A 48,370-nucleotide genomic window follows, 5' to 3' on the forward strand; every position below is an offset into this window, starting at 1 on the left:
ACGTATCTCACCTGGTTTCCCTTAATCAAAATGGACTGCAGGTTATGTTATATATGACATTGATAACCAGTATGCTGGTGTTGATCTACAAAAAAGGGAATAAACAGGGCTATAAAACTTCCAAAAGACGATTTGCTATGGAAGTCAGAGACTTGGCAATCGCTCTGATCGTTATACAATGCGGCGGTGATCCAGGCCTCTTTTTTAAAACATAAAAAATGGCCGGAATTTCTTCCGACCATTCGTGGTGACAAGCCGGCTTTTTTGTTTTTATGATTTTAAAATATCTTTAATATAAATATTTTTCTCGAGATACAATAAAGTATAATAATTGACGTTTAAGCATCAAATCCAAAAAAGCTTTGGTAGTCGCGCTTCCGTGACGATGTTCCCTCCAAATTTTCCAACAAAAAATACCAGCTTAGTATAATATTTTATACTATTGCAAGTTAATATACTACAATTTTGTTACACACGTTAGGTATTTAATGAGGCTCTCGGCAATAATTTCCCTTCTCGTGATCACGTCGCTCGAATCATCGGCACAAAATGCCTATGTAAAATTGGGCCAGCAAGCCTTTATGGATGGCAATTTCAAGACTGCCGTTGCGCAGTTAGAGAAAGCCTGCCTGGTAGATTCTACCAACGCCAATGCTTACTGGATGCTGGGCTACTCTTATTACCACAGCGAAAACTACCGCAAATCTATCGCCGCTTACACCAAAGCCATTTTTATTAACCCGGTTGATGCCACGGCCTATTACTACCGTGCGCGCGCCAAGAGCTTTTTGGGTAAGGATACCTACCTCTCACCCGATGAAAGGGAGAAGTACCTGCTGGGTGCCATATTCGATTTGACTAAGGCCATTGCTATGGACCCAACCGAGCAAACCAAAAGCTACCAAACCCGCGGCATTGCGTACCGGGAGTATGGCATATTTAAGCTGCAGGCCAATCAAAAAAACTACGATAAGGTGAGGGGCATCAACTCTTTGCGCGCCTCTGTTGCCGATTTGGAGAAAGTGCTGGGTGATAACCCCGGCCGCACAGACATATCATCGCTACTGGATATCTCTAAAGAAAAGCTGGCTTCTGCCACCGGCAAGCACTAATTAAAAACGCCCTTTATAACATAGCCGTTGTGACCCATTACTTTTATTTCCTGATTTTTTACTATTAAATAATATTCACCAGGAATATAAGTTAAAGTTTCGTCCGTATGATAGAGAATATTGTGGACGTAATTGGTAATTCGAATTTTGCTTATTTTGCCATTTCTATCTTCTATAATCTCAATTTCCCGCGTTTTTAACTCAGGGAATTTAGCCCGGAAAAAAGTATGGAAGCCATGAAAATTGGCTTTAGAATCTACATTGTAACTATCCTTCCAGGCGGGCTTGTTGATATCTGATGAAGTAAACAAATTAAATTCCTGCCCCCAGTTGGCAATCTTCAGCTTTTTGGTTTGGCTATCGCCGTTGTGGCTTACCGTTTTAGTGATGGTGGGGTTCAGCTTGGCCAACCGGGCAGAATCTGTCTTGAAAAACTCCTTCAGGTCGAAGTATTCCAGTTTGGCGCCGGTTTCCTTAATTTCCGGTTTACAGGCGAACCAGGTGCATAAAAGCAGCAGGCCGCCTGTAAAAAGGATATATTTTTGCAATGGTTTATACCAATACATTACCACTCATTTCCTCGGGGATAGGCACACCCATCATACTTAAAATGGTTGGTGCAATATCGCCCAGTTTACCATCTTTCACGGCTTTAACGTCGCTATCTATCACAATGCAGGGCACCAGGTTGGTGGTATGTGCAGTGTTTGGCGAGCCATCGTCGTTTATCATGTAATCGGCATTGCCATGGTCGGCAATAATGATGAACGAGTAACCATGTGCCAGGCCGGTTTCCACTACGGCTTTGGTACAGGCATCAGCCGTTTCGGCAGCTTTAACTACCGCGCTGAAGACACCGGTATGGCCCACCATATCGGTATTGGCAAAGTTGAGGCAAACAAAATCGGGCCATTCGGCAATCAACTCCGGGATAATTGCATCGCGGATACCTGCTGCGCTCATTTCGGGCTGCAGATCGTAGGTGGCTACCTTTGGCGATGGTACTAATAAGCGTTTCTCGTTGATGAATTCCTTTTCGCGGCCGCCGCTGAAGAAGAACGTTACGTGCGGATATTTCTCTGTTTCAGCAATGCGTATCTGGTTTTTGTTAGCGCCTTCTAAAACTTCGCCCAGTGTTTTGCTCAGGTCATCCTTACGGAAAACAACGCTTACGTTTTTAAAGGTTTCATCGTATGAAGTCATGGTTACGTACTTCACATCTAAGGGGTGCATATTGTATTCCGGGAAGGGTTTTTGCGTGAGTGCAAGCGAAATTTCGCGGCCCCTATCGGTACGGAAATTGAAGCAGATAACCACATCGCCTTCTTTTATTACGGCAACAGGTTTGCCATAGCTGTCCACATGTACAATCGGCAGTATAAACTCGTCGGTAACACCTTCGTCGTATGATTTTTGGATAGAGGCAATGATGTCCTGCGAACCTTCGCCTTCGCCGTTTACCAGCAGGTCATAAGCTTTCTTTACTCGCTCCCAGCGGTTATCGCGGTCCATAGCGTAGTACCTGCCAATGGCCGATGCCAGTTTGGCCGGGGTAGGAGCAATGTGTTGGTTCAGTTCGTCAATAAAGCCCAGGCCGGAGTTCGGGTCGGTATCGCGTCCATCTAAAAAGGCGTGGATGAATACTTTCTCTAAGCCCAATTGGGTGGTAGCATCAACCAAACCTATTACGTGCTTAATGTGGGCATGCACACCGCCATCGCTTACCAGGCCTATCAGGTGTACATCTTTATCGTTTGCTTTGGCGTAGTTAAACGCTTCCAGCAGAGTTTCATTCTGCACAAATTCGTTATCAATAACGGCTTTGTTTATGCGGCCCAGTTCCTGGTACACTACACGGCCGGCGCCCAAATTCATGTGGCCAACTTCCGAATTGCCCATTTGCCCTTCTGGAAGCCCTACGGCAAGGCCGGAGGCTTCGAGCTTTGAATTTGGGTAATTGGCTATCAGCGAATCGAAAAAAGGCGTGTTGGCAGCCAGTATAGCGTTAGATTCGTCTTCACGGCCGTAACCCCAGCCATCGAGTATAATTAAAGCAACTTTTTTATTATTTTCCACAATGCAAATATAAAAGCAACGTTTAAACATTATAATTTAAAAACAGGTTTATTTTTTTGTGCAACCTTTTTTTAGTTTATTGGTCATATCTTATGATGAAACTAAAATACCTGCCCATTTTGGTACTCCTTTACCTGGTACCAACTGTTTGTTTAGCCGGCCCCATCGATAAAATTGCCGAGCTGATAAAGCAGGGGAATGCGCACGAACTCGCCAAATATTTTGCCGCTACGGTTGATATTACCGTGGTAGATAATACCAACGTTTACAGCAAAGTACAGGCGGAAGTTATCCTGGAGAAATTCTTTAAAGAAAACAAACCCCTTGCTATAGCCGTGCTCCATCGCGTAAACTCCAGCGCCACCTATAATTACAGCGTACTGCAACTGAGTACAGATAAAGGAAAGTACCGTGTTAGCTATACCATGAAAGAGGTTGAAAAAGAAATGGTGGTGATAGAACTACGCATCGAAACCGAAAAAACCTAATTACTCGGCAATTGTTCTTACTTTTGAACTCAAAATTCGAAAGATTTGGACAAACAACTTATACACCAATTTATAGTAAACGCTTTAAGCGAGGACGTTGGCGACGGCGACCACACATCTCTTGCCACCATTGAGGCCGGCACACAAGGCAAAGCAAAACTTTTAGTAAAAGATACCGGTATTTTAGCAGGCGTAGAACTGGCCAAAGAAATATTCGAGGTGGTTGACCCCAACCTTAAAATGGAAGTTTTTCTGAACGACGGGGCCGAGGTTAAACCCAAAGATATTGCCTTTACCGTAGAAGGTGATGCCCGCAGTATCCTGACTGCCGAGCGTTTGGTGCTTAACTGCATGCAGCGCATGAGCGGCATTGCCACCAAAACCAACGAAATTGTAGACCTGCTACAGGGGACCAATACCAAAGTTTTAGATACCCGCAAAACCACCCCCGGCATGCGGTACCTGGAAAAGTGGGCCGTACGCATAGGCGGCGGCGTTAACCATCGCGTGGGCCTTTACGATATGATATTGATAAAGGATAACCATGTGGATTACTCTGGCGGGATTAGGCCGGCAATAGAGAACGCCAACCGTTACCTGCAGGAAACACGCAGGAAACTGGCTATTGAGATTGAGGTACGCAACCTCGATGAGCTGGAGCAGGTATTGCAAACCGGCGGCGTAAATCGTATTTTGCTGGATAATTTAGATTTCGACACTTTAAGGCAGGCCGTTGGCATGATAGAGGGCCGGTATATTACCGAGGCATCGGGCGGGATAACTATCGATAACATACGCGATTATGCCGATTGCGGTGTAGACTACGTATCGGTAGGTGCGCTTACCCATTCGGTAAAAAGTTTAGACCTCAGCCTGAAGGCCGTTAAATTATAAATGAATATATTGCAGTATATAACATCAATTTAATATTATTGCAGGCAGATGCTATCAATCTATTCCATTTTAGCGCTTATTCTTGCTTATTGTTTCGGTTCAATCCCTACCGCCGTATGGATTGGTCAGGCTTTCTACGATATTGATGTACGCGAATATGGCAGCGGCAACGCCGGCGCCACTAATACTTTTAGGGTTCTCGGCAAAAAGGCCGGTATCCCGGTAATGTTGCTGGATATCCTCAAGGGGTGGACGGCTACCAACCTGGCCTATATCATCGGCGTATCCACCACGGGTGCTTACCATTCTGTTGCTTTTACCAATTATTCGCTGGCCTTAGGGGTGGCGGCCGTTATGGGCCACCTGTTCCCCATATTTGCAGGCTTTAGGGGCGGTAAAGGTGTTGCTACGCTTTTTGGAATGATATTGGCTATTAACCTACAGGCATCTTTACTTTGCGTGCTTGTTTTTTTAGTGGTTTTGTTATTGACGCAGTATGTGTCGTTAGCGTCCATCTCGGCAGGTTTTATATATCCCATCGGTGTAACGTTTATTTTCCCGGTGTCTATTAAATCGGTCGTTATTTATGGGATGTGCATATTTTTGCTGATTCTGGTAACCCACCAAAAAAATATAGAGCGCTTATTGAAAGGTAAAGAGTCGAAAGTTAATTTATTCAAGAAAAAAACCGCCTAAGTACCATGAAGACATTTAAACCCCTATTAGTTGCCGCAATCGTGGCAATTACTATTTATGCATGTTCCACCGTGCCGTTAACCGGCAGGTCGCAATTATCGCTCGTGAGCGACGACCAGATAAACCCAGCCGCTGCGGCCAGCTACAAAGAACTTCTTTCAGACCCTAAGACAACCGTTGTTACCAGCGGTACCGATGCCCAGCGCGTAAAGCGTATTGGCGGTCAATTGGCAGTTGCCATAGAGCAATACTTAAATGCCAATGGCTATGCTAACCAATATAGCTTTCAATGGGAGTTTAACCTGATAAAAAGCCCGGAGATAAATGCCTGGTGTATGCCCGGCGGCAAAGTTGCCGTTTATAGCGGTTTATTGCCGGTTGCCCAGTCAGATGCCGGCCTTGCCGTTGTTATGGGCCACGAGATTGGCCACGCCATCGCACGCCACTCGGCCGAACGCATGTCGCAGCAATTGGCTTTACAGGCCGGCGGCACGGCAGTTGGTGCAGCTACAGGTAACAAATCTGCCGCTACGCAGGCTGTTATTGGCCAGTTATATGGCGTTGGCGGGCAGTTAGCCATGTTGAAATACTCGAGGGCGCAGGAGTCTGAGGCCGATCGTTTAGGTTTAACATTTATGGCGATGGCCGGATACGATCCGCGCCAGGCTGTTGCTTTTTGGCAACGTATGGCGGCCCAAAACAAGGGCGGCACTCCGCCTGAGTTTTTGAGCACGCACCCCTCAGACGCTACGCGTATTGCTAACCTGCAAAAGCTGATACCAGAGGCGCTGAAGTATTATAAAGGAAAATAAACCTTACTGGTCAATTCAACCACGGGGCACAAAGATTTACACAACGGGCACAAAGAAAAAACTTTGTGCCCTTTGCGTTTTTTACCTTTGTGTTCTTTGTGGTAAAATAACAAACTATGTCTAAACGCCGCTTCCTTACTGCCCAATGGAAAAACCTGGTAATGCTCAATTACGAGGTAGACCCCGAGATACTGAAACCCTATTTACCCGCCGCCACAGAGATCGACTTGTGGGACGGCAAGGCATTGGCGAGCATGGTAGGTTTCCTGTTTAAAGAAACCCGGGTACTAGGTATCAAATGGCCCTTCCACGCAAATTTTGAAGAAGTAAACCTGCGTTTTTACGTGCGCCACTTTGATGGGCAGGAGTGGAAGCGCGGCGCGGTTTTCGTGAGCGAGATCGTACCAAAACCGGCAATCGTTCTTATCGCCAATAATCTTTATAAAGAGCATTACCGCGCCTTGCCGATGCGTCACAGCATCACCAAGGAAGGTGCTAACCATACCCAATTTTTATATGAATGGAAACTGAACGGCCGCTGGAACAGCTTAGGGGCAACAGTGCGCAACTCGCTGGTGAAAATCGAACCCGGCAGCGCCGAGGACTTTATTTTTGAGCACTACTGGGGCTATAACCGGCTAACTGACTATAAAACAATGCAATACCAGGTAGAGCACATTGCCTGGCAGGTAGCAGAAGTAAAGGATTATGTATTTGAAGCCGACATTGCAGAACTGTACGGCGAGGCATTTGTGCCTTATCTATCGGTAAAACCGTTATCGGCCTTTTGGGCTAATGGTTCGGATATAGCGGTTAGGATAGGGGATAAGTTGGTGCTTGACCCAGTACTTCCAGGATAGCTTTTGCTTTTAGCAGGCACTCTTCATATTCCTTTTCGGCATCGGCGTGATAGGTGATAGCCCCGCCAACATGGAACGACAGGTACTTCTCTGCGGAATTATATAACAGCGTACGTATCACCACATTGAAATCGAAATCATCATCGGGAGCAAAGTAGCCTATAGAGCCCGAATATACGCCGCGCTTGCTGCGTTCGTATCGCTCCATCAGTTGCATCGCGCTTATTTTAGGTGCGCCTGTCATGCTGCCCATTGGGAAGGTGTTCATAACGGCTTGTACGGCGCTTACATCGTTGCGTAGCTCGCACACCACCGTTGATACCATTTGATGCACCTGCTTAAAGCTATGGATGCCGAACAACTCTTCAGCCATTACCGTGCCCGGTTTGGCCGAATGGGTAAGGTCGTTACGTACCAGGTCTACTATCATTACGTTCTCCTGCAATTCTTTGGGGGTGTTACGGAGTTCTTGTTTGATGCTTTGGTCTATGGATTTGTCCTCATCGCGCCTGGCAGTGCCTTTTATGGGCTGGGAAATCAACTTACTGCCACGTTTAGCTAAAAAACGCTCGGGCGATGCGCAGATGATACAGTTCCCCTTCCATTTAAAAAAGGTAGAGAAGGGGGTTGGCGACAAACTATTTAATTGATTGAAGATAGCAAACGGCTCTATTACAGCATCTTCCGAATAAAACTCCTGGCAGAAGTTGGTTACATAGATATCGCCGCGAACAATGTGTGCTTTTATTTTTTCGACGACATCAACGTATTCTGCCTTGCTGAAACGGGCCCGGACGTTTACAGAAGGAGCGCTGTCACGATGGGAGAGTTCGAATCTCTCCACCTTTTCAAGAATTCCAGCTTCATCCTCCCCAACTATCTCAACTGCATTCTTGTTGATGGTGATCACAACTTCCGGAGCAAAGAAGTACAGGTCGGGAAATTGTAGCCCGTCGGGGTTGTTCGAGGCTAGATCTTCTATTTCGTTCTTTAAATCATAACCAAAAAAACCAGTTATAAAACCGGAGTTTTTCCTGCGAAAATCTTCAATTTTCTTAAAAGATTCGCCGCTGTTCGATGTTATTTCATCTTTTGCGCCAATGGCTATCAGCGTATCAAATTTACCGTAAGGGTCGGCGTAGTTATTGCTGTCGAGGTAGCATACCGTATCAAAGGTGGCCGCCCAGGCGAGCGCTTTTTGTTTGAATAACTGTACATCGGTCGACTCGAATATCACAGGGCAAAGTTAAATAACAGGAAAATAAAAAAGGCCCTTGTTGGAGCCTTTAAAAGTTGGTAAAGGTTTCCGGTGAGGACACCGGAAACGAGAGAAAGATTTTAGTGCAACACCAGCGTCTGCTTCCTATCCGGCCCTACAGATAACCATTTTACAGGCACGCCCAGTTCCGCTTCCAGGTAGTCGATATAGTTTTGCAGTTTCTCAGGTATCTCGTTCAGTTCGGTAATGCCGGTTAGGTCTTCGTTCCAGCCGTCGATTTCTTTTAGAACCGGGTGTGCATCAACCGAGCAGATGTCGTAAGGCATGTAATCAATCTGTTCGCCCAGGTAATTGTAGTGCGTGCAGGCATATATCTTATCGAAACCGCTCAACACATCGGCTTTAGTCATTACCAGCTGGGTAACGCCGTTCAGCATAATGGCATATTTCAGGGCAGGCAGGTCTATCCAGCCGGTGCGGCGGGGGCGGCCAGTGGTTGCGCCAAATTCGTGGCCTATGCGGCGCAGTTCTTCGCCTGTTTCGTCGTTCAGTTCGGTAGGGAAGGGGCCGCCGCCTACGCGGGTACAATACGCTTTAAAAATGCCTATTACGTCGCCTATCTGGCTTGGGGCAATGCCTAAACCGGTACAAGCGCCGGCAGCAGTCGTGTTTGAAGAGGTTACGAAAGGGTACGAGCCGAAGTCGATATCCAGCATAGCGCCTTGTGCGCCTTCTGCCAGTACTTTTTTGCCATCTTTAATGTAGCCGTTCACCAAATGCTCGCTATCAACCAGCGGGAATTGTTTGATGAAATCAATCGCCTCGAAAAACAAAGCTTCGCGCTCGCTGAAATCAGCCACTTCGCCATACATGGCCTGCAGCATCGAAGTATGTTTATCAACCAGTTTTTGGTAACGCTCTTTAAAATCGGGCAGGGTGATATCGCCAATGCGTAAACCATTGCGGCCTGTTTTATCCATGTAAGTTGGGCCGATACCTTTCAGGGTTGAACCAATTTTGCCATCGCCCATCTTTTTTTCAGAAGCAGCATCAAGCAATTGGTGGGTAGGTAATATCAGGTGCGCCTTTTTGGCTATCATCAGGTTCTTTTTGGCCAGCAAATCATGACCTGCATCCCTTAATTTATCCAGCTCTTTTTTAAGCGTGATAGGGTCGATAACAACGCCATTACCAATCAGGTTCATGGTGTTATCGAAAAATATACCCGAAGGGATGGTGTTCAGCACAAATTTTTTGCCTTCAAACTCTAAGGTGTGGCCGGCATTTGGCCCGCCCTGGAAACGGGCTATCAGGTCGTAACCTGCGCTCAGTACATCAACAATTTTGCCTTTACCTTCGTCGCCCCACTGGAGGCCTAATAATACGTCAACAGCCATTAATTAATATCTTTTCGTAATAAGTCTTAAAATGATTTCTTGGGATAGGGGTTACTGTACTCTCCTGTCGCAGGAACCCGCGCGGAGTTTGGCGCAGTTACCATAGAGGTTTAGTGAGTGGTGCTTTATCTCGAACTTGAGGATGTCGCCCATCATGCTTTGTATCTGCTGGATGCGTGGGTCGCAAAACTCTACCACTTTGCCGCAGTCGATACAGATGATGTGGTCGTGCTGCTTATAGCCGTACGATTTCTCGAACTGGGCCATGTTTTTGCCGAACTGGTGTTTGGTAACCAGGTCGCAGGATACTAAAAGTTCCAGTGTGTTATATACCGTGGCGCGGCTTACGCGGTATTTTTTATTCTTCATGTGGATGTATAAACTCTCCACGTCGAAATGGTCGCTGCGGGAGTATATCTCCTCCAGTATGGCAAAGCGCTCGGGGGTTTTCCGGAGGCTTTTGTTTTCGAGGTAAGCCTCAAAAATCTTCTTTACCAACGCTATGGTTTCCTGTACAGGCATAATGTTAAATTAACCCTCCAAAGGTATTAATATTTTATAAAAGAGAAGCAAGAGTTAAGAATCAAGAGGCAAGATAAAATATTAACAAGTTTATCTCTTGTCTCTTAACTAATAGTTCTTGATTCTTACCTCTTGGTTCTTGATTCTCATTTCTTGCCTCTATCCTTTACGATGCCTTCTCTGCCGTCACCGAATCGAACCTTTCTACCGAGGTAATACCCTTTATCTGCAGTATTTTTTTAGTAAGGTTATTCAGATGTTCGGTATCATTTACATAAATCATTATCGAACCTTCGAATATACCATCGTCGCTATCTACGGTGATGGAGCGGATGTTTACCTTAAAATCGTTGGATATTACGGTAGTGAGCTTGTTTATCAGCCCCACCTCGTCGATACCTCGGATGCGCAAACCGGTAAGGAAAGCCAGCTCCAGTTGTTTGGTCCATTTGGCTTTTACAATACGGTAGCCGTAATTGGCCATTAGTTTCGCTGCGTTGGGGCAGTTGGTGCGGTGTATCTTGATGCCATCGCTTACGGTAACAAAGCCGAACACGTCGTCGCCGGGGATGGGGTTGCAGCAGTTGCTCAGTTTGTAATCAATCTTTTGCAGGTCTTCGCCAAAAAGCAGCACATCGCTATCTTTGGTTTTGATGTTGCGCACCAGGGAGGCCAGCTGTTCGTGCTCTATTTTGTCCTGCGGCTTGTTCTCAATCACCTTTTCCGATGCCTGGTACTCCTTCAGGTCCTTCATATCCAGCAGGCCCTTGGCTACATTGTAAAACAGGTCCTGCACGGAGGGGAGCTTAAAGTAGTAGCTCAGCTTTTGGATGTTTTCGGAGTTATAGGTAATCTTAAGCGATTTCAGCTTACGCTCCAATATCTCCTTGCCATCTTCGGCCACTTTGCGTTTCTCTTCTTTTAAGGCCGATTTTATTTTGGCTTTGGCCTTTGCCGTTACCACAAAACTTAGCCAATCCTCCTTAGGCGTTTGCTTGCTGGAGGTGATGATTTCTACCTGATCGCCGTTTTGCAGTTTATAGCTAAGCGGTACCAGTTTGTGGTTCACTTTTGCGCCTATACAGGTAGCGCCTACATCGGTATGTATCTCGAAGGCAAAATCCAGGGCAGTGGCACTTAAGGGCAGCTGTATCAGCGCGCCTTTTGGGGTAAAGATGAATATCTCATCGCTGAAGAGGTTCATCTTAAAGTCGTCCAGGAAATCCAAAGCATTCGAATCGGGATTCTTCAGCATATCGCGTACCTTTTGCACCCATTGGTCAAGCCCGCTATCTGAGGATGATTCCTTATACTTCCAATGCGCCGCGAAGCCTTTTTCAGCAATTTCGTTCATCCGTTTGGTGCGTATCTGCACTTCTACCCATTGCCCGCGGGGGCCCATTACGGTGGTGTGCAAGCTCTCGTAGCCGTTGGCTTTGGGCGATGATATCCAGTCGCGCAGCCTGTCGGGGTTGGGGCGGTAAAGGTCGGTGATGATGGAGTACGCTTTCCAGCAATCGGCTTTTTCGTTCTCGGGCGTGCTATCCAGAATAATACGGATGGCGAAAAGATCGTACACCTCTTCAAAGGGTATCGATTTCTTCTTCATCTTATTCCATATAGAATGGATCGATTTCGGCCTGCCGAAAACATCGGCGTTCAGGTCCTGATCGCTCACCACTTTTTTCACCGGCTCTATAAAATCGCGGATGAATTTTTCACGTTCGGCCTTTTTCTCGTTCAGTTTAGCTTTGATGAACGAGTACATATCGCGCTCCATATATTTCATGGAGAGGTCTTCCAACTCTGACTTTATGGCATATAAGCCCAAGCGGTGTGCCAGCGGGGCATACAGGTAAACGGTTTCTGAGGAGAGTTTAAGCTGCTTATCGCGCGGCATAAACTCCATGGTGCGCATATTATGCAGCCTATCGGCCAGTTTTATCAATATCACCCGCACATCATCGGCGAGGGTGAGCAGCATCTTGCGGAAATTCTCGGCCTGCAACGAGCTGTTGGTATCAAATACGCCCGATATTTTGGTGAGTCCATCTATTATTTTGGCAACTTTTTTGCCAAATTCCATCTCAATATCTTCCAGCGTCACATCGGTATCTTCCACTACATCGTGCAGCAAAGCGCAAACGATGGATGTGGTACCCAAACCTATCTCTTCGGCCGCAATTTGGGCAACGGCAATAGGGTGGTATATATAGGGTTCGCCGCTTTTACGGCGCATATCTTTATGGCTCTCCAACGCCATATCGAACGCCTTGCGTATCATGCGTTTATCGCCCTTTTGCAGGGTAGATTTGCTTGCACGCAGCAGGGCACGGTAGCGTTTTAGTATTTCCGTTTTCTCGGCTTCCAGGTCAATCACTAAATCTTTCATGTATAGGCTAATATGCTACATATTATCATCAACTTGCAACAATAATTATTATTGCAGGTAGTTATAAAATAACCGGATTAAATGCGTTAATTTTGTGTTCAAGTAAATATATGAAAATTATTGCTTTTCTGCTTGTATTATGTTGCGTTTGCGGCGGCTTGAAGGCACAGGATAAACCTGCGCCTCCTGTTATCCTTGGCAAAAATGATACCATCAAAACTTTGGCAACGAAGGTTGATGGGGAAATCATTCCATGGATAGTTACGCCAGAAGTGCGGATTGTAGATACCCGCATTTTTGCCAGCGCGCAGGATAGAGCGAATTTTTTCCGTTTGCGTTACAACGTGCTGAAGGTATTGCCTTACGCGCAGTTTGCCGGCAAGCGCTACCGTCAGTTGCAGCGCGACCTTGCTATGACTGCCGATAGGAACAAGCAAAAGAAACTAATGAAAGATTGCGCGGACGAGATTAAGGGCATCTTCAACAAAGAAATAAAAGATCTTACCATAAACCAGGGCGAAGTACTCATCAAACTCATTAACCGCGAAACGGGCAACACCAGTTTTGCCATGGTTAAAGAGCTAAAGGGCGGCTTCAACGCCTTCGTAATCCAATCGGTAGCCAAAATCTTCGGGCACGACCTGAAAGAGACCTACGACAGGGATGAGCAGCGCGATATCGAAGCGATATTGACAGCTGCCCACTACAACCCTAACTATAATTAATGGACAGCAAAAATATTTACGGGTTTAACGTTAACGCGTTAGATGGCGAACCTATCAGCCTTGCCGACTATAAAGGCAAAGTGCTGCTCATTGTAAACACGGCATCCGAGTGCGGTTTTACCCCGCAGTTGAAAGACCTTGTGGCTCTTAAAGCAGAATATGCCGCGCAGGGGTTTGAGATACTGGCATTTCCCTCTAACGATTTTGGCGGGCAGGAACCGTTAGAAGGGCAGGCGATAGCCACCTTCTGCAGCAATTACGGCAATAATTTCCCCGTGTTTGATAAGATACGCGTGCGTGGCCCCTATGCCGACCCGCTTTATAAGTTTTTAAGCGAGAAGAAAGAGAACGGCGTGCTCAGTTCCGCCCCACGCTGGAATTTCCACAAATATTTAATCAACCGCGATGGCGTGCTGGTTGATTATTTTTACCCGTTTACCAAGCCAACATCTTCCAAAATCAGGAAAAAGGTACAGCGTTTGCTTACGCCTGATAAATAATTACCATACATCATATGTTGAAGTTAGATATATTAGTTTTGCCGGTACACCCCGATGATGCGGAGCTTGGCTGCGCAGGTGTAATTTTAAAGCACATTGCTTTGGGGCATAAAGTTGGCATTGCCGATTTGACCCGTGGTGAACTAGGTACCCGGGGTACCGCTGAGATACGCGATAAAGAAGCCGCAAAAGCAGCCGAAATATTGGGCTTAACCGTGCGCGAAAACCTGGAACTGCCTGATGGCTTTTTTGAGAACACCAAAGAGTACCAGCTGAAAGTGATAGCCGCTATACGCAAGTATCAGCCCGATATCGTTATCACGAATGCCTATCATGATCGCCATCCGGACCATGGCCGGGCTAATGAATTAGTAGAGGCAGCGAGCTTTTTATCGGGCCTGCGCCGGATAGAAACGCTCGACGCCGACGGCAACCAACAGGAAGCCTGGCGGCCAAAGCAAGTGCTGCATTTTATACAAGATAGATATATTAAACCGGATATACTGGTTGACGTTACCGAATATTGGGATAAGAAGATAGAGAGTGTTTACGCCTATGCATCTCAGTTTCACAACCCGGATTATAACGAGGACGAGCCGCAGACGTACATATCTTCGCCCGATTTTATAGAACAGATAAATGGCCGCGGCCGCGAATATGGCAAAAGCATCAACGTAAAATATGCCGAAGGTTTTACATCGAGGAAGATATTGGGTGTGGATGATTTGTTGGAGTTGAGGTAGGATTAGAGTCAAGAATCAAGAGCAAAGAATCAAGATAAAGCCGCTTTTTCCCACCACGTCATTGCGAGGAACGAAGCAATCTCTACGCAGGACAATCCACCACGCAAGTCGCTTTGCGTATCGGGAGATTGCTTCGTGCCTTATAATGACGGCGTTGTAAAAAATGAACTTTAAACAACAAAGCCGCTCATTTGAGCGGCTTTGTTGTTTAAACCCCTACGTATTCGAAGCGGTTGTTTTTTTCGCTGCGCTCCCTGCGCAGCTTGTTTTCTTTGGCAAGCTTCAGCAGGATGCCTGATAATTCCGAAGTCTTGAAATCCGAATCGAATTTGTCTTTGCAATACTCTGCTATTGACGATATGGAGTGCGGCGTACGGAAAAAATCGCTCGATAGCAATTGGTTCAATACTTTGGTAGCCCCCGGCTTTTTACGCCTTTGTAAGTTCAGGATTTGCTCGTCATCATTTTCTACGTTGGCTTTACGCGCCCGTCTATTGAAAATTTCAGATCCTTCCGTTTCCCCCCGCTCCGTTTCCATAATCTCGTCTAACAGCCTGTCTACAACTCTAACTTGCACGGCCTCAGACTGGAAAGAATTAACAACCTCAGCAATCTCCACTAGTTGTTTTTTTAATTTTTCAATTTGCCTGTTCATCCTAAATAGTAACCCTTTTTTTATATTATATAAGTTGATGTATTACAATACGTTAACTAAATGCGATATGTTACAACAATGCATTATATAATAGTTAATAATATATACAATAACGTTAAACCGCGATTATAGTACATTCTTAACGAAAAAAGCACCGATTTTGTTAAAAAACCGGTGCACGTAGCTATATTATTACAATTATATTATAGTGTGGGCAATATTTTTTGGATGTTGAATAAGCCCTCGTCTATATGCTCTTTTTCGATGATGAGTGCCGGGCGGAAACGGATAGTGCGCTCGCCACAACCCAGGTACATAATGTTGTCTTCCAGTCCTTTATCAATAAAACTATTACGTGTAGCGGTATCGGGGAAGTCGAAAGCGGTCAATAATCCCTTGCCGCGCACGTTGGTAATCAGTCCGCTTTTTGCTGAAATATCATGTAAGCCGTTTTGCAGATAGGCACCTGTTTCGGCAGCTTTTTCGCAAAGTTTATCCTGTTCTATAATTTCCATAATTTTAGCCGAGCGCACCATATCTACCAAACTGCCGCCCCAGGTGGAGTTGATGCGCGATGATACTTTAAATACGTTGCCCTCCACTTCATCTACCCGATTACTTACCAAAATACCACAAACCTGCATTTTTTTACCAAAGGCAACGATATCCGGCCTGGCGTTTTCGCCGAAATGCTGGTGCAGCCAAAATTTGCCGCTGAGGCCTACGCCGGTTTGCACTTCATCGTATATCAGCATGGCTTCGTACTCATCGGCCAGTTGCCTCAATTGCTCCAAAAATTCCCGGCGCACGTGTTTATCACCCCCTTCCGACAGGATGGGTTCGATGATGATGGCACAGATATCATCCGGGTTGTTGGCGAATGCAGTGCGTATTTCCGCTATAGATTTGGCTTCGCGAAGCGCAAGATCGACAATATTGTTCTCGTTCAGGGGGAAGTGTATCTCCGGCAACGAAACCCGTGGCCAATCGAACTTGGCGAACCATTTGGTTTTTACCGGTTGCGTGTTAGTTAAACTTAAGGTATAGCCCGAACGGCCGTGGAACGCGTTCTCGAAATGTAGCACTTTGTGGCCTTTTTCCTGTGTGTGGCCCTTGGCGAAGTTCTTCTGCACTTTCCAGTCCATAGCCACTTTTAAAGCGTTCTCTATGGCTAAGCTACCGCCGGCAATAAAGAAGGCGTGGGGCAAATAATCGGGTATGCCCACCCGGCCGAAGGTATCTACGAAATGCGCGTATTGTTCGGTATAAATATCGGAGTTGGAGGGGTTGGTTAATGCCGCCAGCATCAGATCTTTTTTAAAGGACTCGTCGGCCAGCATTTTGGGGTGGTTATAACCTAAAGGCACAGATGCGAAGCAGGTAAAAAAATCCAGCAGGGTGCGGTTGTTTTTGGCATCGTAAATATGGACACCCTGGCTTTTCTCCATATCAAAAGTAAGGTCGAAACCATCGGCCAGGATATGTTTGCTAAGGGTGGCCTGTACGTTCTGCGGCGTGATCTGTGTAGTTGGCATAAGCATAATTGATTTTAACAAATCTAACAAAAAGGCCTCAAAAACAATAATTTAAAGGTTTTTGAACCGTTTGGCCAAAAAGTAACTTTAAATTAACTAAACCTAGTTTTTGAACCGAAGTGGGTTTTGGTATGATGGGTCACGAGGCTTCGGGATGCAGATTTCAGATGTGCAGATGCGGGAAAACGCGTGAAAAGACTTCGTCTTTGCGAGCGAAGCGCGGCAATCATCGGTAAGAAGAGGGGACATGCAGAGCGGCTTTGCACACCGGACCTGCCACCCGAGGATTGCTTCGTGCCTCGCAAGGACGAGGTGGTGAGTGCTTTCATCTGCACATCTGAAATCTGCACACCTGTATATCTAAAACTTCTCTTTCATCCCCAACAATCCCCAAATGCCGCCCGTATGGATGGCGAGTATCTTATCGCCTGGCTTAAAATAATCCTTAGCCGCCAGATCGTATAAGGCGTAAAGCATTTTGCCGGTGTAAACGGGTTCAATCAATATGCCGGTTTTAGCAACGAATTGTTTGATGAAATCGATCAGTTCGGGCGTGGTTTTGGCGTAACCGCCGAAGTGGTAATCGAGATGCAAATCGTAACCCGTGGGGCTTAAGAGGTATTTATCTATCTCATCTTTAATGAAGCCTCCGTTTTTGAAAACTGGTACAGCGTTAAAACGGCTGTTTAATTGGTGCTTACCGATGCCGTTGATGATACCCGCAGCGGTTGTCCCGGTACCGCATGCGCAGAAGATATGGTCGTAATTTTCGGTCAATTCACCCACCAATTCGCTGCAGCCTTTTGCGCCTTCGGGAGATGCGCCGCCTTCGTCAATAAAAAAAGCGTCGGCATCGGCTCTAAAATATTTGTCGAACAGGGCAGGTTTATCGCGGTAGCTGTCCCTATCGGTAAAAATCAGCTGCATGCCATGCAGGCGGCACATAAACAGGGTATCATTTTGCACCTCTTCGCCACGAACGATGCCCGTTGCCTTAAAGCCGAATTTTGCTGCTGCCGCCGCTGTCGCCAGCAAATGGTTTGAATATGCCCCGCCGAAAGTTACTAAAAGGCTTTTGCCCTCTGCCTGCGCTTTTTGCAGCAGGTACTTCAGCTTACGCCATTTATTGCCCGATATAAACGGGTGGATCATATCATCGCGCTTGATGAATACCTCTATGCCTTTCGCCTCAAACAACGGGTCGGTTATTTGGTGGATGGGGCTGTTTATATCAAGTGCGATTTGCATAGGGGCGAAATTAGGGAAAAAGCTGCATCATTCTTTTGGCAGGGGAGAACATATGAACTGGGTTATTTATATATTGCAGCAAATGGGAGATATATTCGAAGTTTGGTGGCGCGGCGTTCTGATCGGAACATTTGAAGTTATTGCTGTTGATATGTGGTATCAGGATGGTATATTTCGTTCTAATACCACTCCCGAGGCCGGGCATTTTGAGGCACTAACGAATTCATACGATGCCGCAGACGTAATAAAGGATCCAGCAAAGGGCACACGCATCATTTTACGGCCCAATGATGCTAAACCTGAAATAAATGCACTGGTTATAGCTCTTAAAAACGATACACTGATGATTCGGCTGGTATTTGATGAAAAGGCTATTCAATGGTTGATCAAAAATGTGCATTAAACTTAGCTATAGGTGCTTTAAAGACTTCAGGGAAACGTTTCCATTGTAGCGATGGGTTTCAAACCCATCGCTACAGGTTTTTTCTTACTTTTGCGGCATGGCAGCAGATGATATCCAATTATTAGAAAGCGACGAGCAAGATCTTTTCGAACACCTGCGCGTAGTGGTTGATAAGGGGCAATCGCTGCTGCGGATTGATAAGTTTTTGATGCACCGGATCGAAAACGCATCTCGTAACCGCATCCAGAACGCTATAGAAGCGGGCAACGTGCTGTTGAACGATAAGCCGATAAAGGCCAGCTATCGTGTAAAGCCGATGGATGTGATATCGGTCGTTCTTCCGCATCCGCCCCGCGATACCGAAGTTTACCCCGAAAACCTGCCTATCAATATCGTTTACGAGGATAACGATGTGCTCATCGTAAATAAAGAGGCCGGCATGGTGGTGCATCCGGGCTATAACAACTATACGGGTACATTGGTAAATGCGCTGGTGTATCACTTTCAGCAACTGCCTACGCTACCCGGCAATGATGGCCGGCCGGGGCTGGTGCACCGTATAGATAAGGATACCTCGGGACTGTTGCTCATCAGCAAGAACGAGCGTAGCATGAACTACCTGGCCAAGCAATTTTACGATCACACCATCAACCGCCGCTACATTGCCCTGGCCTGGGGCGATATTGCAGAAGATGGTACCGTTAGTGGTTACATCGGCCGCAGCGTGGCCGACAGACGCGTAATGTCGATATACGACGACCCCGAGAAAGGCAAATGGGCCGTTACCCATTATAAGGTATTGGAGCGCTTCGGCTACGTTACCCTTTTGGAGTGCAAGCTGGAAACCGGCCGTACGCACCAGATACGCGCGCATATGCGGCACATTGGCCATCCGCTGTTCAGCGATGCCACCTACGGGGGCGATAAGATATTGAAGGGCACGGTGTTTAGCAAATACAGGCAATTTGTGGAGAACTGTTTCGAGATTATGCCCCGGCAGGCCCTGCATGCGCAGTCGCTTGGCTTTGTGCATCCATCCTTAAAAAAGGACATTTATTTTGAGGCTCCACTTCCGCTTGATTTTGCGACCGTATTGGAGAAATGGCGCAAGTATAGCCAGGTAGATATGAAGGGCGAGATTTGACAGCGGAGAACAATACCGATTGTTTTAGGTTATTAGCCGAAAAAGAAACTTGATGATTTGATAATTTTTTAAGTTTGCAGTTGTTAATACAGGGAGTTCATCTCACATCTAAAATCTCATATCTCAAATCTAAAAATGTCTCCCAGGTACATCAATTATAACGGCGAAATACTTCCTGAAGACAGCATATTGCTAACCGTAGCCAACCGCGGCTTTAAGTACGGCGATGGCTTGTTCGAAAGCATGCGGCTGATGAAAGGCAAATTACAATTTGCCGAACTGCACGCCGAACGCCTGCAACGCGGCATGAAAGCGCTTAAGATTGATGGATACTCGCAAACAGACACATGGTTCCTGCGCGAGCAATGCGAACTGCTGGCCCGCCGCAACAAAATACGCCATGGCCGCTTGCGCCTTACCGTTTACCGCGATGCGGAGGGTTTGTACACGCCCACCCAAAATAAAATGGGTTTTTGCATAGAGATTACTCCGCTAGACGAGCCCCGCTATTTCATGAACGAGCGTGGCCTCATTATGGATATCTACAGCGAGCTGCCCAAGCCTTTAAATTACCTTTCTACCATAAAAACCTGCAATTCGTTGCTGTATGTAATGGCCGCGCTTTACCGGCAGCAAAACAAGCTGGACGAGGTTTTTTTGCTGAATGCCAACGGCTTTTTGTGCGAGGCCGGTGCTGCCAATATATTCGTTTTATACCAGGACCATTTATATACCCCGGCACTAAGCGAAGGCTGCGTGGAGGGCGTGATGCGCCAGGTGGTGATAAAGCTTGCACAGGACAATGATATCCCCATTACCGAGGCCCAGATAAACCCCGAGATACTGAACGAAGCCGACGAAGTTTTCCTCACCAACGCCAGCCGCGGCATACAATGGGTGATGGGCTATGGCGTAAAGCGCTACTTTAACCGGGTAAGCAAAGTGCTGATGGATGAGTTGAATAAGTTGTAAAGCCCCATCACCCCCACGTCATTGCGAGGCACGAAGCAATCTCTGAACACGCAAATCCGCTTTGCAAATCCGCTTTTCCTAAGTAGAGATTGCTTCGTTCCTCGCAATGACGTACCTGTTTTTTATACCCCTACACCTGCGACCTAATATTCGTATTCAACTTATACTGCTCCGGCGACATGCCCATATATTTTTTGAACACGCGCGAGAAGTAATAAGGGTCTTCATATCCGAGGTCTAAGGCGATGGTTTTTATTTTGGCTTCGTTGGCGTATAAGAACTGGCAGGCTTTCTGCATTTTCAGGTGGATGAAATAGTCCATCGGCGGCATGCCCGTTGCCTTGCGGAAAAGGCTGCTGAAATGCGAGCTGGATAGTTTATGCTGGCTGGCCATATCCTCCACGGTCATCTTCTTTTCGATGTTTTGTTTCATGTTGAGGATAGTGAGCGTGATGATATCCGTAGTTTCCACCTGTTCGCTCACGATATGTTTATCGGGGAACAAAAAGGTGGCAATGAAATTATACAGGCAAAACGTAGCATTGCACAAATTTTCTATACTGTAGCCCATCTCCAGGTTCTGGTAAATGTTGTTCCATATCTCCAGTGCCTTGTTGTTGAAGGGGATAGGTACAGGGCCTTTGAATATATTGAGGTTTAACGATGAGTTGAAATTCTCGATGGTATCGCCGGTAAAATGTACCCAGTAGATGGTCCAGGGGTCTTCCTCATCTGCCCAGTAGCGCATATACTGCTCGGTTGCGGGCAGCAGTAGGAAATGGTTAGGCGTAACCTCGAATTTCTTCTTATCGATTACAAAATAGCCTTTCCCTTTAAGGCAGTATATCAATATGTTATCTACGCAACCTTTACGGCGTTCCTTATAATGGTACGATGCCTTTGGGAAGTAGCCGATATGGGTAATATAGATATTGAACAGCGCAGGGTATTTCTTCACGTAACCCGATAGCACCTTTTGGGGGATGCTGATGAGTTTTTCCCCGTCGAACCCGTCTTTCCGTTTAAAAGAGTTACCCATTATTTTGTCTGTGTTAATATTTGGCGCATCCAGGGAGGGCACCGGTTTATAATCGTCCGCTAAATTTATATTTTATTTACGTAAAGCCTATTATCCTTGGCAATTATTGTGCAATTATCATTCAGGCGAATTATCCATTAAAATAGCCGTTTTACCTATTAAATGGTTTTATACTGGCAGTTAAATTTGGCCATTGTATTTAACAAAACCAATTGTAAGCATTACGGCAAAAGCGCATGGCTTTTTGTAATGAAACCGCTTAAATACGCTAAATATTTACATCATCAGGCTGCACCATTTAAATCGCGCATGCGGAATTGCGTTTGCCTGCAAATTAAAAACCAGTATAAGCACTTATGCAATTACTAAAAGATAAGGTCGTTTTTTTAACCGGGGGTACCGAGGGCATTGGCTACGAATGCGCCAAGGCTTACCACAAAGCCGGCGCGAAGCTCAGTATCATCAGCCATAAGGAGGATAGCCTGCAGCAATGCCAAACGCAGTTTTTTGGCGATGATATCCATTATGTCCTGGCCGATGTATCCACGGCTGCCGATATTGCCCGCGCCATAACGGAGACCCTGGCGGTGTTTGGCCGCATAGATGTAATCCACAACAATGCAGGGGTATCCAACCCATCCAAAACAGTGTCAGATACCACCGATGAGGAATGGGAGAAGGTTTTCAACGTGAACGTGAAGGGTATTTACCATACCACCAAATACGGCATAGAAGAACTGAAGAAAACGAAGGGGACTATCCTGAACACCGGCAGCCTGGTGGGCGATATAGGGCAGGAGCTGCATGCCGCCTACACAGCCACCAAAGGCGCGGTTAATGCCCTCACCAAATCAATGGCGCTGGATTATGCGCTATACGGCATCAGGGTTAATGCCGTAGCACCCGCCGGGGTATGGACCCCCATGCTGCGCCGCTGGAGCAACCAGCAACCGCAGGCCGCACATATAGAAGAGTACCTGGATGGCATACATCCTTTAGGCTACTGCCCCGAAGGCGACGTGGTAGCCGATGCCTGTTTGTTCATGATATCCGATCAGGCGAGGTTTATCACAGGGTGTATCCTTCCTGTAACAGGTGGGGCCGAACTGGGCTACCGTAAATACCTGGATCAGCATGCCAAAGATGGCAAGACTACCATATCCGTGGATACAAAAGCAAAGCAAGTATGATCAGGAAAGTAACCGTAGCCGATGCGCGTTTCCCGCTGGAAGGCGATGCGGGCAGTGATGCCATCCACCGCGACCCTATATATTCGTATGCCGTAACCCAGCTGCACGATGATAGCGGCATTGTGGGCACCGGCTTTGCCTTTACCCTTGGCGAAGGCAACGATCTGGTGTGCAAGGCTGCCGAGTATTACGGCCGGGCGTTACAGGGCAAGGATATTGAAGAAGTGATGGCCAATTTTGGAGCATTGTTCCTGCAGTTAAGCAACGATCAGCAGTTCCGCTGGCTGGGGCCGCATAAAGGGGTGGTGCACCTGGCGTTGGCATCGGTCACCAACGCCTGTTACGATCTTTGGGCCAAAAAACGCGGCGTGCCGCTTTGGAAACTGCTCATCGATCTTTCGCCCGAGCAAATCGTCAGCACACTGGATTTATCTTATTTAGAGGATGAATTGACCGCCCCCCAGGCAATTGAATTACTGAAAGGCCAGCAAGCCACGAAGGAAGCCCGCATGCCAATTTTAGAAGAAGGCTATCCCGGCTATGATACCTCCATCGGCTGGTTTAACTACTCCGATGAATTAGTGCGCGAGAATTGCAAGAAAGCCCTCGCCGAAGGCTTTACCGCCATGAAGTTGAAGGTAGGTTCGGCCGACCCGCAGCGCGACATCCGCCGGGCGCACATCGTGCGCGAGGTAGCCGGTCCCAATGTAAAAGTAATGCTTGATGCCAACCAACAATGGAACCTGCCGCAAGCCATAGATATATGCAATAAACTAAAAGGTATCGACCCGTACTGGGTAGAAGAACCTACCCACCCGGATGATGTGAATGCTCACGCCACGCTGGCAAAAGCAATTGCGCCTTTAAAATTGGCACTGGGCGAGCATGTGCCCAATAAAATTATCTTCAAAAATTACCTGCAATCGGGTTCCGCTTCGTTTATACAGGTAGATGCAGTGCGGGTAGGAGGGGTAGGCGAATTTATTGCCGTAAGCCTGCTTTGCAAAAAATATGGCGTGCCGGTAGTGCCGCATGTGGGCGATATGGGCCAGCTGCATCAGCATTTGGTATTGTTCAACCATATTGCCATGGGGCACGAGGCTTTGTTTTTAGAGCATATCCCGCATCTGCAAAAGCATTTTGTAAACCCGGCGCAAATAATAGCCGGCGTTTACAAAACGCCGCAGGTACCCGGCAGCAGCTGCGACCTGCTCATCTTAAATAACTAATTTTACCAAACAGCGCATACCACGATATGATAGGTTCTTTTGATGCCACGGTAAGTATTTTATACGTGCTGGCCATATTGGCCATTGGGCTGTACACCGGACTGCGGCATAGGCGCGCAAACCAAAAGGATAAAGCAAGTAGCTACTTTTTGGCGGGCAAAAGCTTAAAATGGCCCATGATAGGGTTGGCCCTGTTTGCTACCAACATATCCTGTGTGCATTTGGTGAGCCTGGCCCAAAGCGGTTTCGATACCGGCCTGCTCAATGGTACCTTCGAGTGGATGGCCTCGTTCACGCTGATTTTACTGGCCTTGTTTTTTGTACCGTTCTATATCAAGTCGGGCGTATCAACACTGCCCGATTTTTTGGAGAAACGTTACGACCGCGCCAGTAGAGATTGGCTTGCCTTTATCTCTATCCTCTCGGCCATTATTATCCATATCTCTTTTTCCTTGCTGGCGGGCGGCATTGTATTGCAGACGCTGTTTGGGGTTGATATGTACACCAGCGTGATTATTATCGCTGTTATTACCACCATTTATACGGTAGTTGGCGGACTGAAAGCGGTGGTGGTGACCGAATCGATACAAACAGTGGTATTGTTGGCCGGCGCGGTAATCATGAGCGTAGTCGCCTATAACAAAATGGGCGGCTGGGATGATATGGTACATGTGCTGCAGCAGAAAAACGAACTGAACAAACTTTCGATGATGCGCCCTCATGGCGATGCCAGCGGCTTACCCTGGTATGCGGTATTACTGGGTTACCCGGTGCTGGGCATCTGGTACTGGTGTGCCGATCAAACCATCGTGCAGCGTGTTTTGGGGGCGAAGGACGAGAATCACGCCCGTGTGGGCCCGCTGTTTTGCGGCTTCATCAAAATATTACCGGTGTTCATCTTCGTGATGCCGGGGCTGTTTGCTTATGCCTTATACCAAAGCGGCCACCTCGATTTAAGTAGCCTTAAAACGGTAGGGGAGGGCGGTAAGGAAGTGGTTAACAGCAAAGGCATCTACACTCTGATGATACTGCAGCTCATCCCCAAGGGATTGGCAGGGGTATTGGTTGCCGCCTTATTATCCGGCCTGATGAGCCAGATATCGGGCGCGTTGAATTCGATCTCCACACTTGCCAGCTACGATATTTACAAACGCTACAAGCCCGAAGCCAGCGACGATAAACTGGTAAGGGCGGGCAAAATCGCAGCGGGCATATCCTTTGTGGTATCGCTGGCATTGCTGCCTTTGTTGAATAATTACGAAAGCATCTTCAATGGTCTCAATGATATCATTGCCCACATAGCACCGCCAATAACCTGCGTGTTTTTGTTAGGTGTGTTCTGGCGGGGAGCATCGGCTATTTCGGCACGGCTTACTTTATATATAGGCTCGGCAGCAGGGGTGGCGGTTTTCGTGTATGGGAAGCTTTGCCCGCTATCCAAAATAGGGCAGGTACCCTTTATGATGATGGCTTTTTATCTGTTTGTTTTTTGCCTGCTGCTTCAAATTGGCCTCTCGTTGGCGTACAAAGTGCAGCACACTGCCGAAAGCGATACGCTTTATTGGCGCTCGCCGCTAGAATCGCTTAAGAACCCCGGCTGGGCAGGTTTGGGGAATTATAAATTCTTGTCGATGCTTTTGTTGGGTATCATGATTGCCCTGTTCTGGCTGTTCAGATAAGCGAATATCGCTAATGCGCATTTTATTAAACGATATTCGCCAGGATGATATCAAGCTTGTACCGACGAGAAATCAGCCGCATCAGTATTTCCGGCAGTTTGCCTCCGCAACTTTTCTGCAACTTTTTCTGCCTGCATAACTGTTAAATAGACGGATTCAAAATTACATTCGATTGCGAATCCAAAATCGCTGAATAGTTGGCGCATAACATAAAAATATCGTGGGCATTGATTGGCTTACTTAGGAACACCATTTAAAAAGCTGCTACAGAAATAATACGATTGTCCATCACCTTTAAAGGTTTATCCATTTTAAGGCGTTTTTTTAGCATCTACATTTATAGAAACCAATTACCAATTCTTATAGTTATGAAACATCCTTACGAACTTAAAGTACTTAAACCCCCGTCTTCAATTTTGGCCATGGAAATAAACCTCCCATAGCCACAGTTCCCATTTTTATTGCCGGGCAAACACTAAAGGCTTAAACCAGGCCAGCCTACCCATTTTTTGCAATTGATTTTGTGAGGGTGGATCGCTATGTCCCTTAAGTTTTGATGCCCGCCAACCAACCACCATTTTTCAAATAAACCAATTTATGACGAAACCTTTATGAGACCATTTTACGAATGCATAAAAAGCCATTGGTTACTCAGGATAGTGCATTGCGCATTCGCCGCCTTATGCTGCATCATATTACTATGCAGCACCGCCGGCACCGCATCTGCACAAACTAAATTAACCATTACCGGTACTGTTGCCGATACTGCGGGGCTTAAAATCATCGGCGCAAGCATTGTTGCCGAAAACCGCAAGAACCTGGCCACGGTTACCGATGTCAACGGTAACTTCGTGGTAAACGCCGACCCCGGTACGGTGTTCCGTGTTACTTACGTGGGCTACAAGGAAACCACTTTCACCGTTTTAGCCGGTAAAACCATTTACCCTATCATCATCAGGGAAGCAAAAAATGAATTTGCCGACGTAGTAGTTACCGCCTATGGCCGCAAACAACGCAAAGAAGCTGTTGTTGGCTCGGTAACCACCGTAAGCCCCGGCGATTTAAAGATACCTGCCAGTAACTTAACCAACGCCTTAGCGGGCCAGGTGGCGGGCGTAATTGCTTACCAGCCAAGTGGCCAGCCGGGGCAGGATAACGCATCCTTCTTTATTCGTGGCGTAACTACTTTCGGGTATAAGAAAGATCCGCTTATTTTGATCGATAACGTGGAACTTTCCGCATCAGACCTTGCACGTTTGCAGGTTGATGATATCGCCAGCTTCTCTATCCTTAAAGATGCCAGCGCAACGGCACTTTACGGCGCACGTGGCGCAAACGGCGTTATTTTGGTTACCACCAAAGAGGGTAAGGTGGGCAAGCCTGTGATAAACGCCCGGGTAGAGAATTCTACCTCGCAATCTATCAAGAATCTCGAACTGGCCGACCCTATCACGTACATGAAGCTTTTTAACGAGGCCACCATCACCCGCGACCCGTTGAGCCCATTGCCGTTCCCACAAAATAAGATCATCAACACACAAGCTACTTTAGATAATGCCCCGGGCAGCAACCAATACGTTTACCCCGCTGTAGACTGGATAAAAACCTTGTTTAAAAGCCGCACCAACACCCAACGCGCAGATATGAGCGTAAGCGGCGGCGGCGGCGTGGCTAAATATTATGTATCCGGTTCGTACAATATCGATCACGGTATTTTGCGCGAGGATATCCAGAACAACAACAATAACAACATCAACTTTAAAAATTACCAGTTACGCTCAAACGTAAACATCAACCTTACCAAATCTACCGAGTTGATTGTAAGGCTGGTGGGTACGTTTAACGAATACAACGGGCCGCTAACTTCAGATGCGTCTTTCTCTACCGATCTGTACAATATAGCTATGCACACCAGCCCGGTGCTGTTCCCGGCATCGTACCCGGCAGATGACGCTAATCAAAACACCAAACACATTTTGTTTGGCAATGCAGTGGCTCCCGGCAGCACAGCGCAATCAAATAATATCGGCTACTTAAACCCTTATGCGGCTTTATTACGTGGGCATAAAAACTTTTCGCAGTCGCGTATGTCGGCACAGTTGGAGCTAAATCAAAATTTAGATTTCTTAACCAGCGGGCTTAACTTCCACGGTTTATTCCATACCAACCGTTTCTCGTACTTCGAGTCGTCGATGGGCTATTCGCCCTTCTATTACAACATCGGCAGCTACGATAAACAGAGCAACCAGTACACGCTATCGTGGTTAAACTCGCAGCCCGGTGCCGCTACCGAATACCTGAGCTACTACCGCGACCCAAACACCAGCCAGCTGAACACCTACCTGTTTTTTCAGGGCGTGATGGATTATTCTAAACGTTTTGGCGATCATAACATCAGCAGCTCGTTGATCGGCACAAGGCAGCAAACGCTTTATGGTAACGCCGGTTCGTTATTCACCTCACTCCCTTACCGTAACTTAACCGTGGCGGGCCGCGCAACGTACTCGTTCAAAAGTCGTTACTTCTTAGAGTTCAACTTTGGTTACAACGGTACAGAGCGTTTCAGCAGCAACCATCGCTGGGGTTTCTTCCCTACTATCGGCGGTTCCTGGATAATTTCTGAAGAAAAATTTTGGCGCAGCCTGGATAACGCGATTTCGCGCATGAAAGTAAGAGCCAGCTATGGTACTGTAGGTAACGACCAGATTGGTGCGCAACGTTTCTTCTACCTGTCAGATGTTAACCTAAATGGGGGCAACCCCGCAGTATTCGGTACCAACAACGGCTATGGCCGCAACGGTGTACAGGTTTATAACTATGCCAATACCGATATCACCTGGGAAACTTCGCGCCAGCTGAACTTAGGCTTAGAGCTTACTTTGTTCAAAAACTGGAACATTGTTGCGGAGGTTTACAAATATCACCGCTACAACATCCTGCAGCAGCGTTCGGCCATCCCAACTACAATGGGCCTGGAATCGGGCGTGAGCGCTAACTTCGGTACTGCCGATTCAAAAGGTATCGATTTTCAAACAGATTACAAACAAAGCTTAGGCCGCAGCGGCTGGATACAGGCACGTGGTAACTTTACATTGGCCACCACCAAATACGCCAAGTACGAAGAGCCGCAATACGCCGAAGCTTACCGCTATCAATCGGGTCAGGATATCAACCGTAACTATGGCTACATAGCCGAGCGTTTGTTTGTTGATGATAACGAAGCAGCCAACTCGCCAACGCAGATATTCTCTACCAACGGCATCGCGCCAAAAGGTGGCGATATCAAATACCGCGATTTGAACGGCGATGGTAAGATTGACGGTGCCGACCAAACCTTTATCGGTTACCCAACAATCCCGCAAATCGTTTATGGTTACGGCTTATCGGGCGGCTACAAAGGCTTCGATCTTTCGGCCTTCTTCCAGGGCCAGGCACAAGTGAGCTTCTTTATAGATCCAAGCCGCACCAGTCCGTTTATACAAAGCCCCGATGGTGCTTATGCAAGCGGCAATACGCAGTTACTGAAAGCTTTTGCTGATGACCACTGGAGCGTAGATAACCAGAACCTTTACGCGCAATATCCGCGCCTTGGGGTTACCGGCAACCAAATTGAGAACAACAGGCAGGGCAGCACCTGGTGGATGCGCGATGGCAGCTTCCTGCGCTTAAAATCGGTAGAGTTTGGCTACAGCCTGCCTGCCAGTTTAACCAAGCGCTTAGGCATGACCAAGGCCCGCATCTACTTCAACGGCCTTAACTTATTTACCTGGAGCCCCTTCAAGTTATGGGATCCCGAAATTGGCGGCAATGGTTTCTCGTACCCCATACAAAAGGTATTCAACATAGGCCTCAATGTCAACTTATAATCAGCACCTTTTACATATCAGTAACATGAAAAAAATATCAAAAATCGTATGCGTTTTAGCAGTGCTGCTACTGGGCGGGTCGTGCAAGAAGTACCTGGACGTTGCGCCTGATAACACCGGTACGCTGGAGTACGCTTTCCGCAACCGTAACGAAGCGGAGAACTACCTGTTTACCTGCTACGCAACTTTACAGCAGATGTATGATGCAACGGCAAACCCAGGTTTCGTTACCTCGGGAGAAATTGTGTATCCCAATAATTTAACCAAGCACCCGCTCGATGAAACAGGTTTTAGCCTGTTGCGCGGTACGCAAAACAGCAATAACCCCGGTCTTAATTGGTGGGATGGCGAAAACCACGGACAGGCTATCTTCCGTTCTATCCGCAGGTGCAATATCATGCTGGAGAATATAGATAAGCCGGTAGATTTGTCGATAGCCGAAGAGAAACGCTGGATAGCGGAGGTGAAATTCCTGAAAGCTTATTACCACTACTACCTGGCGCGTATGTACGGCCCAATACCGTTGGTAAAAACAAACCTGGACATCACCGCATCAACCGATGAGATAAAAGTAAAACGCGCCACTGTTGACGATACGTTCGCTTACATCGTAAGCTTGCTTGACGAAGCTGCACCAGATCTGCCTTCGATTATCGGCAATCAGGTTCAGGAGCTGGGCCGCATAACCAAGCCTATCGCGCTTTCTATAAAAGCCGAAGTATTGGCCACCGCCGCAAGCCCCTTGTATAATGGTAACCCCGATTACGTAAGTCTGAAGGATAAAGACGGCAACGCGCTTTTCCCGGCGGCTTATGATGCCAACAAATGGAAGCTTGCTGCCGATGCCGCCAAAGCCGCCATTACCGAGTGCGAAGCCGCTGGCATGCACCTGTACACTTTTATCCCTCCGGCAAACATTACCGTATTGCCCGATTCATTGCGCAAGGTACTGTCAATACAGAATGCCGTTACCGAGAAATGGGAATTGAACAGTGAGCTTATATGGGCCCTAAACCCAACCTTCCCTTTCCAGGGGTATGCAACGCCGCGTTTAACCAACAAATCGGTTATCAACATATTCAGTAACCCATCGTTGTTTGCAGTGCCTTTGGCAACGCAGGAGATGTTTTATAGCGATAAAGGCGTGCCGATTAACGAGGATAAAACCTTTGATTACGCAGGCCGCTATTCTATCAAAACAGGTGATGATGCAAGCCGTTTTTACATTGCAAAAGGCTACTCTACCGTTAAAGAACACTTTAACCGCGAGCCGCGCATGTACGCCAACCTTGGTTTTGATGGCGGCATATGGTTCGGCAACGGCAAGGTGAACCTCAGCGATATGTACCATGTAGAGGCGCGTGGTATAGAATCGTTTGCCGGCCCCAAGGATATCAACACGCTCAACATCACCGGCTACTGGCCAAAAAAACTGGTAAATTACCTATCAGTTTATGATGATGGTTTCCAGGAAATCAGCTACCGCTTGCCTTTAATGAGGCTATCGGGCCTATACCTGTTATACGCCGAAGCGCTGAACGAGCAAAGCGGCCCAACCGGCGAAGTGGCTACCTATATAGATAAGGTGCGCACCCGCGCAGGCTTACCGGGCGTAGTTACTGCATGGACAAGCTACTCTAACAACCCCGGCAAGGTGACTACCAAAGATGGCATGCGCCAGATCATTCACCAGGAACGCCGCATCGAGCTTTGTTTCGAGGCACAAAGCGGATGGGACCTGCGCCGTTGGAAAGAGATGCAGAACGTGCTGAGCCAGCCGATTCAAGGCTGGAATGTTTATGAGGCGCAGCCCGCCAACTACTACCAGCCGCATACCGTGTTCACTTCGGTATTCGGGGTGAGGAATTACCTGTGGCCGATAAAAGATCAGGATTTGATCGTAAACAGCAACCTCGTACAAAACTCATACTGGTAGGCTTTAAAAACAGAGGACATCTTAAAAGTATAGATATATGAAAAAGATAAACAGATTTTCCACGAGAACAACGCTATGGCTGGCATCGCTGGTGCTGGTATGTATCATAGGCTCTTGCAAAAAGAACGAGGGCTTCAATACCGAGCCGGTATCAACAGATAAAACAAAGCCGGGCGTTATAACCAATATAGCGGTTAAGAATTTCAACGGCGGCGCGTACATTACCTACGACCTGCCAAACTCGGATAATATCTTGTACGTGCTGGCTAAGTACAACATCAACGATAAAACCTCGCGCGAAACCAAATCGAGCTATTATACCGATACGGTTACCGTTGATGGTTTTGCCGCAGTGAAAGATTACGATGTTACACTTACAGTGGTAAGCCGTGCCAACGTATCATCAGACCCGGTTAAGGTAACGGTGCACCCAAATACACCGTTTTATAAACTGATAAAGCCTACCGTGACCATTGCGACAGACTTTGGCGGGGTACACATCAACGCCTTCAACCCAAACCGCAAAGAAGTAGGTGTGATTTTGGTAGCGCTTGATAAAACCACCGAGGCACTGGAGGTTGCAGATCAGCATTACACCAATACCGATACCATCAGTTACTCGGTACGTGGGTACCCTTCGGTGCCTACCAAGTTCGGCGTGTACGTAACGGATCAGTTCGGTAACCTGTCTGATACCACCATCGTAACGCTTACGCCGCTGTTCGAAACACAATTGGATAAATCCAAATTCTCGGTTTACCGCCAGTCGAGCGATAGCGAAATTGGTTACGGATGGGATCTGCCATACCTGTGGGATGGCAAAACCGATGGCTACTCTAACGGATGGCATACCCAACCGGGTACGGGCAAACCCATTCAAGGAACCTTCGGGATAGGCGTTACTACCCAGCTCAGCCGTATCAAAATATACGAGCGGCCGTTGGAGTATGCGTTCTTCCACGGTAACCCTAAAAACTTTACCATCTGGGGGTCCAACGCATCTTCTCCGGCCGATGTGGTATTGCCGCAATCGGCACCTGCCGGCACAGTGATAGGCGATTGGACAAACTTGAGCAATTTCCGCTATCCAAATCCGCCATCGGGCCTGCAGCCAGGCTTTACCAACGCTGCCGACGAGAAATTCGTGGAAGCAGGGGTAGACTTTGTGTTCCCAACCTCGGCGCCGCCGGTAAAATACCTGCGCATTTTGGTGCACGATACCTGGGGTAAAGGCGATGTTGCCCACTTAATGGAAGTCACCGTTTATGGTAAACCACAGTAACAGCTCAATTAAATAAGAAATCATGAAAAATCTTTTAAATATAAGCCTGTTCTCCTGTTTGCTGCTTGGCTTGCTTAGCTGTGGCAACAAGGATAAAGATTTTAAGAATTTCCTTAATAATAAGGAAGTAACTTACCCGGGTGTGGTTGCAAAAATACATGCCAAAAGCGGTAACCTGCGCGCCGCCCTGGTTTGGAACCCAAGCCCCGATCCAAGCATAACCAAGTACGTTATTTATTGGAACAACAAGGCCGACTCTGTAACCATCAACTCTACCAACCATAATACGGCCGATTCTATAACCGCTGTTATTCCGGGTTTGAACGAGTATATCTATTCGTTTACCGTCTACTCGTACGATGCAAAGGGCAATCGTTCTATCCCATTGGATATCAATAATGTAAAGGTTTACGGGCCAATCTACCAATCCGGTTTGCTCAACCGCACTATCGATGCGGCCAATCCTTTCACGGTGAGCGAGAACGGCAACATCAGGCTTAACTTCCTATCAAGGGATACCAGCGTTGTTAACGTAGGTACGGATATTAAGTACACCAATCGCGCCGGGGTAGAGGTAGTAAAACAACTAAAGCCGGATAGTTTAGGTATTACGCTTACTGACTACAAATCGGGCGCTCCTGTTCAGTTCCGCTCGGGTTACCTGCCGGTGAAAAATTCGATAGATACTTTTTACGTAAACACATACGGCACATTCCCTACTATTACCGGGATAGCACAGTGTAACAAAGCCTTGTTCCGCGAGAACCGCTTAAACGGCGATGCGGGCACTTATGATGGCCAAACCAGCGTAAGCAAATTGTGGGATGGCTCTAACGGTCCGCAAGGTTACCCTAACATATTCCACAGCGATGGCGACCACGGCATGCCGCACACCATCACCTTCGATATGGGCAAGGTTTACAAAAAATTGACTTCTATAGAGGAAATTGGCCGTAATTGCTGCAACAACCCTGATCAGTTCGAGATTTGGGGCATAGCAGATATCACCGATGCTGCAACAACTTTATCGCCGCGCGATGGCGGCTGGAGCGCCGAGATGATTTCCAAAGGCTGGACCTTGCTGAAAGACATTAAGAGGACTGATGATGGCATCAATGCTCAGAAATATGATTTCGGTACGGTGCCGCCGGTAAGGTACATCCGCGTACGCATTAAGCATGTAACCACCGGCGACGGCAATTACAGCAACATGAGCGAGATGACCTTCTGGAACGATGTATTGAACTAAACATTATCCGAGCCGATATGCACATCAATAAGCCATTCGTTTTTAAAAATGGATGGCTTATTGATTTTAAAGCCCTTAAATTCGTTGATGTATGGCTGCACTGCATCCGTAGGAGAAACAGCCTGTACGTACACACCTATGCTTAAATACTTTTACGTCCTCTTACTTTTATCAGGTCTTGTTTTGCAGTCAAGTGCGCAGCAAAAGCAAACCGCCAACCTTAAATGGAAAGGCTTCGAGCGCGTTAATTTTACCATTGACGGGCATCCTGCTTATTATGTAAAACCCAATAAACCACTGCCCGGAAACCCCTGGGCCTGGCGCTCTTCTTTCCCCGACTGGCATATTGATGCGGACAGCATTTTACTGAGCCGCGGCATGTACGTGGCCTATGTTGATGTAGATAACCAATATGGCAGTCCGCAAGCCATGCAGGTATGGGACAAATTTTATGCTTACCTGCAAAAAAATGCCGGTTTCAGTACCAAAGCAGCGCTGGAGGCAGTGAGTCGCGGCGGTCTTTATGCCTACGCCTGGGCAAAACGCAACCCTGATAAGGTGAGCTGTATTTATGGTGAAACACCGGTTTGTGACATCAAAAGCTGGCCGGGCGGTAAGGGTGCCGGCATGGGCGATACCACCTCCTGGAAACAATTTAAACAGGTATTTGGCTTTACCGAAGCGCAGGCCATGGCCTTTAAGGATAACCCTATCGATAATTTAGAGGGGTTGGCAGCTTTCCATGTGCCATTGCTGCACTACATCAGCAATGCAGATAAATTGGTGCCGGTTGCCGAGAACTCCAATATCCTCGTCAAAAACTATAATGCTTTAGGCGGCCAGGCTACGGAAGTGGTTATAGATAAGCAGCCGCAGGAGCTGTTTGGTCATCACTTCATCATCGAACATCCCGAGGCAATTGCTGATTTTTTGATGAGTAACTCGTACCCCGTAAAGCCAGTGTTGCCCTACAGTAATTATTTCAATAAGCGAAATGGCCTAAGCGATTTTTATTATGCTATTACCCAAAACCGGCCCGTAACAGTAGCTTTTTTGGGCGGATCCATAACGTTTAACCCAGGCTGGCGCGATAAAGTCAGTGCGTATTTAAAAGAGAGCTTCCCCAATACAAAATTCAGGTTTATCGCCGCAGGCATACCTTCGTTGGGTAGCTTGCCGCATGCCTTCCGCCTGAAGCGCGATGTGCTCGATTCGGGCAAGGTAGACCTGCTATTTATAGAAGCAGCCGTGAACGACCGTGTAAACGGCACCGATAGCATCACCCAGGTGCGCGATTTGGAAGGAATAGTACTGCAGGCCAAACGCGCAAACCCCGCGATAGACATCGTGATGATGTCCTTCGCTGATCCGGATAAGAGTCGCGATTATGCATCGGGTAGGATACCTGTAGAGGTTGCCAACCACGAGTTGGTGGCACTACACTACGGCTTGCCATCCATCAATATCGCCAAAGAAGTTTACGATAAGGTACAGAATAAGGAATTTGATTGGGACAAGGATTTTAAGGACCTGCACCCCGCGCCCTTTGGACAGGAGCTTTACTTCGCCAATATAAAGGCCTTGCTACAGGCTTGCAACAACGTACTCCTTATAGCAAAGCGCGGTCAAAAAGTTCTTAACTCCGCCAGTTTCATGAACGGCGATTACTACAGCATCAACAATGCAAAGCACGACGCGAATTGGAGCATCAACCCTAATTGGACACCCACGGATGGGCTGGGCACGCGCCCGGGTTTCGTGAATGTGCCGGTGCTTTCGGCAGACAAGCCCGGGGCAGAATTAACACTGAACTTTATCGGTAGGGCGATAGGCATGGCTATCGTATCCGGCGGGGATGCGGGCGTTGTTTCTTACACTATCGATGGTAAAGCTTATAAACCCATCAACCTGTACACGCAATGGAGCGGCTTTTTACATCTGCCCTGGTATATGCTGTTCGATGGTAACCTGAAGCCGGGTAAGCATGTATTGAAGATGAAGATTGCCGACACGCACGCTGCAGCCAGCAAGGGCTATGCCTGCCGAATCGTAAACTTCCTAAGGAGCGAATAATCCATGCTTTTTAGGATTTTATCCATTTTTTAGCAGTGGATAAGGTTTTATTTTTAATGCAACCAATCAAATTGAACAAATACGCAAAATGGCGCGGCTTGTTGGCTGTGCCAATCGTCGCCCCCTTTGGGCAATAAACCAAATAGAATGAAAAGACACGGTTACCTGTTTATTATTTTCTCCTTATCCGCTACGATCAGCGCTTTTGCGCAAAGCAAGCCGCTAAAACTTTGGTACGATAAACCCGGTAGCCGCTGGGAAGAAACCCTGCCTTTGGGTAACGGTCGGTTGGGTATGATGCCCGACGGCGGCACTAACGAAGACAACATTACCCTCAACGATATTACCCTGTGGAGCGGTGCACCACAGGATGCCAATAATTACGAGGCCTATAAAAGCCTGCCTGAGATACGCCGCCTGCTTGCCGAAGGCAAGAATGATGAGGCACAAGCGCTGGTCGACAAGAATTTCATCTGCAAAGGCATAGGCTCGGGCGGGGTGCCTTTCGGCTGTTACCAAACTTTGGGCAGCCTGCAGCTTAAATTCAATTATGCCGATGCGAATGCCGCCGTCACTAATTATAAACGCGAACTATCGTTGGATAACGCCGTAGCATCAGCCACTTTCCAGCGGGGTGGAGTTACTTACAAGCGCGAGTATTTTACCAGTTTCGGCAGTGATGTAAGCATTATTAAGCTATCTGCCGATAAGCCGGGGCAACTGAATTTCAGCATAGCCCTTTCGCGGCCCGAACGCGCTACCACCATCGAAAACAAAGGCTGCCTGGAAATGACCGGCCAATTGGCCAGTGGCACCAGCGCGGGCGGTATGCAATACCTGGCCAAAGTAAAGACCCAACTAACCGGCGGCAGCCTAAGCCACGATGGCAATATGTTGGTAGTAAAGAATGCTACAGAAGTTATCATCTACCTGTCCGCAGGTACCGATTTCCGGGGAGCGGATTACAAAACGAATGTTGATGCTAAACTTGCCGCCGCGCTGAAAAACAGCTACGCCGCCGAAAAAGCTGCCCACATTGCGCAGTACCAAAAGCTGTTCAAAAGGGTGTCGGTAGATTTAGGCGTCAGTACCGCTCCCGATGAAACAACTGATAAAAGGCTACTCAGCTTTCACCAAAACCCCAATGCCGATAAAGGCCTGCCTGTACTTTTTTACCAATTCGGCCGCTATTTGAGTATCTGCAGTACCAGGGTAGGCTTGTTGCCGCCAAATTTGCAGGGGCTGTGGGCCAACCAGATACAAACGCCATGGAACGGCGATTACCACCTGGACGTAAACATACAGATGAACCAGTGGCCGGTAGAGGTATCTAATCTTTCGGAATTGAATCTGCCGCTTGCCCAGTTGGTAAAAGGCATGGTAGAACCCGGCAAGCGCACCGCCAAAGCTTATTACAATGCCGATGGTTGGGTGGCGCACGTAATAACCAATGTTTGGGGTTTTACCGAGCCGGGCGAAAGCGCCTCATGGGGCGTAACCAAAGCAGGCTCCGGTTGGCTGTGCAACAACCTTTGGGACCACTACGCCTTCTCGGAAGATAAAAAATACCTGGCCGATATTTACCCCATACTGAAAGGCTCAGCACAATTTTACAGCAGCATGTTGGTTAAGGACGAGAAAACCGGCTGGCTGGTTACCTCGCCGTCTTCATCGCCCGAGAATACTTTTTACCTGCCCAACGGCAAAACGGCCAGCATCTGCGTTGCGCCCACCATCGATAACCAAATTATTCGCGAGCTTTTCGGCAACGTGATTACGGCATCCAAACTATTGGGTAAGGATGCCGATTTCGCCAAAACGCTGGCAGCTAAATTGAAGCTGCTGCCACCCGCAGGGCAAATAGGCAAAGACGGCAGCCTGATGGAATGGCTGGAAGATTACAAGCAAACTGATCTGCAGCACAGGCACGTTTCGCACCTGTATGGTTTATACCCGGCATCGCTCATTACGCCCGAGGGTACCCCGGAGTGGGCAGCAGCCTGCAGGAAAACCTTAGAGGTCAGGGGCGACGACGGGCCGAGCTGGTCTATCGCATATAAATTATTATTCTGGGCGCGCCTGCACGATGGCAATCGCGCCTATAAACTCTTTACCGAAATTATGAAACCTACTACCCGCACCGATATCAACTACGGCGCGGGCGGGGGAATCTATCCAAACTTATTATCGGCGGGACCGCCTTTCCAGATTGATGGCAACTTTGGCACCACGGCGGGTATAGCAGAAATGCTGATACAAAGCCACGCGGGTTTTATAGAACTGCTGCCGGCGGTACCCGATAGCTGGAAAGCATCGGGCCAGGTTAAGGGTGTGAAAGCCAGGGGAAATTATACGGTAAATTTTAGTTGGTTGAATGGGAAGGTGGTTAGCTATAAGATAATCTCTTCCCTCCCCCGGAAAGTGAAAGTGAAGATAAACGGGCAGGTGAAATTGGTAAGAACAGTAAAAGCCTAAACTCCATATATCATATGCCCAAACGCAATATCCGTTATTTGCTCTGCATCCTATTCGCCCTGGTTTTCATATTCCCGGCTGCGGCGAAGACGCCTGCTATGTTGACTATACCTTTCGGCAAAGCGGGTTTCATCCACTATGACCTGCGCAACGGTACCTATAGAGTATCACAAAACGGTAGGGAGGTTTTCCAGGGCATCTACGCTTCGGCAACGGTAAACGGCGATACCCTCAGCACCAAAAACTACCAGATACGCAAGCATTACAGGATAACGATTACCGATGGCTTCGGCAAGGGCACAAAAAATATCATCGTGCTAAGTGCCACGGGTAAGCCGCTGATGAAGCAGGTATTCTATACTTATCCCGGTCGCGAGTATTTTCTGACCGAATTATCCTTCAGCGGCGATAAGCTGACGACGAATAGCATGCAGCCCGTAGCAGGCGAATTTAAGGCCATTGCCTGGCAGGATGTGCGCAACCTTTTCGTGCCATTCGATAACGATACCTTCATCAGTTACGATGCCAGGCCCTTCGCCCAGGGTTTCAAGGGTATGAGTGCCGAAGTAGGGGCGGTGTACGCCAACGATAGCCGCGCGGGCATTATTGCCGGTTCGGTAGAGCACGAAGTATGGAAAACCGGGGTAGAAACGCAGGCGGGTACATCGGCAAACCAGATACGGGTTTGGGCTGGTTATACTGCCGAAGCTGTTACCCGCGATAAAATTGCCCATGGTGCTATCAGGGGCAATACGGTACGTTCGCCCAGGATATTTGTGGGCGGCTTTGCCGATTGGCGCATCGGGATGGAAGAATATGGCAAGGCCAACCGCATTGCCGAGCCGCCATTCATCTTCAACTGGACTAAACCTACACCCCTGGGCTGGAACAGCTGGGGCGTGATACAGGAACACATCAGCTTTGAAAAAACCGTAAAAGTGGCGAATTTTTTTGCCGATAGTATCCCCGCGTTCCGCACGGGGAACACAGCCTATATCGACCTGGATTCGTATTGGGATATGATGATATCACATGGCGATTACAGCAAACTGAAAGAACTTGCCGATTACTGCAAAAGCAAGGGCCTGGAGCCCGGCGTATATTGGGCACCTTTTACCGATTGGGGCCACGGCGGTGGTCCGGACAGGATTGCCGACGGAGGTAATTACAAATTCGGGGATATGTGGACCAAAACCGGCGGCGGCTATCACGATATAGACGGCGCCCGTGCCCTCGACCCAACACACCCGGGTACAAAAGCACGCATCGCCTATGTTATTGGCAAGCTTAAAGCCTGTGGTTTTACGATGATAAAAATAGATTTTTTAGGCCACGGCGCAGTAGAGAGCGAACATTTTTACGACCCCAAGGTAACCACCGGCATGCAGGCCTACAAAGCCGGCATGGAATACCTTAACCAGCAACTGGGCAGCCAGATGCTGGTTTACGCCGCCATATCGCCAAGCCTGGCAACTGGGCGATACACCCACATGCGCCGCATTGCCTGCGATGCCTTCAAAAGCATCGAAAATACGCAATACACCCTCAACAGCGTAAGCTATGGCTGGTGGCAAACCTATCTGTACAACTACATAGATGCCGACCACGTAGTGTTCAATGATGAAAAGGAGGGAGCCAATCGCGCGCGCCTGCTATCGGCATTGGTAACCGGCACCTGGATAAGCGGCGACGACCTATCCACAACCGGGCAATGGACCGAGCGCATCAAAAAATACTATCAGAATAGCGATTTGCTGCAACTGGTTAAGAACGGCAAGGCCTTTCGCCCGGTAGAGGGGAACATGGGTACGGGCGCATGCGAAGTGTTTGTAAAGCAACTTGGCAAAACATTTTACCTGGCGGTTTTCAACTACGGCAAGCAGTCAAAAACCTACGCCTTGTCGCCTCAACGGCTGGGCTTGGATGTATCTAAAATAGCCTCCGTGAAAGAAATATTGCAGGATAACGCTATTACGCATGGTAACGGCATCAACCTGAAACTGGGTGCAGAAGATGCCGCTTTGTATCAAATTACGCTGAAATAGACCATCGTTCTTACCGCTTTTATGCCCATTATCCCGGCAAGTGTTCCACTTTGAATGTGGAACACTATTTTTTAAATGTTTGTTGATTATCAAATAGTTGCAGTTTTTTGCGGAACACTTTGGGACACCCCTGTGCTTTAGGTAAAATACGCAACATTCTTATTGTTAATAAGTTAAATAAATGCTACAAGAATAAGTGGAACACTTTTTCAATGGAATTGGAACACCTTTAGGGCATAATCCGGCTATGGGTTTACACTAAACCATTTCAGAACTAGTAAAATAAAGCCAGCATATCTCTGCGACGTCCGAGCCATCTCAACCACCGCTGTGTTTAAATTCAAACAAGAAAAGAATTAGAGCCAAAAATTGCAAAACCCTCTCCTTCTAAAAAAGAACCTGCAAACAATTTCCTTTAATAAGTAAATATAAAGTGGTTATCTTGTGATCGAATATTGATAACCTTACCGCAGATAAAAGTGATAGAAAAAGAGAGTACCATTCGCATCATAAAACCTTATTTTATAAAGTTGATAGTTATGTTCCTGTTGCTCTTTGCGGGCAGCAGGGCGATGGCCCAGCAGAACATGTTCAGCTATAACCAATATGCAGATAACCTTATGCCGGTAAACCCGGCTTACTCACTGCTTGATAAGGCCAACAGCCTCAACGTGCTGGGCCGCAGGCAGCTGATAGGGCTGGAGGGCGCGCCGAGCAGCCTTTTGATAAGCGGCAGCTTTGCGCTGGAGCAGATGGGGGCAGCGGCAGGGTTCTTCGTGGTGAACGATAAGTTCGCGGTAGAGAACCAAACGGAGGTGAACGCCTTCTTCGCCAAATCGGTACAGTTGAGTGGCGGCAGCTACCTTTCGGTGTCATTGAATGCGGGCATCCGTAGCTATGTGGCCAATTACTCCACGCTGGATGCCAGCGACCCATTGTTTAGCCAGGATGTGCGGGAGACGAAGCCCAACATCGGCTTCGGGGTGATGTTCTACGGCGATAATTACTACGTGGGGCTTTCGGTGCCGGAGCTAAGCTTCCGCAACCTGGGGAACGCATCGGTACAGCAGGCCAATTACCTGCGCAGCCACTACTACTTCAGCGGCGGCTTCATCACCAAGCTGAACGAGGACGTGCAGCTGAAGCCTGCGGCGCTGGTATCGTACCTGCAGGGCTCGCCGGTGGTGGCCGATTTTTCGGGCACTTTCTACCTCAAAGAGCAGCTGGGCCTTGGGGTAAATTACCGCACCAACAAGCAGGTGGCGGGCATCATCTCGGTAAATGCCAACAGCTTTAAAGTTGGCTACAGTTACCAGTTCAATACATCATCTACCAACCTGGGGGGCTTCAACAATGCCACCCACGAGGTAAGCATCAGCTACCGCTGGGGTAGCGATCTGCAGAGGAAACTTTTGTAAGTATTGTCAAAACTTTAAAGAAGAGAGTCTGTATCATAAATAAAACCCAGGGTTAAACAACAACCAACTAAATTTGGTCAAGATAGGCTTTGTGCCCTTTGCGCTAAACTATATGCCAATCTTTGCGGACTTTGTGGTTAAAATGTTACCACAAGTCCACAAAGGGAGAAACACAAAGAACACAAAGCCAAATTTGATTTTGAGTAGATACCTAAAATGTATTTATGATACAGCCTCTTTTGTGTGTATAATCACCAAATTTGATGCAGCCGATGAGCCTTCATCCATATTAATCAGCTAATTTTATCGGCCAGCAAAATGGCAATGGCTTCCTTGCCGCAGTTTACGTGCAGCTTGCGATAAGTGTTGCGCAGGTGCGATCGGGCGGTATCGTAGGCAATGCACATCTCATGTGCTATCAGTTTTACGCTGTAGCCTTTGGTAAGCAGTTGCAGTATTTCGGCCTCGCGGTTGGTTAGGTCGTACTTAAGCTGTGGGCTACTGCTGGATGCGGGTTTTTGCATTTTAAAGGAGTTGATTACCTTTTTAGCAATCAGCGGCGACATGGGCGCACCGCCATTCAGCACATCTTTAATAGCATCGAAAAACTTCTCGGGAGATATTTTTTTGAGGATATAACCATCGGCCCCGGCGCAAATGCTTCTGAACAGCCGTTCGTCATCTTCAAACTGGGTGTACATGATAATGATGGTTTCGGGGCGTACCTCTTTTATTTCGCCTACGGCGGTAATGCCATCTTTGCCGGGCATGTCAATGTCCATAATAACCAGGTCGGGCTGGGTGAGGTTTATCTGTGTCAAGGCATCGTTTACGTTGTTATAATCGCCTACTACGTTATAATTCTGTGAGTTTAAAAGATATACCAGCGAGTTGCGCAGGGCCTCATTATCTTCAAATATCACCAGTTTCTGTTCCATATTCTTTTAGGTTATACCCTTTGGAAACGCTTTACGCCCCAGGGTTTGTTTTTTTTGGTTATCGGGATGGTGACGCTCACCAGCGTGCCATTATCTGATTGCATCGTCAGTTTGCCGCCCCATTTTTCTATACGGGTTTTAATGTTCTGCAGGCCGTTGCGGCCCTTGCTTTTTACCGCATCCGGGTCGAAACCCCTGCCATCATCTTTGATGGTTATCTGCATCTGCCCCTTATCGGCCTTAAGCGATATAGTCACGTTTTTGGCGGCAGCATGCTTGCGGATATTGTTCAGTATTTCTTTATACATCAAAAATACGTCGCGCTGCTTTTCGTGCGAGAGGGTGTTATCGGCAAATTTCTCGTCCATATCCAGTCGGTATTCGATGTCATGGTCGTCGAATATATCTCCGGCGTAGCGCATCATGCGCACCTGCAGCGTGCTATAGTCGTCGGGTTTGGTTTTCATATTCCATACGATCTCGTCGAGTGCCTCGGTAGAGGCCAGCAACTCTTCCCGTATATCTATGATGAAATCCTTCTCGCTCTTCGGCCCGGTAATGGGCTGGCGGAAAAGCTCGGTAAGGAACTGGATATTAGTAAGCCGCGAGCCGATATCATCGTGAAGGTCGCGTGCAATGGCTATGCGCATCTCGTCCATTTCTATGATGCCCTTCGCCTTTTGAATAGTGCCGTTGCGGTAAGCCGCTATGGCGATGATGAGCAGGAGCAGGCCACCCACCACGATGTATGCATATCGCAGCGTGGTTTGCTTTTCCAGGTTTGTTTTGTTTATCTTTTGGTCTTTCTTCAGCAGGGCAATTTCCTGTTCCTTGCGCTGGATGTTGAAATTTTCTTCCAGTTTTTTTATCTGAAGGGTAAGTTCGTTGTTTTGGATGGCATCTATGGCTGCGTGGTATCTCTCATTATAGGCCAGCGCCTTTTCAAAATCTTTTTCGTCTGCATAAAATTTGGCCAGGTATTTATAATTATCAACCTCCTGTTGTTTATCCCCCCTTTTTATCGATGTGTTTACAGCCGTAAGCAGCTTCTCTTCCGATTGCTTTTTTGCCTTTGTGCCGGCCTGCAAGTAGTTTATTTTGGTATCAATAATGGTGGCGGCAGCGGTATCGCCCATTTTTGCAGCTAATACCTTTGCTTTGGTAAGCCAGGCAATGGCATCCTGTGGCTTGTTCATTTCGCCGTAGGTGTTGCCAATTTCTGTGAGGGTGGTTACCTGCTCGGCAGTCAAATTCATGTCTTTTAATACTTGCAGGGCTATATTAAACTGTACAAGTGCGTCTTCATATCGTTTTAATCCCCTGTATATAATGGCCAGCCCAATACTGGCCGACGATGCCCCGCGTTTATCGTTTATTGTTTTTTTGAGGGCTTGCGCTTGTAAGGCATAGGGGAGCGCCTGGCCATACAGTTGCAGCTTGGTAAAATCTTCGGCCAGGGCCTGGTAGGAAAACGATACGCCCTTTTGGCTATTAACTTGTAAAAAAAGCTTCAAGGCCTTCAGGTGGTAGGCCAGTGCTTTTTTATAGTCGGCAAGGTTTACATAAGTATTGCCAACATTAAGTGATTGCCCGGCGATGCCTTCAAGGTCCGAGGGTTCCTGCCCCAATTTTTTACTCAATTCCAGTGCGCTTAAAAAATTAGGTTGGGCCTTATTATAATTGCCTTCCATTTTATAGAGCAAGCCCGCCGAACTATAATAATTCATTTTTGCCCTGATATCATTTTTAGAGCCCGAATTGGCATTGTCTGCTATCTCTTTTGCTTTACTTAAATAATATTCGGCACTGTCTCGCAACCCTGTACCATAATAGATAGTAACCAGTTGTGCGTACGATGCGCTAAGGCTACGCGGGCTGTTTACTTTAGTACCCAGCCTGATAGCATTAAAGAGGTGATACTTCGCCTGGTTCATATCGTACCGGGTAAGTTGCGAGGCCAATCGGTTCAGGCTGATGCATTCAGTTTCATCGCCCTTGTGCAATGCGATGATTTTCTTTAGGCTATCAATGGCCGGGTTTTGTGCTTGCAGCCTAAGCGTTACTATAAACAGCAGTAAAATTAAGGCGTAAAAACGTCGCATTCGGTGTAGGTTTTATAAAAGCATATACTTTCACCTAAAGTAACAAAATATAATGTTTTAGCCCCGCAGATTTCATTGGTGATTATTCACTAAAACCCTTACTAATATTCTGCGTTTTAAGCCGCCTCAAAGCAAGCAAAAAAGCCGTGATTAAAATATCACCTTTTAGGGTGATACGAATGCTTTGGAAGCAGCCACTATCGCGATGGCTAAGCCTGGTATCACCCTAAAAGACGATTTTTCACCAGCGTACGCACAGGTATCTTTGTGCAAATTATAGCCGTAAGCAGTAGCTTTAAATGTTGAGGAGATTAGCATACGGTGATACACAATACTTAACACCTTAAAATCACACCTATGATAAAGTACCTACGCCGCAAACTGGAGGAATTACTTCTCTTTCTGTTAAACAAGTTTAGCTGCAAATTTGCCCTTATATGTTTCTTGAATTTAACATTGGGGCTAACGGCCTTTGCACAGCAACCCGTGGTAGCCAGCCGCCCCCGCATATTTTTAGATGCGCCCACCAAAGCGGCCCTGTTTGCCAAGAAGAACAGCAACAGCGCCGACTGGACCAACCTTTTAGCCGCTGCAAATAAATATTTACCACATACTGTTATAGCGTGGAACCCGGCTAACGCAGGGAGCTCGGCTTACTACAATACCGGCGATGTGTTTTATTCCTATTGCGGGAGTAACTGGGAAGAAGCAGCCCTTATTTTGGGTATGGCGCACCAACTCACCAAAACCAATAATGCAGGTGCAAATGCCACCGCGTACTCTAACAAAATGTTGGCACTGGCAGATGTGATTATAAAAGGCTATGCCGATTACCCGCCAAATACCACTTATCAGCCAAATATATTTCAATACAATAGTTCTTATGCCACACGCCATGTGGGTAAAACCATAGCCGTTATCTACGATTGGTGTTATGATGAACTGGGCGCTGCCCGCAAAGCTGCCCTGCTGAACGTAATGAAGGATTGGTTCACGTTTATGAGCGCCAAACCTTACGTACTGAACCAGCTGCAGGATGACCCAACCGGGAACTACTTTATTGGGCACCTGATATGTGCCGGCTATATGGGCTATGCCATTGGCAGCGATGACCCGATGTCGCAAAAGATGATTGATTTTGCCCGTCAGCGTGCTATAGGTACACCGGGTAGCTTAAACCCGAATACCACAACATCTGCAGAGACTGCACTCAATTATTTTACGCAATCAGTTAAAGGCGGCTTACCATCGGGTGCGTCAAAATCATACCTCGGCCCCAAAACTATCCTGGCAGCCCCGCAAAGAGATGGGATACCGGTACAGGGCTGGAGCTATGGAGGTGCCTCAACCAGTTTCCTGATAGATTACTATTACCTGGTAAAAAGCTGTACCGGGGAAGACCTGATGCAAACAGACGCCAGCTTTAAAACATTCATGACCAAAACGGCAGAGGCTTTGGTACACGCTTATACGCCCAGCAACTTTCAGTACGATAACGCTAATGATAACGGCTCTTTTTTGGGTTGTGTATCGTCCTATGGCTTGCCGTTGCGTTTATCTGCTATATTAGAGGGCACGCCACAGGGGCCAAACATAGAATACTTTTATAAAACTGCGCTTAAGCCGGTAAACTTGTTGATTTACAGTGTTGGATACCTCGAAACAACCTGGGAGAAAATGCTTTACAGCAAAACACGCGCCTCTGCGGCTTATAATTACAAGCCTTATTACCCTATTCCAACCGTTAATACTTATAACGCCGTGCCGGTTAACACAGATCTTAATAAGTTTTACATGCGTTCTGACTGGACGACTGGAGCAACCTGGGCGGCGCTGGAGATGGGGGTAGCCGCATACGATCAGCATAACCATAACAATGCAGGCCACTTTAAAATTGTACGCGGCGACGGCCATGATGGGGATGATCTGCTATTAGTAGGTGCTAATGAGGTGCCTGCAAGCGGCGGAAACGGAATTAGTGGGTCTACAAACTACTCTTATTGGAGCAGCCAAAGCAATACATTATTCATAAACGATGGCACGGATTACGACCCACCATACCCTGATCCGTCACATACCGTTGGCGGCCAAACTTCATTTGGATATGATGAGCCAACTCACCAGGAGCAAAACGATCAATTCTCGTACTTCCGATCGGACCTTACCAGCGCGTACTACATAAGCTATTATAATCCCGACACCAGCAAGCGGTCCGTCCGGTATTTTTACCGCTCTTTTTTGTACCTGCGTAACTCCAACGTATTTGTAACTTATGATAATTTCCAGGCAAAGAACAGCACCAACGCTGCAGGGCAATACAAAAAACATTTACGCTGGCACTTTTTAAATCAGCCGGTGGTAAACGGTAATAACGTTACCGCTACTTTGGATAATTCAAAATTATTCATACATACGGTTATCCCTGCCGTGGTAAACGTGGCTGCTGTAGACGAAAGCAATAACCCCGATAACGTTTATGGAAGCGGCGTTAATTATGCATTTAACACCAATACCTGGCGCGCCGAAGTAAGCGTGCCCAACAACCCGCTTAAGCAGGATATCGTAACCGTAATGCAACCCGGCGCCAAAACCGCTACAGAAATGGTAACCACGGCCATTGCTACCACGCAAAACAACATGGAAGGAAGCCTGATAACCGTAAACGGCAATACCGAAGTAGTACTGTTTAACACCAGTATTGCCAAATACCCGGCACCGGTTTCGGTAGCATCGTATGCTTATACCGGCCCCGTTGCGGGCACTCACACGCTTTGCGGGTTAGATCCTAACCAAAAATATGCTTTAACTTATAACGGCGCAACGGTTACGGTAACCAAGTCTGCAGCAGGTACCGTAACGGCATCTCCGTCGGGCGTGCTTAGTTTTACCTTGCAGGCCGCTGCAACCCCTACAGACTTGGCTAACCTTGTACCCGGGAGCGGTACATTAAGCCCGGCGTTTAGCAATGATGTTTTATCCTATACGATTTCTGTTGAAAATACAATAAGCAGTATTACACTTACGCCAACGGCCAGCAATGTTGCAGCGGTTATAAAAGTAAACGGCGCAACAGTGGCCAGCGGTGCGGCATCGGCCCCTATCGCTTTATCCACCGGCGACAATACCGTTACGGTGGCAGTGACGCCGTCAGCAGGAGGTAGCACTAAAACGTATACGATTGTGGTAACCCGTGCGCTATCGGGCAATGCGAATGTATCGTTAAAAGTTTCAGGGGCAAACCTCACGGGCACCACAGGTAGCGGCAATGAAAATTACAAGACTTCTGTGTCAAACACAGCGACAAGCGTAGTGCTTACGCCAACAGCAGAAGATGTACATGCCACCCTCAAGGTAAACGGCAACATAGCAGCCAGCGGCACACCAATAACGATTGCCCTTAGCGGGGTATCAACGTTAATTGCTGTACAGGCAACGGCGGAGGATGGCGTTACCACG

General features: G+C 47.4%; 36 protein-coding genes and 1 pseudogene. 25 read left to right on the forward strand and 12 right to left on the reverse strand.

Features of this window, described 5'->3' with window-relative positions:
* Positions 1-215 (forward strand): annotated as a pseudogene (locus AC1DXC_RS26105) (IS4 family transposase); the annotation flags it as partial.
* A gap of 303 nt (positions 216-518) precedes the next feature.
* On the forward strand, positions 519-1,112 hold the full coding sequence (locus AC1DXC_RS26110; RefSeq protein WP_477462120.1) for a tetratricopeptide repeat protein: 594 nt from the start codon (positions 519-521) through the stop codon (positions 1,110-1,112).
* Here the strand turns inward: AC1DXC_RS26110 and AC1DXC_RS26115 are convergent.
* Positions 1,109-1,660, reverse strand: a complete 552-nt coding sequence (locus tag AC1DXC_RS26115; RefSeq protein ID WP_477462121.1) for a hypothetical protein — start codon at positions 1,658-1,660, stop codon at positions 1,109-1,111. The genes AC1DXC_RS26110 and AC1DXC_RS26115 overlap by 4 nt on opposite strands.
* 4 nt (positions 1,661-1,664) lie before the next feature.
* Positions 1,665-3,218: a 2,3-bisphosphoglycerate-independent phosphoglycerate mutase gene (gene gpmI / locus AC1DXC_RS26120; RefSeq protein ID WP_477462122.1), complete on the reverse strand. Its 1,554-nt coding sequence runs from the start codon at positions 3,216-3,218 to the stop codon at positions 1,665-1,667.
* 62 nt (positions 3,219-3,280) lie between these two features.
* Here gpmI and AC1DXC_RS26125 point away from each other — a divergent pair, with 62 nt between their 5' ends.
* The 5 genes from AC1DXC_RS26125 to AC1DXC_RS26145 all read left to right on the forward strand — a co-directional run bounded on the left by AC1DXC_RS26125 (position 3,281) and on the right by AC1DXC_RS26145 (position 6,938).
* Positions 3,281-3,676, forward strand: a complete 396-nt coding sequence (locus AC1DXC_RS26125) for a DUF4783 domain-containing protein (protein WP_477462123.1) — start codon at positions 3,281-3,283, stop codon at positions 3,674-3,676.
* Between the two features lie 45 nt (positions 3,677-3,721).
* Complete coding sequence (gene nadC / locus AC1DXC_RS26130; protein ID WP_477462124.1) at positions 3,722-4,570, forward strand: carboxylating nicotinate-nucleotide diphosphorylase; 849 nt, start codon at positions 3,722-3,724, stop codon at positions 4,568-4,570.
* A gap of 48 nt (positions 4,571-4,618) precedes the next feature.
* Positions 4,619-5,266: a glycerol-3-phosphate 1-O-acyltransferase PlsY gene (gene plsY, locus AC1DXC_RS26135; protein ID WP_477462125.1), complete on the forward strand. Its 648-nt coding sequence runs from the start codon at positions 4,619-4,621 to the stop codon at positions 5,264-5,266.
* A 5-nt stretch (positions 5,267-5,271) separates the two neighbouring features.
* Entirely contained in the window at positions 5,272-6,078 is an 807-nt protein-coding gene (locus tag AC1DXC_RS26140) for a M48 family metallopeptidase (RefSeq protein WP_477462126.1), read from the forward strand.
* 116 nt (positions 6,079-6,194) lie between these two features.
* The gene (locus AC1DXC_RS26145; protein ID WP_477462127.1) at positions 6,195-6,938 is read left to right on the forward strand and encodes a YqjF family protein; all 744 of its coding nucleotides are present in this window, start codon (positions 6,195-6,197) and stop codon (positions 6,936-6,938) included.
* On the opposite strand, the gene AC1DXC_RS26150 is transcribed toward AC1DXC_RS26145, so the two are convergent.
* The 4 genes from AC1DXC_RS26150 to AC1DXC_RS26165 form a co-directional block, all read right to left on the reverse strand.
* On the reverse strand, positions 6,892-8,175 hold the full coding sequence (locus AC1DXC_RS26150) for an anthranilate synthase component I family protein (protein WP_477462128.1): 1,284 nt from the start codon (positions 8,173-8,175) through the stop codon (positions 6,892-6,894). The two genes, AC1DXC_RS26145 and AC1DXC_RS26150, sit on opposite strands and share 47 nt — an antisense overlap.
* A gap of 101 nt (positions 8,176-8,276) precedes the next feature.
* Positions 8,277-9,554 (reverse strand): adenylosuccinate synthase, encoded by a 1,278-nt coding sequence (locus tag AC1DXC_RS26155; RefSeq protein WP_477462129.1) that lies wholly within the window; start codon positions 9,552-9,554, stop codon positions 8,277-8,279.
* A 51-nt stretch (positions 9,555-9,605) separates the two neighbouring features.
* The gene (locus AC1DXC_RS26160; protein WP_477462130.1) at positions 9,606-10,076 is read right to left on the reverse strand and encodes a Fur family transcriptional regulator; all 471 of its coding nucleotides are present in this window, start codon (positions 10,074-10,076) and stop codon (positions 9,606-9,608) included.
* A 166-nt stretch (positions 10,077-10,242) separates the two neighbouring features.
* Positions 10,243-12,468 carry a RelA/SpoT family protein gene (locus AC1DXC_RS26165; RefSeq protein ID WP_477462131.1) on the reverse strand — a complete coding sequence of 742 codons (2,226 nt, stop codon included), beginning with the start codon at positions 12,466-12,468 and terminating at the stop codon, positions 10,243-10,245.
* 110 nt (positions 12,469-12,578) lie between these two features.
* On the opposite strand from AC1DXC_RS26165, the gene AC1DXC_RS26170 reads away from it, so the two are divergent.
* Genes AC1DXC_RS26170 through bshB1 form a run of 3 tightly spaced genes read left to right on the forward strand, consistent with a single transcriptional unit; the run spans position 12,579 to position 14,436 of the window.
* Positions 12,579-13,193 carry a DUF4294 domain-containing protein gene (locus tag AC1DXC_RS26170; RefSeq protein ID WP_477462132.1) on the forward strand — a complete coding sequence of 205 codons (615 nt, stop codon included), beginning with the start codon at positions 12,579-12,581 and terminating at the stop codon, positions 13,191-13,193.
* Positions 13,193-13,693: a glutathione peroxidase gene (locus AC1DXC_RS26175; protein WP_477462133.1), complete on the forward strand. Its 501-nt coding sequence runs from the start codon at positions 13,193-13,195 to the stop codon at positions 13,691-13,693. Before AC1DXC_RS26170 ends, AC1DXC_RS26175 begins: the two co-directional genes overlap by 1 nt.
* A 17-nt stretch (positions 13,694-13,710) precedes the next feature.
* Positions 13,711-14,436, forward strand: coding sequence for a bacillithiol biosynthesis deacetylase BshB1 (gene bshB1 / locus AC1DXC_RS26180; protein ID WP_477462155.1), 726 nt, complete (start codon positions 13,711-13,713; stop codon positions 14,434-14,436).
* A gap of 208 nt (positions 14,437-14,644) precedes the next feature.
* On the opposite strand, the gene AC1DXC_RS26185 is transcribed toward bshB1, so the two are convergent.
* The 3 genes from AC1DXC_RS26185 to AC1DXC_RS26195 all read right to left on the reverse strand — a co-directional run bounded on the left by AC1DXC_RS26185 (position 14,645) and on the right by AC1DXC_RS26195 (position 17,874).
* A complete protein-coding gene (locus AC1DXC_RS26185) occupies positions 14,645-15,091 on the reverse strand; it encodes a hypothetical protein (RefSeq protein ID WP_477462134.1) in 447 nt (148 codons plus the stop codon).
* A gap of 203 nt (positions 15,092-15,294) precedes the next feature.
* The gene (gene lat, locus AC1DXC_RS26190; protein ID WP_477462135.1) at positions 15,295-16,626 is read right to left on the reverse strand and encodes an L-lysine 6-transaminase; all 1,332 of its coding nucleotides are present in this window, start codon (positions 16,624-16,626) and stop codon (positions 15,295-15,297) included.
* A 360-nt stretch (positions 16,627-16,986) separates the two neighbouring features.
* Complete coding sequence (locus tag AC1DXC_RS26195; protein WP_477462136.1) at positions 16,987-17,874, reverse strand: 1-aminocyclopropane-1-carboxylate deaminase/D-cysteine desulfhydrase; 888 nt, start codon at positions 17,872-17,874, stop codon at positions 16,987-16,989.
* Positions 17,875-17,926: 52 nt separating this feature from the next.
* Between AC1DXC_RS26195 and AC1DXC_RS26200 the strand changes: the two genes are divergently transcribed.
* The 3 genes from AC1DXC_RS26200 to AC1DXC_RS26210 all read left to right on the forward strand — a co-directional run bounded on the left by AC1DXC_RS26200 (position 17,927) and on the right by AC1DXC_RS26210 (position 20,393).
* Entirely contained in the window at positions 17,927-18,277 is a 351-nt protein-coding gene (locus AC1DXC_RS26200; protein WP_477462137.1) for a hypothetical protein, read from the forward strand.
* Positions 18,278-18,374: 97 nt separating this feature from the next.
* Positions 18,375-19,421: an RluA family pseudouridine synthase gene (locus AC1DXC_RS26205; protein WP_477462138.1), complete on the forward strand. Its 1,047-nt coding sequence runs from the start codon at positions 18,375-18,377 to the stop codon at positions 19,419-19,421.
* Between the two features lie 135 nt (positions 19,422-19,556).
* On the forward strand, positions 19,557-20,393 hold the full coding sequence (locus tag AC1DXC_RS26210; protein WP_477462139.1) for an aminotransferase class IV: 837 nt from the start codon (positions 19,557-19,559) through the stop codon (positions 20,391-20,393).
* Positions 20,394-20,523: 130 nt separating this feature from the next.
* On the opposite strand, the gene AC1DXC_RS26215 is transcribed toward AC1DXC_RS26210, so the two are convergent.
* Complete coding sequence (locus AC1DXC_RS26215) at positions 20,524-21,432, reverse strand: AraC family transcriptional regulator (protein WP_477462140.1); 909 nt, start codon at positions 21,430-21,432, stop codon at positions 20,524-20,526.
* A gap of 356 nt (positions 21,433-21,788) precedes the next feature.
* On the opposite strand from AC1DXC_RS26215, the gene AC1DXC_RS26220 reads away from it, so the two are divergent.
* The 11 genes from AC1DXC_RS26220 to AC1DXC_RS26270 all read left to right on the forward strand — a co-directional run bounded on the left by AC1DXC_RS26220 (position 21,789) and on the right by AC1DXC_RS26270 (position 41,874).
* A complete protein-coding gene (locus AC1DXC_RS26220) occupies positions 21,789-22,622 on the forward strand; it encodes an SDR family NAD(P)-dependent oxidoreductase (protein ID WP_477462141.1) in 834 nt (277 codons plus the stop codon).
* Positions 22,619-23,851, forward strand: coding sequence for an enolase C-terminal domain-like protein (locus AC1DXC_RS26225; protein WP_477462142.1), 1,233 nt, complete (start codon positions 22,619-22,621; stop codon positions 23,849-23,851). Before AC1DXC_RS26220 ends, AC1DXC_RS26225 begins: the two co-directional genes overlap by 4 nt.
* A gap of 26 nt (positions 23,852-23,877) precedes the next feature.
* Complete coding sequence (locus AC1DXC_RS26230) at positions 23,878-25,530, forward strand: sodium:solute symporter (RefSeq protein ID WP_477462143.1); 1,653 nt, start codon at positions 23,878-23,880, stop codon at positions 25,528-25,530.
* A gap of 611 nt (positions 25,531-26,141) precedes the next feature.
* Positions 26,142-29,396, forward strand: a complete 3,255-nt coding sequence (locus AC1DXC_RS26235) for a SusC/RagA family TonB-linked outer membrane protein (RefSeq protein WP_477462144.1) — start codon at positions 26,142-26,144, stop codon at positions 29,394-29,396.
* A gap of 25 nt (positions 29,397-29,421) precedes the next feature.
* Positions 29,422-31,332 (forward strand): RagB/SusD family nutrient uptake outer membrane protein, encoded by a 1,911-nt coding sequence (locus AC1DXC_RS26240; RefSeq protein WP_477462145.1) that lies wholly within the window; start codon positions 29,422-29,424, stop codon positions 31,330-31,332.
* 37 nt (positions 31,333-31,369) lie between these two features.
* Positions 31,370-32,614 carry a DUF5000 domain-containing lipoprotein gene (locus AC1DXC_RS26245; RefSeq protein WP_477462146.1) on the forward strand — a complete coding sequence of 415 codons (1,245 nt, stop codon included), beginning with the start codon at positions 31,370-31,372 and terminating at the stop codon, positions 32,612-32,614.
* Between the two features lie 22 nt (positions 32,615-32,636).
* Positions 32,637-33,863 carry a DUF4998 domain-containing protein gene (locus AC1DXC_RS26250; protein ID WP_477462147.1) on the forward strand — a complete coding sequence of 409 codons (1,227 nt, stop codon included), beginning with the start codon at positions 32,637-32,639 and terminating at the stop codon, positions 33,861-33,863.
* Between the two features lie 138 nt (positions 33,864-34,001).
* A complete protein-coding gene (locus AC1DXC_RS26255; RefSeq protein WP_477462148.1) occupies positions 34,002-35,936 on the forward strand; it encodes an SGNH/GDSL hydrolase family protein in 1,935 nt (644 codons plus the stop codon).
* A 147-nt stretch (positions 35,937-36,083) separates the two neighbouring features.
* Complete coding sequence (locus AC1DXC_RS26260) at positions 36,084-38,411, forward strand: glycoside hydrolase family 95 protein (protein ID WP_477462149.1); 2,328 nt, start codon at positions 36,084-36,086, stop codon at positions 38,409-38,411.
* 14 nt (positions 38,412-38,425) lie between these two features.
* A complete protein-coding gene (locus tag AC1DXC_RS26265; RefSeq protein WP_477462150.1) occupies positions 38,426-40,456 on the forward strand; it encodes an alpha-amylase family protein in 2,031 nt (676 codons plus the stop codon).
* A 455-nt stretch (positions 40,457-40,911) separates the two neighbouring features.
* Positions 40,912-41,874, forward strand: coding sequence for a PorP/SprF family type IX secretion system membrane protein (locus AC1DXC_RS26270; protein ID WP_477462151.1), 963 nt, complete (start codon positions 40,912-40,914; stop codon positions 41,872-41,874).
* Between the two features lie 293 nt (positions 41,875-42,167).
* Here the strand turns inward: AC1DXC_RS26270 and AC1DXC_RS26275 are convergent, their stop codons facing one another.
* Positions 42,168-42,812: a response regulator gene (locus tag AC1DXC_RS26275; RefSeq protein ID WP_477462152.1), complete on the reverse strand. Its 645-nt coding sequence runs from the start codon at positions 42,810-42,812 to the stop codon at positions 42,168-42,170.
* 11 nt (positions 42,813-42,823) lie between these two features.
* A complete protein-coding gene (locus AC1DXC_RS26280; protein WP_477462153.1) occupies positions 42,824-44,914 on the reverse strand; it encodes a tetratricopeptide repeat-containing sensor histidine kinase in 2,091 nt (696 codons plus the stop codon).
* Between the two features lie 357 nt (positions 44,915-45,271).
* Here AC1DXC_RS26280 and AC1DXC_RS26285 point away from each other — a divergent pair.
* A partial coding sequence (locus AC1DXC_RS26285) for a cadherin-like beta sandwich domain-containing protein (RefSeq protein WP_477462154.1) occupies positions 45,272-48,370 on the forward strand: 3,099 nt, incomplete at its 3' end.

This window comes from Mucilaginibacter sp. P2_D11 (assembly GCF_056404435.1).

Coding starts and splice junctions, on each gene's coding strand:
- gpmI (WP_477462122.1), bottom strand. CDS start 3,218: ATGTTTAAACGTTGCTTTTATATTTGCATTGTGGAAAATAATAAAAAA.
- AC1DXC_RS26125 (WP_477462123.1), top strand. CDS start 3,281: ATGATGAAACTAAAATACCTGCCCATTTTGGTACTCCTTTACCTGGTA.
- plsY (WP_477462125.1), top strand. CDS start 4,619: ATGCTATCAATCTATTCCATTTTAGCGCTTATTCTTGCTTATTGTTTC.
- AC1DXC_RS26140 (WP_477462126.1), top strand. CDS start 5,272: ATGAAGACATTTAAACCCCTATTAGTTGCCGCAATCGTGGCAATTACT.
- AC1DXC_RS26145 (WP_477462127.1), top strand. CDS start 6,195: ATGTCTAAACGCCGCTTCCTTACTGCCCAATGGAAAAACCTGGTAATG.
- AC1DXC_RS26155 (WP_477462129.1), bottom strand. CDS start 9,554: ATGGCTGTTGACGTATTATTAGGCCTCCAGTGGGGCGACGAAGGTAAA.
- AC1DXC_RS26160 (WP_477462130.1), bottom strand. CDS start 10,076: ATGCCTGTACAGGAAACCATAGCGTTGGTAAAGAAGATTTTTGAGGCT.
- AC1DXC_RS26165 (WP_477462131.1), bottom strand. CDS start 12,468: ATGAAAGATTTAGTGATTGACCTGGAAGCCGAGAAAACGGAAATACTA.
- AC1DXC_RS26170 (WP_477462132.1), top strand. CDS start 12,579: ATGAAAATTATTGCTTTTCTGCTTGTATTATGTTGCGTTTGCGGCGGC.
- AC1DXC_RS26175 (WP_477462133.1), top strand. CDS start 13,193: ATGGACAGCAAAAATATTTACGGGTTTAACGTTAACGCGTTAGATGGC.
- AC1DXC_RS26185 (WP_477462134.1), bottom strand. CDS start 15,091: ATGAACAGGCAAATTGAAAAATTAAAAAAACAACTAGTGGAGATTGCT.
- lat (WP_477462135.1), bottom strand. CDS start 16,626: ATGCCAACTACACAGATCACGCCGCAGAACGTACAGGCCACCCTTAGC.
- AC1DXC_RS26195 (WP_477462136.1), bottom strand. CDS start 17,874: ATGCAAATCGCACTTGATATAAACAGCCCCATCCACCAAATAACCGAC.
- AC1DXC_RS26200 (WP_477462137.1), top strand. CDS start 17,927: ATGAACTGGGTTATTTATATATTGCAGCAAATGGGAGATATATTCGAA.
- AC1DXC_RS26205 (WP_477462138.1), top strand. CDS start 18,375: ATGGCAGCAGATGATATCCAATTATTAGAAAGCGACGAGCAAGATCTT.
- AC1DXC_RS26210 (WP_477462139.1), top strand. CDS start 19,557: ATGTCTCCCAGGTACATCAATTATAACGGCGAAATACTTCCTGAAGAC.
- AC1DXC_RS26215 (WP_477462140.1), bottom strand. CDS start 21,432: ATGGGTAACTCTTTTAAACGGAAAGACGGGTTCGACGGGGAAAAACTC.
- AC1DXC_RS26220 (WP_477462141.1), top strand. CDS start 21,789: ATGCAATTACTAAAAGATAAGGTCGTTTTTTTAACCGGGGGTACCGAG.
- AC1DXC_RS26225 (WP_477462142.1), top strand. CDS start 22,619: ATGATCAGGAAAGTAACCGTAGCCGATGCGCGTTTCCCGCTGGAAGGC.
- AC1DXC_RS26230 (WP_477462143.1), top strand. CDS start 23,878: ATGATAGGTTCTTTTGATGCCACGGTAAGTATTTTATACGTGCTGGCC.
- AC1DXC_RS26235 (WP_477462144.1), top strand. CDS start 26,142: ATGAGACCATTTTACGAATGCATAAAAAGCCATTGGTTACTCAGGATA.
- AC1DXC_RS26240 (WP_477462145.1), top strand. CDS start 29,422: ATGAAAAAAATATCAAAAATCGTATGCGTTTTAGCAGTGCTGCTACTG.
- AC1DXC_RS26245 (WP_477462146.1), top strand. CDS start 31,370: ATGAAAAAGATAAACAGATTTTCCACGAGAACAACGCTATGGCTGGCA.
- AC1DXC_RS26250 (WP_477462147.1), top strand. CDS start 32,637: ATGAAAAATCTTTTAAATATAAGCCTGTTCTCCTGTTTGCTGCTTGGC.
- AC1DXC_RS26255 (WP_477462148.1), top strand. CDS start 34,002: ATGCTTAAATACTTTTACGTCCTCTTACTTTTATCAGGTCTTGTTTTG.
- AC1DXC_RS26260 (WP_477462149.1), top strand. CDS start 36,084: ATGAAAAGACACGGTTACCTGTTTATTATTTTCTCCTTATCCGCTACG.
- AC1DXC_RS26265 (WP_477462150.1), top strand. CDS start 38,426: ATGCCCAAACGCAATATCCGTTATTTGCTCTGCATCCTATTCGCCCTG.
- AC1DXC_RS26275 (WP_477462152.1), bottom strand. CDS start 42,812: ATGGAACAGAAACTGGTGATATTTGAAGATAATGAGGCCCTGCGCAAC.
- AC1DXC_RS26280 (WP_477462153.1), bottom strand. CDS start 44,914: ATGCGACGTTTTTACGCCTTAATTTTACTGCTGTTTATAGTAACGCTT.